Source organism: Pseudomonas cichorii (assembly GCF_003700275.1).
Classification (GTDB): Bacteria; Pseudomonadota; Gammaproteobacteria; order Pseudomonadales; family Pseudomonadaceae; genus Aquipseudomonas; species Aquipseudomonas cichorii_B.
Map to the genome: position 1 here is coordinate 1 of NZ_RBRE01000089.1, position 57,671 is coordinate 57,671.

General features: G+C 57.7%; 49 protein-coding genes, 4 tRNA genes and 2 pseudogenes (1 of these 55 running past the window's edge). 17 read left to right on the forward strand and 38 right to left on the reverse strand.

Going from position 1 to position 57,671, the window contains the following annotated elements; all coding sequences use genetic code 11:
* The 6 genes and pseudogenes from ALQ04_RS27380 to ALQ04_RS23205 form a co-directional block, all read right to left on the reverse strand.
* Positions 1-362 (reverse strand): calcium-binding protein (locus ALQ04_RS27380; protein ID WP_310886516.1); only part of this gene is annotated, 362 nt, incomplete at its 3' end.
* Between the two features lie 96 nt (positions 363-458).
* Positions 459-671: pseudogene (locus ALQ04_RS27385) on the reverse strand (calcium-binding protein); the annotation flags it as partial.
* 50 nt (positions 672-721) lie between these two features.
* Positions 722-3,889, reverse strand: a pseudogene (locus ALQ04_RS27520) (calcium-binding protein); the annotation flags it as partial.
* A gap of 102 nt (positions 3,890-3,991) precedes the next feature.
* The gene (locus ALQ04_RS23195; protein ID WP_122318059.1) at positions 3,992-5,413 is read right to left on the reverse strand and encodes an HlyD family type I secretion periplasmic adaptor subunit; all 1,422 of its coding nucleotides are present in this window, start codon (positions 5,411-5,413) and stop codon (positions 3,992-3,994) included.
* A complete protein-coding gene (locus tag ALQ04_RS23200) occupies positions 5,406-7,568 on the reverse strand; it encodes a type I secretion system permease/ATPase (protein WP_122318060.1) in 2,163 nt (720 codons plus the stop codon). Before ALQ04_RS23200 ends, ALQ04_RS23195 begins: the two co-directional genes overlap by 8 nt.
* A 149-nt stretch (positions 7,569-7,717) precedes the next feature.
* Positions 7,718-9,124, reverse strand: coding sequence for a TolC family outer membrane protein (locus tag ALQ04_RS23205; protein WP_122318061.1), 1,407 nt, complete (start codon positions 9,122-9,124; stop codon positions 7,718-7,720).
* A gap of 246 nt (positions 9,125-9,370) precedes the next feature.
* Between ALQ04_RS23205 and ALQ04_RS23210 the strand changes: the two genes are divergently transcribed.
* The 4 genes from ALQ04_RS23210 (at position 9,371) to ALQ04_RS23225 (ending at position 12,082) form a co-directional block, all read left to right on the forward strand.
* Positions 9,371-10,000 (forward strand): DUF1780 domain-containing protein, encoded by a 630-nt coding sequence (locus ALQ04_RS23210; protein ID WP_122318062.1) that lies wholly within the window; start codon positions 9,371-9,373, stop codon positions 9,998-10,000.
* Positions 9,997-10,506, forward strand: coding sequence for an MOSC domain-containing protein (locus tag ALQ04_RS23215; RefSeq protein WP_122318063.1), 510 nt, complete (start codon positions 9,997-9,999; stop codon positions 10,504-10,506). The genes ALQ04_RS23210 and ALQ04_RS23215 overlap by 4 nt, the downstream gene beginning before the upstream one ends.
* Positions 10,507-10,543: 37 nt before the next feature.
* Positions 10,544-10,717: a DUF3094 family protein gene (locus ALQ04_RS23220; protein WP_122318064.1), complete on the forward strand. Its 174-nt coding sequence runs from the start codon at positions 10,544-10,546 to the stop codon at positions 10,715-10,717.
* Between the two features lie 66 nt (positions 10,718-10,783).
* Positions 10,784-12,082 (forward strand): NAD(P)/FAD-dependent oxidoreductase, encoded by a 1,299-nt coding sequence (locus ALQ04_RS23225; RefSeq protein WP_122318065.1) that lies wholly within the window; start codon positions 10,784-10,786, stop codon positions 12,080-12,082.
* Positions 12,083-12,150: 68 nt separating this feature from the next.
* Here ALQ04_RS23225 and ALQ04_RS23230 read toward each other — a convergent pair whose 3' ends face one another.
* From ALQ04_RS23230 to rluD, 8 genes are all read right to left on the reverse strand, one after another.
* Positions 12,151-13,053, reverse strand: a complete 903-nt coding sequence (locus ALQ04_RS23230; protein ID WP_122318066.1) for a DMT family transporter — start codon at positions 13,051-13,053, stop codon at positions 12,151-12,153.
* A 184-nt stretch (positions 13,054-13,237) separates the two neighbouring features.
* Positions 13,238-13,314: transfer RNA gene (locus ALQ04_RS23235), tRNA-Pro, on the reverse strand.
* A 96-nt stretch (positions 13,315-13,410) separates the two neighbouring features.
* Positions 13,411-13,486: transfer RNA gene (locus ALQ04_RS23240), tRNA-Lys, on the reverse strand.
* 5 nt (positions 13,487-13,491) lie between these two features.
* Positions 13,492-13,568, reverse strand: a tRNA-Pro gene (locus ALQ04_RS23245).
* Between the two features lie 29 nt (positions 13,569-13,597).
* Positions 13,598-13,673 (reverse strand) — tRNA-Asn (locus ALQ04_RS23250).
* A 285-nt stretch (positions 13,674-13,958) separates the two neighbouring features.
* Positions 13,959-16,523: an ATP-dependent chaperone ClpB gene (clpB, locus tag ALQ04_RS23255; protein WP_122318067.1), complete on the reverse strand. Its 2,565-nt coding sequence runs from the start codon at positions 16,521-16,523 to the stop codon at positions 13,959-13,961.
* A 158-nt stretch (positions 16,524-16,681) separates the two neighbouring features.
* Positions 16,682-17,410 (reverse strand): peptidoglycan editing factor PgeF, encoded by a 729-nt coding sequence (gene pgeF / locus ALQ04_RS23260; RefSeq protein ID WP_122318068.1) that lies wholly within the window; start codon positions 17,408-17,410, stop codon positions 16,682-16,684.
* A complete protein-coding gene (gene rluD / locus ALQ04_RS23265; RefSeq protein WP_122318069.1) occupies positions 17,407-18,369 on the reverse strand; it encodes a 23S rRNA pseudouridine(1911/1915/1917) synthase RluD in 963 nt (320 codons plus the stop codon). The genes pgeF and rluD overlap by 4 nt, the downstream gene beginning before the upstream one ends.
* Before the next feature lie 151 nt (positions 18,370-18,520).
* On the opposite strand from rluD, the gene ALQ04_RS23270 reads away from it, so the two are divergent.
* The 4 genes from ALQ04_RS23270 (at position 18,521) to ALQ04_RS23285 (ending at position 22,849) form a co-directional block, all read left to right on the forward strand.
* Positions 18,521-19,543, forward strand: a complete 1,023-nt coding sequence (locus ALQ04_RS23270; RefSeq protein ID WP_122318070.1) for an outer membrane protein assembly factor BamD — start codon at positions 18,521-18,523, stop codon at positions 19,541-19,543.
* Between the two features lie 141 nt (positions 19,544-19,684).
* Positions 19,685-19,924, forward strand: a complete 240-nt coding sequence (locus ALQ04_RS23275; protein ID WP_122318071.1) for a PP0621 family protein — start codon at positions 19,685-19,687, stop codon at positions 19,922-19,924.
* On the forward strand, positions 19,914-21,506 hold the full coding sequence (locus ALQ04_RS23280) for a PAS domain-containing sensor histidine kinase (RefSeq protein ID WP_122318072.1): 1,593 nt from the start codon (positions 19,914-19,916) through the stop codon (positions 21,504-21,506). The genes ALQ04_RS23275 and ALQ04_RS23280 overlap by 11 nt, the downstream gene beginning before the upstream one ends.
* A gap of 2 nt (positions 21,507-21,508) precedes the next feature.
* Entirely contained in the window at positions 21,509-22,849 is a 1,341-nt protein-coding gene (locus tag ALQ04_RS23285; RefSeq protein WP_122318073.1) for a sigma-54 dependent transcriptional regulator, read from the forward strand.
* A gap of 107 nt (positions 22,850-22,956) precedes the next feature.
* Here ALQ04_RS23285 and thiO read toward each other — a convergent pair whose 3' ends face one another.
* The 7 genes from thiO to ALQ04_RS23320 are packed head-to-tail and all read right to left on the reverse strand — an operon-like array spanning position 22,957 to position 29,872.
* On the reverse strand, positions 22,957-24,060 hold the full coding sequence (thiO, locus tag ALQ04_RS23290) for a glycine oxidase ThiO (protein ID WP_122318074.1): 1,104 nt from the start codon (positions 24,058-24,060) through the stop codon (positions 22,957-22,959).
* A 27-nt stretch (positions 24,061-24,087) separates the two neighbouring features.
* Positions 24,088-24,489: a type IV pilin protein gene (locus ALQ04_RS23295; RefSeq protein ID WP_122318075.1), complete on the reverse strand. Its 402-nt coding sequence runs from the start codon at positions 24,487-24,489 to the stop codon at positions 24,088-24,090.
* Between the two features lie 12 nt (positions 24,490-24,501).
* Positions 24,502-27,684 carry a pilus assembly protein gene (locus ALQ04_RS23300; RefSeq protein WP_122318076.1) on the reverse strand — a complete coding sequence of 1,061 codons (3,183 nt, stop codon included), beginning with the start codon at positions 27,682-27,684 and terminating at the stop codon, positions 24,502-24,504.
* The gene (locus ALQ04_RS23305; RefSeq protein ID WP_259645080.1) at positions 27,671-28,171 is read right to left on the reverse strand and encodes a PilX N-terminal domain-containing pilus assembly protein; all 501 of its coding nucleotides are present in this window, start codon (positions 28,169-28,171) and stop codon (positions 27,671-27,673) included. Before ALQ04_RS23305 ends, ALQ04_RS23300 begins: the two co-directional genes overlap by 14 nt.
* Positions 28,172-28,185: 14 nt before the next feature.
* Entirely contained in the window at positions 28,186-28,890 is a 705-nt protein-coding gene (locus ALQ04_RS23310; protein WP_122318078.1) for a PilW family protein, read from the reverse strand.
* Complete coding sequence (pilV, locus tag ALQ04_RS23315) at positions 28,887-29,402, reverse strand: type IV pilus modification protein PilV (RefSeq protein WP_122318079.1); 516 nt, start codon at positions 29,400-29,402, stop codon at positions 28,887-28,889. The genes ALQ04_RS23310 and pilV overlap by 4 nt, the downstream gene beginning before the upstream one ends.
* The gene (locus tag ALQ04_RS23320; RefSeq protein WP_122318080.1) at positions 29,402-29,872 is read right to left on the reverse strand and encodes a GspH/FimT family pseudopilin; all 471 of its coding nucleotides are present in this window, start codon (positions 29,870-29,872) and stop codon (positions 29,402-29,404) included. The genes pilV and ALQ04_RS23320 overlap by 1 nt, the downstream gene beginning before the upstream one ends.
* Before the next feature lie 133 nt (positions 29,873-30,005).
* Between ALQ04_RS23320 and ALQ04_RS23325 the strand changes: the two genes are divergently transcribed.
* A complete protein-coding gene (locus tag ALQ04_RS23325) occupies positions 30,006-30,506 on the forward strand; it encodes a GspH/FimT family pseudopilin (protein ID WP_122318081.1) in 501 nt (166 codons plus the stop codon).
* A gap of 7 nt (positions 30,507-30,513) precedes the next feature.
* Here the strand turns inward: ALQ04_RS23325 and ispH are convergent, their stop codons facing one another.
* The 6 genes from ispH to murJ form a co-directional block, all read right to left on the reverse strand.
* A complete protein-coding gene (ispH, locus tag ALQ04_RS23330; RefSeq protein WP_122318082.1) occupies positions 30,514-31,461 on the reverse strand; it encodes a 4-hydroxy-3-methylbut-2-enyl diphosphate reductase in 948 nt (315 codons plus the stop codon).
* A gap of 58 nt (positions 31,462-31,519) precedes the next feature.
* Positions 31,520-31,966 carry a peptidylprolyl isomerase gene (locus tag ALQ04_RS23335; protein WP_122318083.1) on the reverse strand — a complete coding sequence of 149 codons (447 nt, stop codon included), beginning with the start codon at positions 31,964-31,966 and terminating at the stop codon, positions 31,520-31,522.
* On the reverse strand, positions 31,959-32,477 hold the full coding sequence (gene lspA / locus ALQ04_RS23340; protein ID WP_122318084.1) for a signal peptidase II: 519 nt from the start codon (positions 32,475-32,477) through the stop codon (positions 31,959-31,961). Before lspA ends, ALQ04_RS23335 begins: the two co-directional genes overlap by 8 nt.
* Positions 32,470-35,301: an isoleucine--tRNA ligase gene (gene ileS, locus ALQ04_RS23345; RefSeq protein WP_122318085.1), complete on the reverse strand. Its 2,832-nt coding sequence runs from the start codon at positions 35,299-35,301 to the stop codon at positions 32,470-32,472. Before ileS ends, lspA begins: the two co-directional genes overlap by 8 nt.
* The gene (gene ribF / locus ALQ04_RS23350; RefSeq protein ID WP_122318086.1) at positions 35,298-36,248 is read right to left on the reverse strand and encodes a bifunctional riboflavin kinase/FAD synthetase; all 951 of its coding nucleotides are present in this window, start codon (positions 36,246-36,248) and stop codon (positions 35,298-35,300) included. Before ribF ends, ileS begins: the two co-directional genes overlap by 4 nt.
* A gap of 131 nt (positions 36,249-36,379) precedes the next feature.
* Complete coding sequence (murJ, locus tag ALQ04_RS23355; RefSeq protein WP_122318087.1) at positions 36,380-37,918, reverse strand: murein biosynthesis integral membrane protein MurJ; 1,539 nt, start codon at positions 37,916-37,918, stop codon at positions 36,380-36,382.
* Between the two features lie 250 nt (positions 37,919-38,168).
* Between murJ and rpsT the strand changes: the two genes are divergently transcribed.
* Positions 38,169-38,447 (forward strand): 30S ribosomal protein S20, encoded by a 279-nt coding sequence (rpsT, locus tag ALQ04_RS23360; RefSeq protein ID WP_122318088.1) that lies wholly within the window; start codon positions 38,169-38,171, stop codon positions 38,445-38,447.
* A gap of 113 nt (positions 38,448-38,560) precedes the next feature.
* On the opposite strand, the gene ALQ04_RS23365 is transcribed toward rpsT, so the two are convergent.
* The 5 genes from ALQ04_RS23365 to rplU all read right to left on the reverse strand — a co-directional run bounded on the left by ALQ04_RS23365 (position 38,561) and on the right by rplU (position 42,325).
* Positions 38,561-39,031, reverse strand: a complete 471-nt coding sequence (locus ALQ04_RS23365; RefSeq protein WP_122318089.1) for a CreA family protein — start codon at positions 39,029-39,031, stop codon at positions 38,561-38,563.
* A 26-nt stretch (positions 39,032-39,057) separates the two neighbouring features.
* The gene (gene proB, locus ALQ04_RS23370; protein WP_122318090.1) at positions 39,058-40,176 is read right to left on the reverse strand and encodes a glutamate 5-kinase; all 1,119 of its coding nucleotides are present in this window, start codon (positions 40,174-40,176) and stop codon (positions 39,058-39,060) included.
* A 98-nt stretch (positions 40,177-40,274) separates the two neighbouring features.
* Positions 40,275-41,498, reverse strand: a complete 1,224-nt coding sequence (gene cgtA / locus ALQ04_RS23375) for an Obg family GTPase CgtA (protein WP_122318091.1) — start codon at positions 41,496-41,498, stop codon at positions 40,275-40,277.
* Between the two features lie 207 nt (positions 41,499-41,705).
* Positions 41,706-41,981, reverse strand: a complete 276-nt coding sequence (rpmA, locus tag ALQ04_RS23380; protein ID WP_025261879.1) for a 50S ribosomal protein L27 — start codon at positions 41,979-41,981, stop codon at positions 41,706-41,708.
* 32 nt (positions 41,982-42,013) lie between these two features.
* Entirely contained in the window at positions 42,014-42,325 is a 312-nt protein-coding gene (gene rplU, locus ALQ04_RS23385; RefSeq protein WP_122318092.1) for a 50S ribosomal protein L21, read from the reverse strand.
* A 240-nt stretch (positions 42,326-42,565) separates the two neighbouring features.
* Between rplU and ALQ04_RS23390 the strand changes: the two genes are divergently transcribed.
* On the forward strand, positions 42,566-43,534 hold the full coding sequence (locus tag ALQ04_RS23390) for a polyprenyl synthetase family protein (RefSeq protein ID WP_122318093.1): 969 nt from the start codon (positions 42,566-42,568) through the stop codon (positions 43,532-43,534).
* A 158-nt stretch (positions 43,535-43,692) separates the two neighbouring features.
* Positions 43,693-43,935 (forward strand): hypothetical protein, encoded by a 243-nt coding sequence (locus ALQ04_RS23395; RefSeq protein WP_122318094.1) that lies wholly within the window; start codon positions 43,693-43,695, stop codon positions 43,933-43,935.
* A gap of 78 nt (positions 43,936-44,013) precedes the next feature.
* On the opposite strand, the gene ALQ04_RS23400 is transcribed toward ALQ04_RS23395, so the two are convergent.
* The 5 genes from ALQ04_RS23400 to ALQ04_RS23420 all read right to left on the reverse strand — a co-directional run bounded on the left by ALQ04_RS23400 (position 44,014) and on the right by ALQ04_RS23420 (position 48,791).
* Entirely contained in the window at positions 44,014-44,631 is a 618-nt protein-coding gene (locus ALQ04_RS23400; protein WP_122318095.1) for an FKBP-type peptidyl-prolyl cis-trans isomerase, read from the reverse strand.
* Positions 44,632-44,761: 130 nt separating this feature from the next.
* Positions 44,762-45,070 carry a DUF6482 family protein gene (locus ALQ04_RS23405; protein WP_122318096.1) on the reverse strand — a complete coding sequence of 103 codons (309 nt, stop codon included), beginning with the start codon at positions 45,068-45,070 and terminating at the stop codon, positions 44,762-44,764.
* A 138-nt stretch (positions 45,071-45,208) separates the two neighbouring features.
* Positions 45,209-45,697: a TIGR00645 family protein gene (locus ALQ04_RS23410; RefSeq protein ID WP_025261884.1), complete on the reverse strand. Its 489-nt coding sequence runs from the start codon at positions 45,695-45,697 to the stop codon at positions 45,209-45,211.
* A 135-nt stretch (positions 45,698-45,832) separates the two neighbouring features.
* Positions 45,833-46,162, reverse strand: coding sequence for a hypothetical protein (locus tag ALQ04_RS23415; RefSeq protein ID WP_122318097.1), 330 nt, complete (start codon positions 46,160-46,162; stop codon positions 45,833-45,835).
* 193 nt (positions 46,163-46,355) lie between these two features.
* Positions 46,356-48,791: a Lon protease family protein gene (locus ALQ04_RS23420; RefSeq protein WP_122318098.1), complete on the reverse strand. Its 2,436-nt coding sequence runs from the start codon at positions 48,789-48,791 to the stop codon at positions 46,356-46,358.
* A gap of 324 nt (positions 48,792-49,115) precedes the next feature.
* On the opposite strand from ALQ04_RS23420, the gene ALQ04_RS23425 reads away from it, so the two are divergent.
* The 4 genes from ALQ04_RS23425 (at position 49,116) to ALQ04_RS23440 (ending at position 52,584) form a co-directional block, all read left to right on the forward strand.
* Positions 49,116-49,604: a DUF3015 domain-containing protein gene (locus ALQ04_RS23425; RefSeq protein WP_025261887.1), complete on the forward strand. Its 489-nt coding sequence runs from the start codon at positions 49,116-49,118 to the stop codon at positions 49,602-49,604.
* Positions 49,605-49,666: 62 nt separating this feature from the next.
* A complete protein-coding gene (locus ALQ04_RS23430; protein WP_122318099.1) occupies positions 49,667-51,520 on the forward strand; it encodes a DUF4105 domain-containing protein in 1,854 nt (617 codons plus the stop codon).
* A gap of 125 nt (positions 51,521-51,645) precedes the next feature.
* Positions 51,646-51,999 carry a hypothetical protein gene (locus ALQ04_RS23435; RefSeq protein WP_122318100.1) on the forward strand — a complete coding sequence of 118 codons (354 nt, stop codon included), beginning with the start codon at positions 51,646-51,648 and terminating at the stop codon, positions 51,997-51,999.
* 72 nt (positions 52,000-52,071) lie between these two features.
* A complete protein-coding gene (locus tag ALQ04_RS23440) occupies positions 52,072-52,584 on the forward strand; it encodes a GreA/GreB family elongation factor (RefSeq protein WP_122318101.1) in 513 nt (170 codons plus the stop codon).
* A gap of 41 nt (positions 52,585-52,625) precedes the next feature.
* On the opposite strand, the gene ettA is transcribed toward ALQ04_RS23440, so the two are convergent.
* A complete protein-coding gene (ettA, locus tag ALQ04_RS23445; protein WP_122318102.1) occupies positions 52,626-54,290 on the reverse strand; it encodes an energy-dependent translational throttle protein EttA in 1,665 nt (554 codons plus the stop codon).
* Positions 54,291-54,646: 356 nt separating this feature from the next.
* Between ettA and ALQ04_RS23450 the strand changes: the two genes are divergently transcribed.
* A protein-coding gene (locus ALQ04_RS23450) for an EAL domain-containing protein (RefSeq protein ID WP_409077287.1) crosses the window boundary here: on the forward strand, positions 54,647-57,671 show its 5' portion. It continues 809 nt past the right edge of the window; 3,025 of the gene's 3,834 nt are visible here — the first part of the coding sequence; its start codon is at positions 54,647-54,649; its stop codon lies off the right edge, out of view.

The window sequence follows — 57,671 nt, forward strand, 5'->3', positions numbered from 1 at the left end:
CTGTCCGTACCGGCACCACCCCGAAGAGTGTCATCGCCTGCCTGACCATACAAATAGTCATCACCCAGACCACCGCTCAAGGTGTCATCAGTGGCGTAACCCCAGACATTGTCATTGCCGTCAGTAGTGACAATGGAAAGGGCTTTGATCTGATCGAGATTCCAAGTGGTGCCGTCAGCAAAGCGGATCTGTTCCAGAACGTAAGGTGTATCGCCGTCATTCTGGAAATAGCTGGAAACCGTCACTTTGTCAGTGGCGTTTTTCAGCGACAGAATCAGATCAGTGCCTGCCCGGGTGATAATGATATCGCTCGGAAGAATGTCGGCGGCGAACTCGATAACGTCGGTCTTGCCCGTACTCAAGTCGTAGTTGTTGATCGAATCCTGACCCCAGCCACGGCTGAAAAGGTACGTGTCGGAGCCTTCTCCGCCATGGAGGTAATCGTTGCCGATACCACCATCCAGTTGGTCGTTGCCCGAATCGCCATAAAGGTAGTCCGAGCCCTCTCCAGCCAATAACCGATCATGACCAGCACCTCCGTAGAGATAGTCATTTCCGGCTTCCCCGAACAGAGTATCGTCACCTGCTTCGCCCAAGAGACTGTCCGTACCGGCACCACCCCGAAGAGTGTCATTGCCTGCTTGACCATACAAATAGTCATCNNNTTCCAAGTGGTGCCGTCAGCGAAGCGGATCTGTTCCAGAACGTAAGGGGTATTACCGTCATTCTGGAAATAGCTCGAAACCGTGATCCTGTCAGTGGCGTTTTTCAGCGACAGAATCAGGTCATTGCCTGACCGGGTGATAATGATATCGCTCGGAAGAATGTCAGCTGCGAACTCGATAGCATCGCTCTTGACGGTACTTGAATCATTGTTGTTGATCGTGTCCTGACCCCAGCCCCGGCTGAAAAGGTACGTGTCGGAGCCATCTCCACCATAGAGGTAATCGTTGCCGATACCACCCTCCAGTTGGTCGTTGCCCGAATCGCCATAAAGGTAGTCCGAGCCCTCGCCACCAGACAACTGATCACTACCAGTGCCACCGTACAGGTAGTCATTTCCGGCTTCCCCGAACAGAGTATCGTCACCTGCTTCGCCCAAGAGACTGTCCGTACCGGCACCACCCCGAAGAGTGTCATTGCCTGCCTGACCATACAAACTGTCATCACCCAGACCGCCGCTCAAGGTGTCATCAGTGGCGTAGCCCCATATCACGTCATTTCCATTCGTAGGTACCGAAACTAAAGCTTTTATTTGCTCCAATTCCCACATGACACCATTGGTGAACTGAATGGCTTCAAGTTGATAACTGCTAACCCCATCATTTGAAAAATAGCCATAAACCGTAATTTTGTCGGCACTCCCCCTAAGCGAGAGAACCAGATTTAATTGGCTACGTGAAACCTCAATATCGGCAGGCGAAATATCAGCAGAAAATTCGATTACGTCACGTTTGCCAGTACTGAGATCATAATTACTGATAGTATCTTGCCCCCACCCGCGGCTAAAATAATACTTATCTGAACCCGCACCACCGGACAGGTCATCATTACCTGCCCCACCATTTAGCAGGTCATTGCCTTCATCACCCGAAAGTCTATCGGCACCAACACCGCCAACAAGAATATCGTCTCCTACACCACCGTAAATTGCGTCATTACCCTCACCCCCCGCCAAAACATCATTACCCTCATTACCGAAAAGATTGTCTTCCCCCGCCCCACCGTGAAGATAATCCTCGACAACAGATCCTAGTTGCGAGTCATTGTTTGAATCCCCTATGAAAACTTTATTTACACCTGAATACAATTCTCTCAGCTGCAACTTCTGGGCATCTGTCAGTTCAGCCAGCCAGATACTCAGTTGCTCACCCCACTCTCCATTCTCCATACCAATAGAAAGCTCTGACGCATCAACAATGCCCTGAACGGGGTCAGCGGCATGAGTCTCAATGAGTTTCTGGGTTATACGAGATGTATCAACACCTAATCCCTCGGCGCTGAGAGTAAAGCGCAGCTGCGACACATAATCACTTAACCGTGTCTGAAGCACCAGACTTGAATAAACCGAAGACGTCAGAGTATCGTAAGCCTTGTTGATCTGAGTGATCTGCTGAGCCTGAAATGTAAACATCTCCTCCGTGACATAGACAATTCCAATTGGATAAGAAACAGAGCGAACCACGCCCGTTCTACGATCACCTGTGGAAGATGAAATCAATACCTGTTTCTTTTCCTCTTCACCTGACTCCTCTTTGGCGAACCTGAAATACTCAATACCAGTAAAGGCCTCAAGAATTTTGATCTTTTCGATCACAGCCTTAATTTCTAGCTGGCTGGCAGTCGGTTCACGAGATGGGATGGGCTGACCACCTGCACCGCCATTGTTACTGGCGATAAATTCATTATTGGGTTTTTCCCAAGAATAGGAGAAGCGAACCTGATAACCCATGGTAGAGAGGTCTTCTACCCGATCGTCAAAACTTTTAAGCGTACTGGTGTCGGCCCAGGCAGCCACCAGACCATCTATCAATGCAATCTGTCCCTGACGGCTGGTTGTCGATTTGTAAACGGCCAGCACATCCTGAAGATCGCTATTAATCATCGCTGCCTGCCGCAGATCGCGCACAGCACCGGAGCCCGTCATTTCAGGCAAGGCTGCTACTTCAGAGCTGAGCTCAATCTCGTCAGGAAACTCTCGATAAAAGGTATTCTTTACAAAGTTAATGCTACCGACCGCGCTATTCACAGACTCCCCGCTCTGAGCGTCGGTATGTGTGTAGGAGCCTGTTGCGGTAATGATATTACCGTTATTTCCATATCCGCTTTCGACACTCTGTAACCCGATACCGGTAATCCCCAGCTCGCCCAGAGTCTTGAGCTCTAACGCCTGAGAAATACCGTCTTGGTTAGCATCACGCCAAACCTTGACCAAGTTAAAGTTCTCATCCGCCACGTCAAACATGCCGTCGGCGTTACTGTCCAGGTCAGCCAGAGCTTCAAAGCCGTTAGTGGCCTTGGCACCATTGGACATCACCCGGTCCACACCAAACAATTCAGTACCATTATTGATAATGTTGTCGCCATTGAGGTCCATGACCAGCAAGCCGTCATCAGAGCCTACCCACCCTGTGCCGGTCTTGTGACCGTCGCCATCATGATCGAAAACAATTCCGACATTGCTGGATACCGTTTCGATTCCGTCACCGTCAAGATCAAGAATCAACGGGTCGACAAACTGAAGAGCGGCACTTAACTGGGAATACGTACCAAAACCGACTCCGGGATGTCCAAGTTTCTGTTTCAGCCACTCAGCGTGAGACAATTCTGACCCCGAATTGATCCATTCGCCACGCGTTTTCATGAGTTGGCCGGTCCACGACCCCTCTACCAAGTTATAGAAAGTCTCCGCAATATCAGTGAGACTCTGACCTAAAATTTTTGCACCTTGTTCAGTTTCCAGGGTCCAACCGCCCTCAGGGGTATAGGTCGCTTTCGGTTGCCCTGTCAGTTCTATCGCACCATAGGGAGTTTTTATGCCGATTTCGGGTCCGGCTACCTCTGCCTTGGTCAGAGTGACACCGCTACCGTTCACCTGCCCAGACACCTCTACCGAAGCGCCGCCAGGCAGGCCAACAGAGACACTAACCTCCCCGCTCCCATTACCTGTTACAGTTGTATTACCTGCACCCCAAGTATAGGAAAGCTCTCCACCAGAATATCCGACTTCATTACCATTTTTATCTGAAACCTTGATATCTCCGCCGGCACCAATATTCAGGGTATTTCCCGCCGAATCTTTGACCGTAATGCCGTCTGCCCCAATTGACACGCCCATAACCAAACTCCTTTCAATATAGAGAGTAAATCTGTTAACCAGCACTGGCATCACGATCCCAAGATCGCAGAAGCACACAAAACACAACTAAAAATCCAGTTGAAAAACAGCCACTAGAAGCAAAGGAACAAAAAACCAAAGCAAAACATTAAACTACCGTTCCCTCAAACTCTCCGACGCATGCTGCTGCAACGGACTCAGGAAATACTCAATAACCCGTCTCTTATTAGTCTTGACTTCCGCCGTCACCGCCATACCCGGCGACAACTTGATATCCGTACCATTGATATTCAGCGAGTCGCTGTTAAGACGAATCTTGCTGCTGTAGATCAACCCACGTTTTTCATCTTCGATGGCGTCGTTGGAGACGCTGATGACTTCGCCTTCAATCGTGCCGTATTTGGTGAAGTTGAAGGTTTCGACCTTGACGGTGACGGGCTGGCCGGCGCGGACGAAGCCGACGTCCTTGTTTTCCAGCATGGCTTCCACTTCCACCGGCTGGCCGTCGGGGACGAGGACCATCAGTGGTTGTGCGGGGGTGACGACGCCGCCGACGGTGTGGACGTCCAGTTGCTGGACGGTGCCGTCTACGGGGGCTTCCAGGGTGGTGAGGTCTTCCTGGTAGCGGGCCTTGGCCAGGTCCTGGCTGAAGGTGGCGATTTTCTGGTCGGCCTGTTGCAACAGGTCGAGCATGGCGCGGCGGGTCTGGGCGACGACGCCTTCGCGGCGGCGTTCGGCCTCCTGGCGGGCAGCGGTGGATTGCAGGACGCTGGCTTGTTGCACGCTGAGCTGGCGTTCAAGGTCGAGGCGGGCCTGTTCCTTTTCCAAGTAGGCGTGGCGAGCGATGTATTGTTTTTTCAGCAGGTTTTCATAGTCGCTGGCCAGTTTGGTGGCGATTGGCAGGGTTTTCTGCAGGCTCGCGACCTGAATGCGCGCCGCCTGAATATCGGCCTGGCGTTGCTGGATTTCGGCTTCGGCCAGGTCGAGGCTACTGCGGTACTCCTGATACTGGCCTTGCAGCCAGCGCTCGGCCGCCAGGACATGTTCGGGATCGGCGTCGCGAATGATGCCGGTCAGTTCACGTGGCGGTTTGCGCTGGTTGATGGCGTCGAGCATCGCGGCGGCGCGGGCGTTGTCGATGCGTGCCGCCAGCAGGTCGCTGCGTACCCGGCCAACATCGGCATCGGCGGCGGTGGAGTCCAGTTCCAGAAGCAACTGGCCAGCCTTGACCGCTTGCCCGTCACGCACGTGAATGGCCTTGACCACTGCCGTTTCGCTGGACTGGATGACCTTGGTCTTGCCGCTGGGAATGACCTTGCCGCTGGCCGTGGCGACCACATCGATTCTGCCCAGGCAGGCCCAGAGCAGCGCCAGTGCGGCGAAGGCCATGATCGCCCACATGAAAATGCGCGGTGCCGGATGGCTCGGTTTGTCCTGCAGTTCCAGGGCCGCCGGAAGGAATTGCACTTCATGGGCCAGACGCTTGGGTGCATCCATTTCATGACGGCGCCGCCAGGACTGGCGCCAGACCCGACGATAACGTTGCAGCAGACCGCTGGATTCGGCGTTAGACATGACCACCTCCTTGCTGCAGGCGATGCAGGCGTGAGTAATGGCCGGCTTGATGAGTCAACAGTTCGGCATGGGTGCCTTGCTCGACGATCTGCCCGCGATCGACCACCACGATCCGGTTGGCATCGCGGACCGCAGACAAACGGTGAGCGATGATGATTACGGTGCGGCCTTTACAGATCGCCTGCATGTTCTGCTGGACGATGCGCTCGGACTCATAGTCCAGCGCACTGGTCGCCTCGTCGAAAATCAGGATGCGCGGGTTGCCCATCAGGGCGCGGGCAATGGCAATACGTTGCCGCTGCCCACCGGATAGCGAAGCGCCGTGCTCACCGACCATGGTGTCGTAACCTTCCGGCAGTTCCAGAATGAAGTCGTGGGCGCCGGCCAGTCGTGCCATCTGCATCACGGTTTCCAGCGGCGCACCGGCGTCGCTCAGGGCAATGTTTTCGCGGATGCTGCGGTTGAACAGCATGTTGTCCTGCAACACCACGCCGATCTGCCTGCGTAGCGAGGAAACATCGGCCAGCGCCAGGTCCATGCCGTCTACCAATACCCGTCCGCGTTCCGGCACGTAGAGCCGCTGCAACAGGCGCGTCAACGTGCTCTTGCCGGAACCGGAGCGGCCGACCACGCCAATCACCTGGCCGGGCTCAATGTTGAGGTTGATACCACGCAGGATCTCCGAGCCATCCGGGCGATAGCGGAAATGCACCTGGTCGAACTCGATGCGGCCCTTGATCGGCGGCAGCGCGCTGCGCGTGGCCTGGGACAGTTCGTTGCGGGTGTTGAGAATGTCGCCCAGGCGCTGTACGGAAACGCCGGTCTGCTGGAAGTTGGTCCACAGTTGCGCCAGACGCATGATCGGCTGGGCAACTCGTCCGGCGAGCATGTTGAAGGCGATCAACTGGCCGACCGAAAGCTGGCCCTCGATGACCAGACGCGCGCCGAACCACAGCGTTGCCACGGTGACCAGCTTGCCGATCAGCGAGACGCTTTCGTTGGCAATCGTCGACAGGTTCTGGGTCTTGAAACCGGCGGCGACATAGCCGGCCAACTGGTTATCCCACTTGCGGATGGCCTGCGGTTCCACGGCCATGGACTTGAGAGTATCGATACCGTTGACGGTTTCCACCAGAAACGCCTGGTTCTCCGCACCACGGGCGAAGCTGTCGTTGAGGCGTTTGCGCAGCACCGGAGTAATCAGCACCGACACCAGAATGTACAACGGCAGCGACAGCAGGACGATCAGGGTCAGCCAGCCGCTGTAATAGAACATCACGGCAATGAACACCACCGAGAACAGCACATCCAGCAACAAGGTGATGGCGTTGCCGGTAAGGAAGTTGCGGATGTTTTCCAGCTCTCGCACCCGCGCCACCGAATCCCCGACGCGACGCGCCTGGAAGTACGACAGCGGCAAGGTAATCAGATGGCGGAACAGCTTCGAGCCAAGCTCGACGTCGATCCGGCTGGCGGTATGGGCGAACACATAGGTGCGCAGGCCCGACAGCGCCGACTCGAACAGCATTACGCCGGCCAGACCGATGGCAATCACGTCGAGAGTGGTCAGGCCGTGGTGGACCAGCACCTTGTCCATGACCACCTGAAAGAACAACGGCGTGATCAGGGAGAAAATCTGCAGGACAAAGGACACCAGCATCACTTCGCCGAGCAACTTGCGGTATTTGACGATGGCCGGGATGAACCAGGTGAAGTCGAAACGCGAAGACTCGCCCGGTGTGCCAGCTTCCGAGCGGATCAGCAATAACTGGCCGGTCCAGCGTTCCTGCAAGGCCTCGAACGTGATCACTTCCGGACGCTGGGCCAGAGGATCGTGGATCAGCGCCTTGCCTTGATCGAGGCGCGCAATGATAAAGAAGCCGCCGTTGTTATCTGCCGCGATGGCTGGTAGTGGCGTGCGGTCCAGACGCTCGGTGGTGGTCTTGGCCGCCTTGGCTTTCAGGCCAAGCTTGCGGGCTGCCAGCAGCAGGCTGTCGAGGGAGAGAGACTGGTCGGGGCTGCCAAACTCATGAGCGAGCTGGTCTGGCGAAGCAGCGACCTGATGGAAGCGGGCGAGCATGACCAGCGAGGCCAGGCCAGTGTCGAGACGCGGAGCACTTTCAGGCATCTGCGTGCCCATTTCTGAATCGTTCATAGCGCTTCCATGCCGAGATGCCACGGGGGTGGGCAAATCTGATCAAGTTGTTAAACAATGGCAATACGCCACTGTGATGAATATCACATTTTGAAAAACTAATGTATCGAGATCGTTACCCGACAGATAAACGACCTGGAAAAACCCATTCAAAGGCCGGGCGGCAGAAAATCCCGGGCCGGGTCGTAGTCCTGTTTCAGGTAAAAGGCGAGCGCCTTGAGGTCGTCCGGGCTCAGAGTGCCAGCGGCCTGTTTGAGCTTGAGATTGTCGAGAATGTAGTCATAGCGGGCATCGTTGTAATCGCGCACCGCCGCATATAGCTGACGCTGGGCATTGAGCACGTCGGCAATATTGCGCGAGCCGACATCCACGCCCACCTGATTGGCTTCCACGGACTTCTGGCCGGAAACGATGCTCTGCCGGCGAGCCGTGATCTGCTCGATCCCCGCATTGATACCGCGAAAGGCGTTGCGCGTGTTCAGCACCACTTCGCGGCGGCGGTCCTCCTGCTCATCCTGACTCTGATAAAGACGCTCGGTGGACTCCCTGATCTGCGAGTTGGTCATCCCGCCCGAATAAAGGGGAACACTGAGTTCAATACCGATGCTGCTTTGCGCAACCTTGTCGCGATAGCCGTTACTGCCAAAGTCGGTAGGGTTGCTGTAGCCGAAACTGTCGTTGTCGCCCTTGCGGTAGGACGCCACCGCATCGATGGTCGGCGCGTGGCCGGCCTTGCGCTGGTTGAGTGTTTGTTCGGCGGCATCGACCGCATGCTCACTGGCTTGCAGCTCCAAATTCTGCCGCACGGCGGTATCGACCCAGGCGCGCGCGTCATTGGGCACTGGCGCTTCTACCGGCAACTGGTGGCCCATGCCGGCAATCGAGGTGTAAGTGTGTTTGGTCAGGCGCTCCAATGCTTCATAGGCATCGTCCACACGGCGCTGTACCTGCTGACGGTTGGCGCGGGCATTGTCGTAGGCAGCCTGAGCGTCATATACGTCAGTGATGCTTGAAGCACCATCTTCCAGACGGCCCTGCGCCTGATCGCGCTGGCGCAACAAGGCGGTTTCTTCGGCCTGGGCGGCGGCATAGCCGTCCAGTTGGCGCAGGGTTTCAAAGTAGGCCTGGGCAGCCGTCAACAGCAGCGTCTGCTCCTTGGCTGACAGCTCCAGCTCGGCCTGGCTCACGCTGGATTGCGCAGCCTTCAACTGGAACCAGCGATCAATCCGGAACAATGGCTGGCTGAGGTTGGCGCGAAAGGTCATACCGCTGCGCTCGCGACTCAGCGAGGGTTCGTCACGCTCCAGGCGGGTCACTTCGGAGGTCGCGCCAGCGGTCAGGTTCGGCAGCAGTCCGGCCCGCGCTTGCGGCACCGCTTCGCGCTGAGCTTTATAGGCGTGACGGGCGGCCGAAAGTTGCGCATCGTTAAGGGCCGCAGCCTGATAAACGCTCAACAGATCGGCATGCTGCCCAGGCACATCACGCGCAAAAGCCGCCTCGCTGAAGGCACAGATGCCGCACAGAATGAACAAACCAAGAGACAAAGAGGGATTCATCGACGTTCCATGCGCAAAAGGACTTCCTGAGCGCCATTTAATTGGCTCGCCAAGGGTTCGGCGTAGAAAGCAAAAGCTTTAGCCCGCTAAAACGGTATTTTTTGCCCCAGCCGTTGCCCTGGAAGGCATCCCGGTTCGCTCGCCACAAAAACCCTGCCCTCCAGCACCTTCAATTCGCGCAAAAAACCCTCGAAACACCTCAGTCTTTATTTTTCACGTTCACATTTGGGCGCTAAGCTTGGGCTCATGGATGACTCAGACTACCTGCGCCTGCTCACAATCCAGGCCGAACAAGCCAACTCCTTCCTTTCCAATGCGAGAAAGTGGGAACGCGAGCGCTGGGTTTGCCAGCGCCTGCTGCAGGGTTTGAACATTCCCCATCGCCACGAAGACTTTCTGCCGGCGGGGCAGGAGCCTCCTGATGTGTTGTTTCGGGATGCCTGCTTTGAAGTGTTCTTCGTACTGGATGAAGGTCGGCGCCTCAATGATGAGTGGCGCGAAGAGCTGGAACGACGACGAAGTGCGTTCTCCCTGAGCCAATTGGTACGTCGCGAGGCCAAGCCAAAGCGTATTCCGGCCTCGGAGCTGCTACGCAGGCTGGCTCCGACGCTGCGCAAGAAAGCCAGTAATTACCGCGAGCGCGGCCTGGATCTTGGACAGCTGGATATCATCGCTTTTGCCAGCCTCAAGCGTGAAGTGCTGGACCTCAACAGTCACTTTCCACCACCAACGGAATACCTGCGCCAGGGCTGGCGTTCGCTGTCGCTGGTCGGCCCGACCTTCGCTCGGGTATTGTTCGCACATCCGGACGCTCCGGATTTCCTGCGGACCAATCTGGGACGCAGTGTCGTCTTCGATGTTGGAATCAGTTTATGAGTCCCCTGCAAGAACTGCTGGCCGATGTTCCTCAACAGGGCACGGTTCGCTGGATCGGTGTACGCCCACAATCACGCCTCGACATGATCGAGCTGGAAGCCGTGGAAGCGCGTCGCGAAGCCGGACTGACCGGTGATCACTCGCGACCCGGCCCGCGCAACGCCCGCCAGGTGACCTTGATACAGTGGGAACATCTGCCGGTGGTCAGCTCATTATTGGGGCGCGCTGTGGATAACCCTGTGGTGCCGCAGGATCTGCGCCGCAATCTGGTGATCAGCGGCATCAACCTGTTCAGCCTCAAGGGACGGCGTTTCAAGGTGGGCCAGGCGATTCTGGAAACCACCGGCTGGTGCCAGCCCTGTGCCAGGCTGGAACAGCGCCTGGGGCATGGAACCTTCCAGGCCATGCGTGGCCATGGCGGAATTACCGCCCGAGTGATACAAAGTGGCATCATTCGACTGGACGACGTACTGCGAGTCGAACCACTGGAACTAGCAGCGGTATAACACTCTGACAGCGGACATCGTTCACGAAGAGGCAAATATGAGCAGCCGCCTGAACCCCGACGACCAAAGACGTGTCCAAGATTACCTTCAAGCCCCCCAGCATCAAGTCGAGCGTCGGCCATTTCGGCCCTGGCTGCTCCTTGTTCTGGTGCTTGCCGTTGTCATCGGCCTGGGCCTATTGAGCCGTTTACTGAGCTATCTGACGCTATGAGCAGCCTGGCGCTCGCGAAGATCGAGCTCTTACCCCCGAATTCCTTAAACCTTCCGAGTAATCCTTATGACTCATCGTATTGTTATCGTTGGCGGAGGCGCTGGCGGTCTGGAACTGGCGACCCGCCTGGGTAAAACCCTGGGCAAGAAAGGCACGGCCAGCGTAACGCTGGTGGACGCCAATCTGACCCATATCTGGAAACCGCTGTTGCACGAGGTTGCCGCCGGCTCGCTCAACTCTTATGAAGACGAGCTGAACTACGTAGCCCAGGCCAAATGGAACCACTTCCAGTTCCAGCTCGGGCGCATGACCGGACTTGATCGTGAAAACCGTCAGATCCACCTCGCCGCCACCCTCGACGAGAGCGGTAATGAACTGGTCCCGGCCCGCAGCCTGGGTTACGACTCGCTGGTGCTGGCCGTCGGCAGCACCACCAATGATTTCGGCACCCTTGGCGCTGCCGAGCATTGCCTGTTCCTTGATACCCGCAAACAGGCAGAACGCTTTCACCAGCAATTGCTCAACCACTACCTGCGCGCCCACGCCGGACAAGCCGATAGTGCGCAGGAAATCTCGGTGGCCATCGTCGGCGCTGGCGCAACCGGTGTCGAGCTGGCAGCAGAACTGCACAACGCCGCCCATGAACTGGCCGCTTACGGACTGGGCCAGATCAAACCGGAAAACCTGCGCATCACCGTGATCGAAGCAGGTCCACGGGTGCTGCCTGCCTTGCCGGAACGGATTGGCAGCCCCGTGCACAAAACCCTGGAAAAGCTCGGCGTTACGGTACTGACCAATTCGTCCGTCAGCGAAGTAACCGCCGACGGCCTGATCACCGCCAGCGGCCAGCACATTCCGGCAGTCCTGAAAGTCTGGGCGGCGGGTATTCGCGCACCGGCCTTCCTGCATGAACTCGACGGGCTGGAAAGCAATCGCATCAACCAATTGCAGGTGCTGCCAACCCTGCAAACCACCCGGGATGAAAACATCTTTGCCTTTGGCGACTGCGCTGCATGCCCGCAGAAGGGCACCGATCGCAACGTCCCGCCACGCGCCCAGGCCGCTCACCAGCAGGCATCATTGCTGGTCAAATCGCTGCGCCTGCGGATCGAAGGCAAGGAATTGCCGGAATACACCTACAAGGATTACGGCTCGCTGATCTCGCTGTCGAGCTTCTCGGCGGTGGGTAACCTGATGGGCAATCTGACCGGCAGCGTGATGCTTGAAGGCTGGCTGGCGCGGATGTTCTATGTCTCGTTGTATCGCATGCACCAGATGGCGCTATACGGCACTTTCCGCACCCTGATGCTGATGCTCGGCAGCCGGATCGGCAAAGGCACCGAGCCAAGAATGAAGTTGCACTAAAGCGTTGTTCGCGAATGAATTCGCTCCTGCACAAAGCGGAGCGGATTCATCCGCGAAAAAAAACCACGCTAGGACTTCACCTCGACTAGCGCAGGCGCGGCATCTTTCTTCATCGCAAAGAGCAAGCCCGCGATGATGCAAAGTCCTCCAAAGGTCCCCGCAATTCCCAGCATTTCACCAAAGAAACAGAACGCAAACAGCGTGGCGAACAACGGATCGCTGGTTTCAATGATCTGCACCTTGCTCGCCTCCCCTTCATCTACGGCCTTGGTCGTGCAATAGAAGCCGCCAATAGTGGGCAGCAAAATCAAGGCGGCGATGGCCAGAAGAGCAATGCCGCTCGGAAGTGAAAAACCTTCTTTCAGTAAAGGCACCAGCAGATACAGGCTGCCGAAACCAAAAAGCCAGGCCAGTTGCGGCAAGCCACTTCCAATGTTCATCAGCTTGGAGGTGAAGATGAACAAGGCATAACCCAAGCCCCCCAGCAGCGCCAGGGTGATACCCAGATAGCTGCCGCTGATCTCGCCTTCGTAGCTCAGAATCAGGTAGACACCCGCCAGAATGGCTCCAAAAGCGACAATCTTGTTCAGACCGATTCGCTCCCCCAGAAACAGGGCTGACAGGATTATGGTCATGCCGCCAGCGGCATAAAGCAGGAATGCCACCAACGGTATGGAAGCCTCTTCAAAAGCCCAGGTTTCAAAAAAGTAGAGGCAGAATATTCCCAGAAAGGCGAGCACGGCGAATTGAGGCCATTTGCTGGCCAGCGCCACGGTTTCCCGCCTGCGCTCCTGACTGATGGCGCAATAAAGCGCAATAACCAGAAAGGCTCCAAAGCACTTCCAGAAGGCAATCTGATTGGAGGTCGCCCCGTGTGCAAAACCCATGCGGGTAAAAACACCGATACTGCCATTCAGAACCGCGGCAATCAGTGCAAAAAACTCGGGGCGTTTGAGTAAGCTGGTGCTCATGGATATTCCTTACCTGGAGATGGAGTAGCCCCGTTCTTGTTAAACGATGGCAATGCTTCCTTGCTAACACTGTGATTTTTATCACGCACAAAAGAAAAATGCCCGGTTTTAGCAAAAGCTAAATCCAGGCATCTTTCGTTCGTATCAAAAGTAGCGATATAAGCACTACTCTTGTACTGATATATGGTCGGGGTAAGGGGATTCGAACTCCTGACATCCTGCTCCCAAAGCAGGCGCGCTACCGGACTGCGCTATACCCCGTTGAAATCAAGACACCTCAACAAGCTGCCTGCGAAATGATGCGAATGGCATCAGATCTTTAAGATTCGGCTCCAAGGTTACCCTTGAAGCCAAAAATGGTGGGTCGTGTGGGATTCGAACCTACGACCAATTGGTTAAAAGCCAACTGCTCTACCAACTGAGCTAACGACCCAAATATGGTCGGGGTAAGGGGATTCGAACTCCTGACATCCTGCTCCCAAAGCAGGCGCGCTACCGGACTGCGCTATACCCCGACTGAAACTGCATTGAATCTATCGAAATCTGGCTCCACGACCTGGACTCGAACCAGGGACCCAGTGATTAACAGTCACTTGCTCTACCAACTGAGCTATCGCGGAACTTTGACTTCAGATTCAATTTACTGCATTGAATCAACTCGCTGTTAACTCGTTAATTCAACCTCTTCGACCTTTACGCTTCGTTTGCAACGTTGCGTTCACGTCTCTGAGGCGCGCTATTCTACATTTTCAAAAACACCTGTCAACCCTCTAAATTGCTTTTAAGACAATGATTTGCGATTTTTTTTCAGATCGCCTGTCAGCCTCCGGCAAACCCGATTTCCCGACCCATAAAAAAGGGCCCTCGCCAGGAGAGCCCTTCCGTTCAGCTATATATAGAAGCGATCAGCCAAACACGATCTCGCCATCCACCACCTTGCCGGTAATGCTGGAGCCCGGCACAAAGCTGCCCGACAGGATCAGTTGGGCCAACGGGTTTTCGATCCAGCGCTGGATCGCACGCTTGAGAGGCCGTGCGCCATACACCGGGTCATAGCCAATGGCGATCAGCTTGTCGAGGGCTTCCGGACTCAGCGTCAGTGACAGCTCGCGCTCGGTAAGGCGATTGCGCAGGCGACCCAGCTGAATTTCGGTAATGCCCGCGATCTGATCCCGCGCCAGCGGCTCGAAGATCACCACCTCATCGATCCGGTTGATGAATTCCGGCCGGAAGTGCGTGCTGACCGCATCCATGACCGCAGCGCGTTGTGCCTCACGGTCACCCACCAGTTCCTGGATCTGCGCAGATCCGAGGTTGGACGTCATGACGATCACGGTATTACGGAAATCCACCGTGCGGCCATGACTGTCGGTCAGGCGTCCGTCTTCCAGCACTTGCAGCAGGATGTTGAAAACATCGGTGTGCGCTTTCTCGACCTCATCGAGCAGGATCACCGAGTAAGGCTTGCGACGCACAGCCTCGGTCAGGTATCCGCCCTCTTCATAGCCGACATAGCCAGGCGGCGCGCCGATCAGGCGAGCCACAGAGTGTTTCTCCATGAACTCGGACATATCGATCCGCACCATGGCCTCTTCGGTATCGAACAGGAACTCGGCCAGCGCCTTGCACAACTCGGTCTTGCCGACACCGGTCGGGCCAAGAAACATGAATGAACCGCTCGGCCGGTTCGGATCGGACAAACCGGCACGCGAACGACGCACGGCGTTGGCAACCGCAACCACTGCCTCGCTCTGCCCTATCACGCGCTGATGCAGCAGGCTTTCCATTTTCAGCAGCTTTTCACGCTCGCCCTCAAGCATCTTGGAAACCGGGATGCCCGTCCACTTGGAGACAACCTCGGCAATCTCTTCCTCGGTCACTCGGCTGCGCAGCAACTGGTTTTCAGGCTTGCCGTGCTGATCGACCATCTGCAGGCTGCGTTCCAGGTCGGGAATGATCCCGTACTGCAATTCAGCCATGCGGTTCAAATCGCCGCGACGCCTTGCCGCTTCAAGCTCCTGACGTGACTGCTCGATTTTCTGCTGGATCTGTGCCGAGCCGGTGACTTCAGCCTTTTCCGAAGCCCAGATCTCTTCAAGGTCAGCGTACTCACGCTCCATCCGCTCGATATCGAACTGCAGCTTTTCCAGACGCTTGATCGCGGCCTCGTCCTTCTCTTTCTTGAGGGCCTGGGATTCGACTTTCAATTGAATCAGGCGACGCTCAAGACGATCCAGCACTTCGGGCTTGGAGTCGATTTCCATGCGGATGCGGCTGGCGGCTTCGTCGATCAGGTCAATGGCCTTGTCCGGCAACTGGCGATCGGTAATGTAGCGATGGCTCAATTTGGCAGCCGCAATGATCGCACCGTCCGTAATCCCCACCTTGTGGTGAACCTCGTAGCGCTCCTTGAGGCCCCGCAGGATGGCGATCGTGTCTTCCTCGCTCGGTTCTTCCACCAGCACTTTCTGGAAGCGGCGCTCCAGCGCGGCGTCCTTCTCTATATATTGGCGATATTCGTTGAGGGTGGTCGCACCCACGCAATGCAGCTCGCCACGCGCCAGGGCCGGCTTGAGCATATTGCCCGCATCCATCGAGCCTTCGCCTTTGCCGGCGCCGACCATGGTGTGCAGCTCATCGATGAACAGGATGATCTGGCCTTCCTGTTTACTCAGTTCGTTGAGCAGCGACTTCAGGCGCTCCTCGAACTCGCCGCGATATTTGGCACCGGCAATCAGTGCGCCCATGTCCAGCGATAGCAGGCGCTTGCCTTTGAGGCCGTCGGGAACCTCGCCATTGATGATGCGCTGCGCCAGCCCTTCGGCGATGGCGGTCTTGCCTACGCCAGGCTCACCGATCAGTACCGGGTTGTTCTTGGTCCGCCGCTGCAGGACCTGAATGGTCCGGCGAATTTCATCGTCGCGACCGATTACCGGATCCAGCTTGCCTTCTTCGGCACGCTTGGTCAGGTCGACGGTGTACTTGTCCAGAGCCTGACGCGACTCTTCGACGTTCGGGTCATTGACCGCACCGCCGCCACGCAGGTTATTGATGGCATTCTCAAGCGCTTTCTTGCTCACGCCCTGGCCAAGCAGCAACTTGCCAAGCTTGCTGTTCTCGTCCATGGCGGCAAGCAGCACCAGCTCACTGGAAATGAACTGGTCACCTTTCTGCTGGGCCAGACGATCCGCCTGATTGAGCAGACGCGCCAGATCCTGGGACATGTTGACGTCGCCGGTAGGGTTCTGGATTTTCGGCAGATGGTCGAGCTCTTTGCTCAACTCTTTGCGCAGGCTGCTGATGTCAAAGCCGACCTGCAGCAATAAAGGCTTGATGGAGCCGCCTTGCTGTTCGAGCAAGGCCTGCATCAAGTGCGCGGGCTCAATGGCGGGATGATCCATCCCGACAGCCAGCGACTGGGAGTCTGATAAAGCCAATTGCAACTTGCTGGTCAATCTATCGATACGCATTAGTCACCTTCCTTCAAAGCAGGCCGGAGCAATGAACACACCTATAACGAAAACCTGCTGGATAGTCAGTTAGATGCGGACGATTCTGCGGGTTTCAAGCTCGACTTGATTGATGCCTGTCAGCCTGGCGCTGAAGCTGAGCACTGGATAGCGCGAGATCAGGCGTGATCCATCCAGATCAGCGAGGCAAAACGCCCAGTGCTGGCGCTACGGCGGTAGGAAAAGAAACGTGGGTCAGTGAACGTATCAAACCCGCCACCATAGACTGATGAAACACCATAGGCGGCCAGTCGCAAACGCGCAAGGCAGTAGATATCGGCCATGAAGCGCCCGGCATTGGCGCTGGGAATAAAGGCCTCGGCCGTTTGCGGATGAGTCGCCATGAAGGTTTCGCGAACCTCCGGGCCGACCTCGAAAGAAGCCTGGCCAATCGCGGGGCCGAGCCAGACCAGGATTTCCTCGGGAGCAACCTGTAGACTGCTGGCCGTCGCTTCCAGCACGCCCGCCGCAAGCCCGCGCCAGCCCGCATGTGCGGCGGCGACACGTGTGCCGGCGCGATTACAGTACAGAGCCGGCAGGCAATCGGCGGTCATGATGGTGCAAGCCACGCCCGGTGTACCGGTCCAGCTTGCGTCGGCTTCGACAGTCGCGCCAGGATCAGCGTGGGCCACCACAACGCCGTGTACCTGGCGTAACCAGGCCGACTGCACACCCAGTTGCGAGGACAGATGCTGACGATTGCTGGCGACCGCTTGCGGATTGTCACCGACGTGATCGCCCAGATTGAAGCTGTCGAACGGAGCCTGGCTGACTCCGCCCGAGCGGGTGGTGATACAGGACCTGACCTGCGCAGGCGCAGGCCAGTCTGGAATCAGCCAGTCACTCACCCGATGAAGGCCTCACGGTCCTGCTTGAGCAACGACAGCAGCCAGACGAAATCGTCAGGCAACGGCGACTCCCAGCTCATGCGCTTGCCGGTGAGCGGATGATCCAGCTCCAGGAAACGCGCATGCAGGGCCTGACGCGGAAAGGTCTTCAGCGATTCGACCATGGTCTGGCTGGCTGCTGGCGGAATGCGGAAGCGACCACCGTAGGCCGGATCGCCGACCAGCGGATAGTTGATGTGCGCCATGTGTACGCGGATCTGGTGCGTACGGCCGGTTTCCAGCTTGACCCGCACATGTGTGTGCGAGCGGAAGCGTTCGAGCACCCGGTAATGACTGACCGCCTGCTTGCCGCCTTCCATCACTGCCATGCGTTGCCGCTGCTGGCCGTGACGACCGATCGGCGCATCGATCTTGCCGCCAGCGGTGACGACACCGATGACGATGCATTCATAGATGCGGCTGACACTGCGGTTCTGCAGTTGCGTCACCAGCTGGGTCTGCGCCTGGATGGTCTTGGCGACCACCATCAGGCCCGTTGTGTCCTTGTCCAGACGATGCACGATACCGGCGCGCGGCACGTTGATGATGTCCGGGACATGGTGCAACAGGGCATTGAGCAAGGTGCCGTCGGCATGACCTGCGGCGGGATGCACCACAAGGCCTGAAGGCTTGTTGATCACCAGGATCTGGTCGTCTTCGTAGACGATATCCAGTTCGATATCCTGGGCAACCCACTCACCCTGCGCCTCCTGCTCGGCAATCAGTTGCAGGACCGAACCGCCGTGCACGATGTCGCGCGGGCGCAGGACACCGCCGTCCACAGTCAGGCGGCCGTCCTTGATCCAGGCGGAAAGGCGCGAGCGCGAGTGCTCGGAGAATAATTGTGCGGCGACTTGATCGAGGCGTTGACCGCCCAATTCGGACGGCACCTCTGCGCGAAGTTCTATATTTTCGGACATGGCCAGACTAGAAGGCGCGGCTAGCCTTTGGTTTCGGCAGCGCGCTTGTGGTTAAATACGGCGTCTTTTGCCCCGCGGGTCTTGCGGGGCGTTCATCATAACAGGACGGCCACGCCCAAGACAGCAGGCCGTTATAGGGACGCAAGCCGCCATGCAAGTGAAACACCTGCTGCTGATCGCCATCCTCGCACTGACTGCGGCCTGTTCGTCGAAGGAAGTCATCGACGAGAACCTCAGTGAAGTCGAGCTGTACCAGCAGGCGCAGGCCGACCTGGACAACAATAGCTACAACAGCGCCACCGAGAAGCTCAAGGCGCTGGAGTCACGCTACCCGTTCGGGCGCTATGCCGATCAGGCACAACTCGAACTCATCTACTCGAACTACAAGAACAGTGAGCCCGAAGCTGCCAAATCCGCAGCCGAGCGTTTCATTCGCCTGCACCCGCAGCATCCGAACGTCGATTACGCCTACTACATGAAAGGCCTGACCTCCTTCGACCAGGACGTCGGCCTGCTGGCGCGTTTCCTGCCGCTGGACCAGACCAAGCGTGACCCTGGCGCAGCGCGTGACTCGTTCAACGAGTTCGCCCAGCTGACCAGCCGCTACCCGAACAGCCGTTATTCGCCGGACGCCAAGCAGCGCATGATTTACCTGCGCAACCTGCTGGCCGCGTACGAGATTCACGTAGCCGACTACTACCTGACCCGTCAGGCCTATGTCGCCGCCGCCAACCGTGGCCGCTACGTGGTGGAAAACTTCCAGGAAACGCCTTCGGTCGGTGACGGCCTTGCGGTAATGGTCGAGTCCTATCAGCGTCTGCACCTCGACGAACTGGCAGCGACCAGCCTCGAAGTCCTGAAGACCAACTACCCGAACCACCCGCAACTGGCTGACGGTCAGTTCACCCCGCGTCAGGCCGAAGCCGACAACCGTTCGTGGCTGTCCAAAGCGACGCTGGGCCTGATCAACGGCAGCGCCCCACTGCCACCGGGCGAAACCCGCGCCAACCAGGACATCCAGAAACAGTACCAGGATGCCAAGGACGCCATTCCGAAAGAGTTGCTGCCGGAAAACCAGGCGGAACTGGACGAACAGGCCAGGGAAGCTGAAGAAGCCAAGGGCAACAAGAGCCGTTCCTGGTTCAGCTACATGACCTTTGGCATGTTCGACTAAGACCAGCGCCATACCCCAGGAGCGAATTCATTCGCNNNTGAATTCGCTCCTGCACACCGATATGCCACGACTCATTCCCCTCTGTCCGCCCGCCTTCTCCTTGGCTACACTGCTGACTCTTCAATCACCAAGCTGGTAGTCATGATTCGCTTAATTATGTGGCTCGCATTGATCGCGGCAGCGGTGTGGTTCATCAAGCGCCTGCTCAACCCGCCTGCCCCACGAAAACGCGCCGAGCCACCGGAAGTCGAGGCTTCTCCGATGGTACGTTGCGCCCATTGTGGCGTTCATCTTCCTCGTGACCGTGCATTGAGCCAGGAACAACAATGGTATTGCAGCGAAGCGCACAGGCTAGAAGGCCCAGCGACTCGTGACCGCTGAAACGCTGTCGCTCGGCAGCCCCCAAGCGCAACGGATCCTGCGGCTCTATCACCTGTATCGACTGACCATTGGCATCGTGCTGGTGCTGCTGGTTTCCAGCGATCTGGACACCGAACTGCTGCAACTGGCCAACCTGGATCTGTTTCGGGCTGGCTGCTGGCTGTATCTGGTGTTCAATATTCTGGTTGCCGTGCTGCTTGAGCGCCCTCGCCATAAAGTCCAGCTCTTCAGCCTGGCGATAACCGATGCGGTGATGCTCTCAGGGCTGTTCTATGCCGCGGGCGGCACCTCCAGCGGCATCGGCAACCTGCTGATTGCTTCCGTCGCCATCAGCAACGTCCTGTTGCGTGGTCGACTTGGCCTGCTGATCGCCGCCGTTTCGGCCATCGGCATCATTTACCTGACGTTCTACATCAGCTTCATCAGCCCGCTGGCTTCAAACGACTATCTCCAGGCCAGTACACTGGGGGCGCTGTGCTTTGCCGCCGCCATGCTGGTACAGGCACTGACCGCGCGCATGCATGTGAGCGAAGTGCTGGCCGAACAGCGGGCTGCCGATGTCGACCAGCTCGAAGAACTCAATGCCCTGATCCTGCAACGCATGCGCACCGGCATCCTGGTACTCGACTCGCGTCGCCAGGTTCTGCTGGCCAATCAGGGCGCATTGAGTTTGCTGGGACACGAACAACTGGTGGGGCAGGTCATCGATCAATACTCGCCACAACTGGTGGATCGCCTGCGGCAATGGCTGATCAATCCGATCATGGCCCCGCGCAGCATCTCGACCTCAAGCATTGGTCCGATCCTGCAACCGAGCTTTGCCGCACTCAATCGCGGCGACCAGCGCCAGACCCTGATTTTCCTCGAAGACCTCTCACAGATCGCCCATCAGGCCCAACAGCTCAAACTCGCCGCGCTGGGCCGCCTGACCGCCGGCATCGCCCATGAAATTCGCAACCCGCTGGGCGCCGTCAGCCACGCCGCGCAATTGCTCAACGAGTCGGAAGAACTGTCAGCACCGGATCGGCGGCTTGGGCAGATCATTCACGATCAGTCACGGCGCATCAATGCGGTCATCGAAAACGTCCTGCAACTGTCCAGGCGCCGCGAAACCGAAGCCGAGCTGCTTGATCTGCGGATCTGGCTGGAGAATTTCGTCGCAGATTTTCGCAGCTCTGCACCTGCCCGCCAGTTGGCCCATACCGAGATTGGCCAGGGCATGCTCACCACGCGCATGGACCCGGAGCAACTGCATCAAGTGCTGACCAATCTGCTGCACAACGGCTTGCGCTACAGCGGCAAGCAACATGAAACGGCCCAGGTCTGGCTGAAACTGTTCCATAACCCGGAAAACGACCTGCCAACCCTGGAAGTGCTGGATGATGGACCGGGCGTAGCCGAACAGCATCTGGGCAAACTCTTCGAGCCGTTTTTCACTACCGAAAGCAAAGGCACTGGCCTTGGCCTCTACCTTTCCCGCGAACTGTGCGAAAGCAATCAGGCGCATCTGGATTACAGCCTTCGCCGTGAAGGCGGTAGCTGCCTGCGTATCACTTTCGCCCACCCGTTCAAGTTGAGCTGAGCATGACTCCACGGCAAAAGATCCTGATAGTCGACGATGAGCCGGACATTCGTGAACTCCTGGAGATCACGCTCGGCCGCATGAAACTCGATACCCGCAGTGCTCGTAATGTGAGCGAGGCACGTGACTGGCTGGCCCGCGAACCTTTCGACATGTGCCTGACCGATATGCGCCTGCCTGACGGCAATGGCCTGGAACTGGTGCAACACATTCAGCAGGCTTACCCCCAGACGCCTGTGGCGATGATCACCGCCCATGGCAGTCTGGATATGGCCATTCATGCACTCAAGGCCGGTGCGTTCGACTTCCTGACCAAGCCGGTGGACCTGAACAGACTGCGCGAACTGGTCAACAGCGCATTGCGCCTGCACCCCGCCGCGCAGACCGAACGCAGCATCGACAGCCGCTTGCTGGGCAACTCGCCGCCGATGCGCGCCCTGCGCAAGCAAATCGACAAACTGGCGCGCAGCCAGGCGCCGATCTATATCAGCGGCGAGTCGGGGAGCGGCAAGGAACTGGTAGCGCGCCTGATCCACGAACAGGGTCCGCGTATCGACAAACCCTTCGTGCCGGTCAATTGCGGTGCGATTCCATCCGAGTTGATGGAAAGCGAGTTCTTCGGGCATCGCAAAGGCAGTTTCACCGGCGCTCACGAAGACAAGCCCGGCCTGTTTCAGGCCGCCAATAACGGCACGCTGTTTCTTGATGAAGTCGCTGACCTGCCGCTGGCCATGCAGGTAAAACTGCTGCGCGCCATCCAGGAAAAATCGATACGCAGCGTTGGCGGGCAACAGGAGCAGGTCGTGGATGTACGCATTCTATGCGCCACGCACAAGGACTTGAGCGTCGAAGTGGCTGCCGGGCGCTTTCGCCAGGACCTCTATTACCGTCTCAATGTCATCGAGTTACGGGTCCCGCCGTTGCGCGAACGACGCGAAGATATCGACCAGCTTGTCGGCAATGTCCTGCAACGCCTGGCTGCCAACTGCGGTCAGGCAGCCGCACGTCTTCATCCCCAGGCGCTGGAAACCCTGAAAGGCTATCGCTTCCCCGGCAATGTGCGCGAACTGGAAAACATGCTGGAGCGCGCCTATACCCTCTGCGAAGACGACGAAATCCACGCCAGCGACCTGCGGCTTGCCGAATCCAGCACGCCTCAGGAAAACGACGGCCCCAATCTGGCCGACATCGACAACCTTGAAGACTATCTGGAAAGCATCGAACGCAAGCTGATCCTCCAGGCGCTGGAAGAAACCCGCTGGAACCGGACTGCAGCGGCACAGCGCTTGAGCCTTTCATTTCGCTCGATGCGTTATCGGTTGAAGAAACTCGGACTCGAATAGGAGCGGACTCATCCGCGAAGACTTCATTTCAGAGGTTATATTCCCTGCGAATGTACCAACCTCTTCGCGAATGAATTGGCTCCCAACGCGTCACCGCAAGGGCGGTTCTAACCGCGAAGGCGATGCTCCGGCGCATAAGGCGCAGGATCGATAATCGGCTCGCGCTCCAGCAGCAGATCCGTCAGCAACTGACAGGATGCGGGCGCCAGTACCAGGCCGTTGCGGTAATGCCCGCAGTTCAACCAAAGCCCGTCGAAGCCGTGCAGCGGGCCGATAAACGGAATACCTTCGGGCGAACCGGGCCGCAATCCGGCCCATTGTGCGACCGGCTCGGCATTTGCCAGCTCGGGAAGCAATTCTGTGGCCGAGGCTTTGAGGCTTTCGAGGGCGGCATCGGTCGGGGTTTTGTCGAATCCCTCATGCTCCAGGGTACTGCCAATCAGGATGTGCCCATCCCGGCGCGGTATCGCGTAACGCCCCTTGGCCAGCACCATGCTCGACAGGAAGTCAGACGCGCACTTGTAGAGAATCATCTGACCCTTGACCGGCTCGACCGGCAACTCCAGGCCGAGGGTCTTGAGCAGCTCACCACTCCAGGCGCCCGCTGCCAGCACAACCCGGTTACCAGGAATGTCACCGGCCGTCGTGCTGACACCCAGAACTCTGGCGCCCTCGCGCACGAAGCCCAGCACCTCGCATTGTTCACGAATCTCGACATTGGGCAGTGCCAGCAGCGCCGCCTTGAGGGACTTCACCAGCCGCGGATTACGCACATTGGCCACATCAGCCATATGAATCGCACGTGAGTAACCCTGCCCCAACACCGGCACCGCGTCATGAACAGCCGACACATCGACACGACTCAGCGGACGCTGCTCGCGGACAGCCCATTCGAGGGCTTCTTTTTCATCGTCCAGATCCAGCCAGTACAAACCGGTCCTGTGCACTTCAGGATCAATACCTGTGCGGGCGAACAGCCGCTCGGCCAGATGCGGATAGAAATCCTGGGACCAGTGCGCCAATGCGGTGACTGCAGGGCTGTAGCGCCACGGATAGAGCGGAGAAACAATCCCGCCCCCCGCCCATGAGGACTCCTGACCGACACCGGAGCGATCAAGCAACACGACACTGGCCACTTCGGCGGCGAGGTTAAAGGCGGTCAACAACCCGATAACACCGCCACCGACGATCACTACATGTTGCTTGTGCATTTTGCTCTCTAGGTAAAGGAAAAGAGGTCAGCGCCCCCAGCAGTCTTTAGTGGTCACGCCGCTGGTAGCACCTGTGTTGCTGAGCGCCCCGGTGTTCTTGATGACAAAACTGCCGCATTTATCACCGCTCATGAGCGTGCCGGAGAGAGGCGAAGCGGTCAACGTGAAGTCTGTCGCAGTCAGAGCAGGCTCAATCCTGTAATAGTTATTACCCCCACTCAGCCCCTGCGCACCGGCATAGGTGCCATTTCGTGAAAAGAACCGCTCCAGTGACTGGGTCTGCTCCGAGAGCAGACTGGCAATTGCCGAGCGCTGGCTACGTTTCGTGTATTCGACATAGCTGGGATAAGCCACGGCCGCCAGAATACCGACAATCGCCACGACGATCATGAGTTCGATCAAGGTAAAGCCCCGGGATACTGCTCGCATTAATCACCTTCCCTACTGGATTTGTCGCCACATGATGCGCTGGAAGACGTTGGCACTTCCGCCTTTCTCAAGCAACCTGATCGGTGCACCGCCACTGGAGTCGATCACGTACTTGTTGTCGTTGTTGCCGTTGGTACCGGCCACGATGGAGGCAACCACCGGAATCCCCGTCCCGATACCAAGCCCGGCAACGAACATGTCGGAGCTGTTGATATCGTTGTCGCCATTGGTGTCGAGCACTTGATAATTGAGCATGCTGCCCGTGGCTGGATCAAGCTCGAACACACGACCCGTACCAGTACTTTCACAGGGATCAGTAGAGTTCACTGAAGCCGTCGTGAAAATGATACGACCACGCGAAGTCTGTGCCGGATAGATGATCCGCTCCCCAAGATAAGGGGCCGCAGTTGCCAACGGCAGATACCAGCCCTTTTTGACGAGCCAGTCCACATCATTACGGGTAGAGGTGAAATAGGTCCTGCCATTACTGGTAACGGAGCCATTGATCGCCTGCGCCTGCAGGTTGCTCTCTACGATATTGCCTGTCTCATTATCCCAGATGGCGTAGAAATCCTGCAGTGCGCTGGTCTGTTTGTCGGTCGCTTCACTGAATTTCCCGGTACCGAAATACACAAGCTTGCCGCTATTCTGGTTCGGGTGGTCTAGCAGCAACGGCTGGACCGTAATGGGCTGATTCGCACCTCTTGGCGCAGTGAACAAGGGCGAACCATTGAATGCAACCCTCCAGCTGGAAGCCGCACCACCACTCATGTCGAACTTCCAGAGACGTCCCTTTAGATCGCCTGCATAGGCAGCCTGAACGATATTCTGCGAATTGACCCGAAGTTTGACCGAGGACAGACCATTGTCCGTTTCATTACCGATGACGGGGGTAGGAATTTCTGCAATAAACTCTCCCGTATTGGCATTGAGTACAAACAGAGAAGCCCTGCCGGTAAAACTGCCATAACCATTGCCTACCACAACAATATTGGTGCCATTGGCCATACGTGCCACATCAGGCTTGGAATAGCTATAACCCAGGTTATTGAAACGGTTATTGGTATCCGAGGTGTCGGGGGCCTTGACTTCCCACAGGGCCTCCACAGTATTGTTACTCGGTCCTTCAAAAAGCTTGATTGCGAAAAACGCCTTGCCGCCAGCGCCGAGTCCCGAGAACGCGACAGTGCGCCATCTCGAGTTCGAGCCTGCCTGGGTATCGAATACACCGATCTGGCCATCGACCGTGAACCTGTGAGCTCCTGAACCATAGTTGGCAGCAGATATGGTCGCCTGGGCGTTCAATGCGGTAGATGGCATGTAGGCATAGCGCCTTGCGCCGCTCCTGGCATTGATAACATTGAAGAAACCATCATTGGCATTGGCCAGCAGGCTATAGCTCATACTGCTGGCCTTATCGGCCAGATAGCTGATGTAACTGTTGTCCCCCACCAGATCAGTCGCCGTCTTTTCGGTGGGCAACCCCGCCCCTAGCGTGGAGTTGATCACATCGCCCAAAAGCCGCGTACGCGTACGAAGTTTGGCATTCGCATTTCCTTTGGACCAGGCGATAACCTCCAGCGCCGTCACGCCTGTAGGCAAGGTCGCAGTGAATGCGAGCTGTTGTGCCGGACTGAAGTTAGCGAAATCCAGGGTGATTCGTGCGGGAGCAACACCCGTGCTCCCCGTATTCCAGGACTCGAAAACAGGTGCGGTAGAACCGCTGATAATCGTGGTATCCGTAGTCCATACCTGGTTACCCACTACTCCGGTCGTAGCGTTGAGCTCAAAGGCCTTGATCGTGCCATGCCAGTCGGTGGGGTCATAAAGCGTCTGATAAAACTGGGTACCGGCCTCGAGCGTTGAAGAACTTGATACGCCACCGCCACCGGAGCCCGCCTTGGCGTAGATATCGCTCAAGGCAAGGTTGAACGCCGTATTCAAACCAGCACTGTCATTAGCCTGGTAATATTTGCCATGACCATGACTATCGTTAGCCGCATCAATGAGCATCTGGTTATCAAGCGTAAAACCAATGGTGTATGTGCTCATATTCTGAATCTGGAACCCGGCATTATCCCAACTTTTACCGGTCAAATCACCACTGGAGGAAGTGGCGTCTGTGCGCATATCAATGTCATAGGCAAACTTGGCGACATCATCCAGATAGAGCGTATCCCCTTCATTCCTTGGATTGACCTTGGGACCATCGTTATTGTTACCATCCCAGTTAGGCAATCTGTTATTTGTATCATCGATATCGCTGATTTTTTCCATCTCGTCATAAGTGGGCAAACCATCCGTCAATACTACGCCGTAGTTCTTCTGGCAACGGTATTGAATCGGACTTGTAAAGGTCCTGGGAGAGTTGGTGTATGACGGAAAAGGCGTCAGCCCCCGAAAATAGCGGGTGACCTGATAATAGGTTTCGGCAAGCGGAGTATTGGCCTCTGCAGTCAGTGCCGAAATTGCAGCGCGAAGATTCCTGTAGTTGGTATCGGCAACCGCCTGAGTCACGCCTGGCTGGTAGGTCGTAGCCGGGACAGGCGACAAGTCGGCTATCGGCTGCTTGATATTGCCCCCAGGTCCTGGATCGTTACTGTTGGGCGGATTGTAAGTCGCCAGCCCGATGCGCAATGACCGGTTGGCATCGACCAGTCCCAATGCTACAGAAATGGCAGACGTCAAACGGCTTTCAGTAGGTATATTTGCCACACTTCTACCAGCATTGACTTGCGACACAAGATAAGACAGATAAGCGCCTGGATAACGTGTATTCCCAGACCTCGCTGGATCAGGTAACGATATGCAGGTTACCAAAGTAGTGCTTCTGTAAAAACCATACCCGCTATTACAACCGTCCGTACTCAAACTACCTACCGTCACATAATCAGACGGCCCAGTATTGATTTGTGTTCCTCTTGAATAAGTACCACAAAAGAAGAGAAAACAGTTGGACTGAGACTCATTAATAACGGGCCATGAAGCCGACGCATTAAACCCCGAATCAAAAATGATCGTATCCATACTGCCGGAGTTATCCACTTGCAGCATGACATTGGGCGTGACGGCAGAAGCACTCAACAACGGCACCTGCGCTGGAGTAAACGCATAAACCGGTGCAGCCAGATAAAGCCCCGCCAAGGCACCGTATACATACTTCAAACCACCACGAAGCGCCTTAGCAATTGGCATAAATACTCTCCAGCACGGTTCTCGAAGTGCCTTGAATAGCCACTGACGTGACACGGTAAAGCGTGACGCTACCGGTACAGGTGGGTGGGCGTTTTATGGGGGTTGCGGTGGTTCCCAGGTTCTGAATGCCATAAAAACCGCCAGACACTGCAACCCAGCTCACACCGGATGTGCCATTGGTGCCAGCCGCAGTAAGGGTGGTGGATTCCGCTGGAGGGGCGCAGGTCGTGTTATTGGTGCATTTGGTTGAAGTGAAGCCCACCACCTGAATGGCCGACTCGCCAAGCCGCAATGCGGCTTCAGCCTTCTGGAAGGACTGGTTACGCACCGCAACGCTGCCCGCCATCTTTTCCTGCAAAGTGGCGTTCTGCATGGAGGAAATCCCCAGCAAGGTCAGGAGCAAAAGAAATACCAGACTGACCAGCAACACCATTCCGCCTTGTCGGACCGGGAATGTCGGCATGCTGCAAAACCGCTTTGTCTTCATTGCATACGGCCCTTTCAAAAACGATTACGCAGGTAGGCAACCACGTTGTATTGCTGGGGCCTGACCCGCCCGTCCGGGTCTTCGAGAGTCAGGCCGATCCGCACACTGCGTATATCGGCAGCGTTGGCAGCGGTAATAGTGCTGGTATAGGACAAGGGGCTGCCCGCCATGCCAAAGGAAACCGCAAAAGCACTGACGTTTTGCAGCAGCGGCTGCGCAGTCCCGCCGGTACCAAACTTGACCGTCAGGTTCTTGCCGGTGAGGGTGTAGACCAGTTGACGCATCGGGAATGCCGTCTGCCCTGCGGCCGGAGCTTTCGCGCCAGCGTAGAGCTGCGTTGTGATCTGACAGTCGGAAACAATGGTCCAGGTCGGAGAACTGCCGGTGGTGCCGATGTCGGAGGTCACCAGGGTCAAGGTATTGTTGGCGTTATCCCACAGGATCGGATTGTCGAGTGCGGCAGGCCATGGAATGGCCGGAGATACGGGCACATAGTTGCTGAAACTCAGACAGCCATACATGCCCGTCATGCGCAGTTCCTGCATCAGCTTGCTCAGCACGAAGCGCGCATCCTCCTGCATGCGGGCTGCAGCATTCTGGGTCAGGAACGTGCCTCTGGAGGCTGTGAATATCTGGATGATGCCCATGCTGACCACCAGCCCCAGCACCAGGGCCACCATGATTTCAATCAGGCCAAAACCTCTGGAAGATCTTTTCATGGGTTCACTCCGATCCGTGAGGTCAGGGTGAAGGTTTGCATGTTGCTGCTTGCAGCAGCATTGCCGGAAGCCACGGCGCTGGCTCCGGCGGCGCGGGTATCGTCCCAGGAAATGGTGATGGTGACGGACGGAGGTGCACTGACATCGATACTGCCGGTCGCGGTCGAGCCTGCAAAACTGGTGATGTTGGTCTTGAAATCATAAAGGTCCTGATCCCGGGCCCTGTTCAGATTCGCTGCAGGAGCCGCCGTCAGATTCGCCAGCGCGTAAGTCGCCAGTACATTGGTTGTACCGTTGGCAACCGCATTACCATCCACGTTCGCGCGGATGCGATCCATCATGTCGTAGGCAATGAAGCTCGCCTGACTGGTCATGGTAGAACTGTCGGTGTACCTGAGGGCATTGAGCTGGATCGCCGCAGCGCCTAGCAGCCCAATGGCGAGTATCAGGACCGAAACCAGCACCTCGATCAATGTCATGCCGGTCTGGCGATAGCGGGTTCCATCAAGCATCAGCAACTTCCACCCAGAATGATTCGGCCCGTCAAACAGATATTCATGGTCTTGGTAACCGAACCCCGCGTATAGGTCATGGCCACCGCAGACGCTGGAGTCGCAAGACCGCCCAGATTGTTGAATTCAATGCCTGTCACGTCAGTCGCCGTCAAAGTACCCCCACTGCTCATCGCCGAGACCGTACGCAGTACCGTCGGGGAAGACCCCGTATCGGAAGCCAGATAGACCCGCAACTCGGTGTTCCACGCAGTACCGCTGGTAGGCGCAATACGTACTGTCACACCCCGGTTTATCGCCTCCAGACGTGCATAGTTGAGCGCCCGCTGCAAATCGTTGAGCTCGGTATCCACCTTGTTGTTCTGGATCGTGCTGGTGAAGCTCGGCACGGCAATAGCGGCCACGACGCCGATCAAGGACACAGTGACTAACAATTCTATGAGGCTGAAGCCCTTGGACATATAACGCATTGGGTGTCTCCTAGACGTTACGACTATAAGGCAGCAGCGATGCCTGAAAATATCCAGCAGGATATACGGTTGTTTTGCGATGACGAATGCCCGGATGGCGTTTGGAACAAGGTTCTTCAGGGAGGAAAAAACAATGAAGCATGCTGGATTTACGTTAGTCGAGCTACTGATCGTGGTGGCACTTGTAGCCATTCTTGCCAATGTCGCCAGTCCGGCACTGGGCGAACTGATCGATGCCAACCGCAGGCTTGCTGCCGCACAGGAACTCGCCAGCGGCATACGCTCGGCACGGGTTGCAGCCATCACCCGCAATCAGGTGGTGACCATTCATGCCATAGAAGGTGACTGGAGCAACGGTTGGCGGATTATCTCCGACCTGAAAGGCAACGGCCCGGATGACAGCGATACGGTACTGGTCGAGCGGGCCATTGATGGAAAAACGCGGATTGTGGGCAACAGCAAGGTCGCAGAGCACATCAGTTTCACAGGCCTTGGCGGCCTGAGAAAGACCGCCAACGGCACCTTGAACATTTGCGCCAGAACCGAGCCGGTCAGCCACTATCGGGTGATTGTGGCCATTACCGGCAGAGTCCGGATCGACGATGACAAGATAACGACAGATATCTGTTCCTGAGCCGCCTTCAAAGCACAGACTTGACGCGCAACTCCTTGGGAACCGAGAACGTGATGTTCTCTTCGCGGCCGGAAAGCTCATCCGCGCCGGTCGCGCCCCAGGCCTGCAACTGCTGAATCACGCCGCGTACCAGCACTTCCGGCGCCGACGCACCGGCAGTGATGCCAATGCGCTCAATACCGTCGAACCAACTGCGCTGCATGTCCTCGGCTCCGTCGATCAGATAGGCCGGGGTCGACATGCGCTCGGCCAGCTCGCGCAGGCGGTTGGAGTTGGAGCTGTTCGGGCTGCCCACCACCAACACCACATCGCACTCATCGGCCAATTGCTTGACCGCATCCTGACGGTTTTGCGTGGCGTAGCAGATATCGTCCTTGCGCGGCCCGCCGATAGCCGGGAAACGCGAACGCAAAGCATCGATCACCCGACTGGTATCGTCCATCGACAAGGTGGTCTGGGTGACGAAAGCCAGGGCATCCGGATTGCGCACCTGCAGGTTGGCGACATCTTCCTCGTCTTCCACCAGGTAAATCGCACCGCCATTACTGGCGTCGTACTGGCCCATGGTGCCTTCGACTTCCGGGTGGCCTTCATGACCGATGAGGATGCATTCGCGGCCATCACGGCTGTAGCGGGCCACTTCGATATGCACCTTGGTCACCAGCGGGCAGGTTGCATCGAAGACTTTCAGGCCACGGCCTGCCGCTTCGGCACGCACCGCCTGGGAAACACCGTGGGCACTGAAGATGACGATCACGTCATCCGGCACCTGATCCAGCTCTTCGACGAAGATCGCGCCACGAGCGCGCAGGTCTTCGACGACAAATTTGTTGTGAACGACTTCATGACGCACGTAGATCGGCGGACCAAACACTTCCAGGGCGCGATTGACGATTTCGATCGCGCGATCCACACCGGCGCAGAAGCCACGGGGGTTGGCGAGTTTGATTTGCATGCTGTGCCTCGTATTCACGTGCGGAACAGCCCGGCCGGAGCCGGGCCTGATGCCTGGCTCAGGAAGCCAGGATCGCCTTGACCTCGAAGATTTGCACTTCAAAGTTCAGTGTCTTGCCAGCCAGGGGATGATTGAAATCGATGGTGACCTGCTCATCATCGAACTTCTTCACCACGCCCGGTAGTTCAGTATTGGCCGCATCGTTGAAGATCACCAGCAATCCTTCGGACAGTTCCATATCCTGGAACTGCGAACGCGGAATGATCTGCACGTTTTGCGGGTTGGGCTGACCAAAAGCGTTTTCCGGCGGAATCTGGACGGTTTTGCGGTCTCCTGCCTTGAAGCCGAAGATAGCAGCTTCAAAACCGGGCAACAGGTTGCCATCACCCACCTTGAACGTGGCCGGAGCCTTTTCAAAGGTGCTGTCCACCGTATCGCCGTTTTCCAGGTGCAAGGCAAAATGCAGAGTGACTTCGGTATTCTGGCCGATGCGCAGTTCAGTCATGAACAGGCTCCCCCTCTTTCTTGCTCTTGAACATATCCAGCGCCAGCATGATTGCGCCTACAGTAATCGCACTGTCGGCCACATTGAAAGCCGGGAAGTACCAACGGTTCTGCCAGTGCACCAGAATGAAGTCGATGACGTGACCCAGCACGACACGGTCATAAAGGTTACCCAGCGCGCCGCCCAGGACCAGTGCCAGGGCAATCGCCAGCCAGGTGTCATCGCGACCAAGACGCTTGAGCCACACCACCAGCACCGCACTGACGCCAATCGCGATCAGGGCGAACAGCCAGCGCTGCCAGCCTGCGCCGTCAGCCAGGAAGCTGAAGGCTGCGCCTGTGTTGTAGGCAAGAGTCCAGCTGAAGTAATCCGGAATCACGATGATCTGTTGGTACAGGCTCAGCGAGTTCTCGAAGTAATACTTGCTGGCCTGGTCGATGACCAGAACCAGCAGGCTCAACCACAACCAGCTCAAACGACCGAAACGGCCTGTAGCGCCTGAATTAGGCATAGTGACGAACCTCGCCCGCGCCGCTGATGTTATCCACGCAGCGACCACAGATTTCAGGATGCTCAGGGTTCACGCCAACGTCTTCACGGTGATGCCAGCAACGGGCACACTTGGCGTGGCCGGACTTGACCACTTTCAGCTTCAGGCCTGCAACCTCGGTCACCACCGCATCGGCTGGTGCCGACAACAGAGGCGCGACACTGGCCGTGGAAGTGATCAACACGAAGCGCAGTTCATTACTGAGCTTCGACAGGTCGGCAACCAGCGAATCTTCGGCGTACAAGGTCACTTCGGCCTGCAGGTTGCCGCCAATCGCCTTGGCTGCGCGCAGGTTTTCCATTTCCTTGTTGACCGAAGTCTTGACCGCCATGATCCGTTCCCAATAGGCGCGGTCCAGCTCGAAGCCCTCGGGCATTTCGCTCAGGCCTTCGTACCAGGTGTTGAGCATCACGGACTCGTTGCGCTCGCCCGGCAGGAACTGCCACAGCTCGTCGGCGGTGAAGGCCAGGATCGGAGCGATCCAGCGCACCAGCGCTTCGGAGATGTGGAACAGCGCCGTCTGGCACGAGCGACGCGCCTTGCTGTCAGGGGCCGTGGTGTACTGACGGTCCTTGATGATGTCCAGATAGAAGCCGCCCAGCTCCTGCACGCAGAAGTTGTGGATCTTCGAGTAGACGTTCCAGAAGCGGTATTCACCGTAGTGCTCTTGCAACTCGCGCTGCAGCAGCAAGGTGCGGTCCACAGCCCAGCGATCCAGCGCCAGCATGTCTTCAGCAGGCAGCAGGTCGGTGGCCGGGTTGAAACCGGACAGGTTGGAAAGCAGGAAGCGTGCAGTGTTGCGGATCCGGCGATAGGCATCGGCGCTGCGCTGCAGGATCTGCTCGGAAACGGCCATTTCACCCGAATAGTCGGTGGCCGAAACCCACAGGCGCATGATGTCGGCGCCCAGGGTGTCGTTGACCTTCTGCGGCGCGATGACGTTACCCAGCGACTTGGACATCTTGCGGCCGTTTTCGTCGACGGTAAAACCGTGAGTCAACAGTTCGCGGTATGGCGCGTTGTCGTCGATGGCACAGCCAGTCAGCAGCGAGGAATGGAACCAGCCGCGGTGCTGGTCGGAGCCTTCCAGATACAGGTCCGCACGCGGGCCGGTTTCGTGGCCCATCGGGTGCGAACCGCGCAATACGTGCCAGTGAGTGGTGCCGGAGTCGAACCAGACGTCCAGGGTGTCGGAGATCTTGTCGTATTTCGGCGCTTCATCGCCCAGCAGCTCGGCAGCGTCCAGCCTGAACCAGGCTTCGATGCCCTCTTTCTCGACGCGCTGGGCCACTTCTTCCATCAGTTCGACGGTACGTGGGTGCAACTCGCCGCTTTCCTTGTGCAGGAAGAACGGGATCGGCACGCCCCAGTTACGCTGACGGGAGATGCACCAGTCAGGACGGTTGACGATCATGGAGTGCAGACGCGCCTGACCCCAGGCCGGAACGAACCGGGTGTCTTCGATGGCCTTGATCGCACGATCACGCAGGGTTGCACCAGCCACTGGCTGCTTGTCCATGCCGACGAACCATTGCGCAGTGGCGCGGTAGACCAGCGGCGATTTGTGGCGCCAGCAGTGCATGTAGCTGTGGGTGATGGTTTCGGTGTGCATCAGGTTGCCGACTTCAGCCAGCTTGTCGATGATTCCCTGATTGGCCTTGAAGATGAACTGGCCACCAAAGAACTCCAGCGACTCGACATACACGCCGTTGCTCTGCACCGGGCTTAGGATGTCATCGTTGCTCATCCCGTACTGCTTGCAGATATTGAAGTCGTCCATGCCGTAGGCCGGGGCGCTGTGGACCACGCCCGTGCCAGCGCTCAGCTCGACGTATCCGGCCACATAAAGCGGCGACAGACGGTCGTAGAACGGATGACGGAAGTTGATCAGTTCCAGCGTCTGGCCAACCGTCGTGGCGATGACCGAGCCTTCGAGCTTGTAACGCGCCAGGCACGACTCGACCAGCTCTTCAGCCAGGACCAGCAGCCTGTCACCCACATCGACCAGCGCGTAGGTGAACTCCGGATGGACGTTAAGCGCCTGGTTGGCCGGGATGGTCCACGGGGTAGTGGTCCAGATCACGATGGCCGCAGGTTTCGGCAGCGAAGCCAGACCGAAAGCCTCGGCCAGTTTCGCCTCGTCGGCGACCGGGAAGGCGACATCGATGGTTGGCGACTTCTTGTCCTGATATTCGACTTCCGCTTCAGCCAGGGCCGAACCGCAATCGAAGCACCAGTTCACCGGCTTTAGGCCCTTGAACACGAAGCCGCCCTTGACCATTTCGGCCAGCGCACGGATTTCCCCGGCTTCGTTGGCGAAGTTCATGGTCAGGTATGGATTGTCCCAGTCCCCCAGCACACCCAGACGGATGAACTCGGACTTCTGGCCCTCGACCTGCTCGGCAGCATAGGCACGGCACAGCTCGCGGGTCTTGTCGGCGGACAGGTTCTTGCCGTGGGTGACCTCGACTTTATGCTCGATCGGCAGGCCATGGCAGTCCCAGCCCGGAACATAAGGCGCATCGAAGCCCGACAGGGTCTTGGAGCGCACGATCATGTCCTTGAGGATCTTGTTTACGGCGTGACCGATGTGAATATTGCCGTTGGCATAGGGAGGACCGTCGTGCAGGACGAACTTTGGACGATCCTTGCCAATTTCGCGCAGCTTCTGGTACAGGCCAATGCTGTCCCAGCGCTGCAGAGTTTGCGGCTCGCGCTGGGGCAGGCCGGCCTTCATCGGGAAGGCGGTGTCCGGAAGGTTTAGCGTGGCTTTATAATCGGTCATTTCAGGCTCTTGGTTAGCGGTTGACCATGCCAGTGGGCACGGGCGGCGGCGACGTCCGCATTGATCGCCGTCTTGAGCGCCTCCAGTGAGGCAAAACGCTGCTCATCACGCAGCTTGTGGTGGAAAGCCACCGTCAAACGCCGGCCATAGATATCACCGGCAAAATCCAGAAGATGTACCTCAAGGTGGGCACTGCCATCACCTGCCACGGTCGGACGCACGCCGATATTGGCGACCCCCGGCCAGGCCTTGCCATCGATGCTGGTGCTGACCAGGTAAACCCCGCTCAACGGCACACGACGACGCTTGAGTTGCACATTGGCCGTGGGCGTACCCAACTGGCGTGCCAGCTTCTGGCCATGCAGAACCCGTCCGGTAATCTGGAACGGGCGACCGAGCAAACGCTCGGCCAGGGCAAAGTCCGAGGCAGCCAGGGCATTACGCACCTTGGTGCTGCTGACCCGGATACCATCTATCTCAACGGTCTGCGCCGCTTCTACGGTAAAGCCATGGGCATTACCGGCTTGTTGCAGGAAGTCGAAGTCGCCGATGCGGTCGCAACCGAAACGGAAATCGTCGCCCACCTCAAGATGCTGCACTCCCAACCCGTCGATCAGGATTGTCTCGACGAAACTGGCGGCACTCAATTGGCTCAGACGCTGGTTGAAGGACAGGCACAAGACCCGGTCAACACCCTCGGCGCTCAACAGCTCAAGCTTGTCACGCAAGCGGGCCAGCCGTGCCGGTGCCGTCTCGGGAGCAAAGAATTCCCGTGGCTGCGGCTCGAAAATAACCACGCAACTGGGCACGCCCAACTCGACAGCGCGTTCCCGCAGACGCTTCAGGATAGCCTGATGGCCGCGGTGAACACCGTCAAAATTGCCAATCGTGGCGACGCAGCCCCGATGCTGGGGGCGCAGGTTGTGTAGGCCTCTAACCAGCTGCATAACGCACTTCTTGCTCATAAAGTGGCCGATTATAACCACACACGGCCGCGGACGACAGGCGCACGCCAAGACCAGACAACAGTTGTCGGGCCGCAATGCGAAAAACCGACAGCTGCCACGTCAAACCACACCTACATGATTGCCTTGCGGGCGAAATCCCGCAGACGAAACCCCAGTAACAGCAACATGCCGAAATAGACCACCACACCCGCAACGACCAGCGCACCCAGACGCACGAAACGCTCCAGCATCTGGCCCTCGCTCCAGACCGGCATTACCTGCATCAACCCCAACAGCACACCCGACATGACCGCCACGGCAAGCATCAGCTTGAACAGGAACTTCGTCCAGCCAGGTTGCGGCTGGAACAGGTCCTGCCTGCGCAGTTGCCAGAACAGCAGGCCGGCGTTGATGCACGCTCCGACACTGATCGCCAGGGCAAGGCCCGCATGCTGCAACGGCACGATAAACGCCAGGTTGAGCAACTGGGTAACGACAAGGGTGAAGATCGCGATTTTCACCGGCGTACGAATATTCTGCTGAGCATAAAAACCGGGGGCCAGCACCTTGATCAGAATGATCCCCAGCAACCCCACCGAATACGCCACCAGCGCACGCTGGGTCATGGCCGCGTCCAAGGCATCGAACTTGCCATACTGAAACAGGGAAACGGTCAACGGCTCAGCCAAAAGACCCAGCGCCAGCGTACAAGGCAAGACCAATACAAAGCAAAGGCGCAACCCCCAGTCGAGAATCCGCGAGTACTCCTGACGATCCTTGCTGGCGTAGGTTTTCGACAGGATCGGCAACAGGATCGTACCCAGCGCCACACCCAGCACACCGGATGGCAGCTCCATCAAGCGGTCGGCGTAATACATCCACGACACTGAACCGGCGACGAGAAACGAGGCAAAGATCGTGTTGATGATCAGGGATATCTGACTGACGGAAACACCAAGGATGGCAGGCAGCATCTGCCGCATCACACGCCAGACACCCGAATCGCGCAGGTTGAGGCGCGGCAGGACCAGCATGCCGATTTTTTTCAGGTGCGGCAGTTGATACAGCAACTGCAGCAAGCCACCAGCCAGTACCGCCCAGCCCAGCGCCATGACCGGCGGATCGAAATAAGGCGTCAGGAACAGGGCAAAGAAAATCATGCTGACGTTAAGCAGCGTCGGCACGAACGCCGGCACGGAAAAACGGTTCCAGGTATTGAGGATCGCGCCCGCCAGCGATGACAGCGAAATCAGCAATATATAAGGAAAGGTCACCCGCAGCAGATCGGCGGTCAGGGTAAATTTTTCCGGCGAGTCGACAAAACCCGGCGCGGTCGCCCAGATCAGCCAGGGCGCGAAGACAACGCCCAGCAAGGTGACAAATGCCAGCGCCAGCGTGAGCAGGCCGGTGACGTAGGCGACAAAGGTTCGGGTCGCTTCCTCGCCATGCTGGCTCTTGTATTCGGCCAGGATCGGCACAAAAGCCTGGGAAAAGGCCCCTTCGGCAAAGATTCGGCGCAGCAGATTGGGCAGTTTGAAGGCAATGAAAAAGGCATCCGTCGCCATCCCGGCACCGAATGTGCGCGCAATGATGGTATCCCGAATGAAGCCCAAAACCCGGGAAAGCATGGTGATAGAGCTGACGGCGGCTAGTGACTTGAGTAGATTCATTGAAAGAGTTTTATGTCCTGGCCAAAGGATAGGCGCTCACGCCGTCCATTTATGCGATACTTCGCGCCGCAAAAAGCCCGAAGCCAAAGTCCGCGAGTTTACAGGTCGCACGCCGGAAATAAATATCCGGATCATATCGCGACCACTCAGCGGAACACCTCAACCGCCCTTGACAAGCGACAAACTCATCGGCATGATTCGCGGCCTATTTTGTTAGCTATTTCATAAAAGTCTTTCGAGGAGCTCGACGGTGGCCAACACACCTTCCGCCAAAAAACGTGCAAAACAGGCTGAGAAGCGTCGCAGCCACAACGCCAGCCTGCGTTCCATGGTTCGCACCTACATCAAGAATGTAGTCAAAGCCATCGACACAAAAGACGCTGAAAAAGCGCAAGCTGCTTACATTCTGGCTGTTCCTGTTATCGACCGTATGGCCGATAAAGGCATCATCCACAAGAACAAAGCTGCTCGTCATAAAAGCCGCCTGAACGGTCACATCAAGGCTCTGAGCCTTGCTGCTGCCGCGTAAGCGACGCGCTTGTTAAAAAACCGACCCCAGGGTCGGTTTTTTATTGCCCGCAATTTATGCCTTGTGCAGGAGAAAATTCATTCGCGAATGAATTCACCCCTGCATAGACCCCATCAAGGCGTTGTCGCGTGCGGCCACGGCAGGATAGGAATCGCCGTCACCGCATTCTGCGGACTTCCCTCGATGATCCGGTCGCTATAGACCAGATAAACCAGGGTATTGCGCTTCTCATCCAGGAAACGCACCACCTGCATGGTCTTGAAGACCAGCGAAGTGCGCTCCTTGAAAACCTCTTCGCCATCCTTGAGCGGCGGCTGGAAGCGAATCGGCCCGACCTGGCGACAGGCAATTGAAGCCTCGGCGCGATCCTCGGCAAGGCCCAACCCGCCCTTCACGCCGCCCGTCTTGGCGCGAGACAGATAACAGGTCACACCCTCGACCTTGGGATCATCGAAGGCCTCGACCACAATCCGGTCGTTGGGACCGACAAACTTGAACACCGTCGAAACCTGACCAATCTCTTCAGCCGCGGCCAGCGCCGGAACAACCAGCAGCGCCGCCAGAAAAGCCTTCATGACTCGCATCGAACCTTCCTTTTGATGATCCCGAATCAGACGAGAATCAGGTTATCCCGATGAATAAGCTCAGGCTCGGCCATATAGCCAAGCTCACGCACAATGGCATCGGACGACTGACCGATGATCTTCTGCGCCTCGATAGCACTGTAGTTACTCAGGCCGCGAGCGATTTCGCGACCATCCGGCGCCACGCACACAACCATTTCGCCACGACGAAAGCTGCCCTGAACCACTTTTACGCCAACCGGCAGCAAGCTCTTGTGATCACGCACCAGAGCAGCCACAGCCCCCTCATCCAGCACCAGAGTGCCACGAGTCTGCAGATGACCCGCCAGCCACTGTTTGCGTGCAGCAAGCATTTCGCGCTCGGGCGATAGCAACGTACCCAACTGCTCGCCCGCCTTGAGGCGCGCCAGCACTCGCTCGATACGACCGCCAACGATCACGGTATGCGCACCGGATCGTGCCGCCAGACGCGCCGCACGCAGCTTGGTCTGCATGCCACCACGCCCCAGGGCACCGCCCGTACCACCCGCAACCGCATCCAGCGCCGGATCATCGGCACGCGCTTCATAAATGAGCTGCGCGTCCGGGTTGTTGCGCGGATCGGCATCGAACATGCCATCCCGGTCAGTCAGAATGACCAGCAGATCAGCCTCGACCAGGTTGGCCACCAGCGCCGCCAGCGTATCGTTGTCACCAAAACGGATTTCGTCGGTCACAACCGTGTCGTTCTCGTTGATGACCGGTACGACACCCAGCTCGACCAGCGTGCGCAGAGTGCTGCGCGCATTAAGGTAACGCTTGCGATCAGACAGATCGTCATGGGTCAGAAGAATCTGCGCGGTATGCCGGTCATGCTCGGCAAAACTGGACTCCCAGGCCTGCACCAACCCCATCTGACCGATGGCAGCAGCAGCCTGCAGCTCATGCATGGCACTGGGTCGCACCGCCCAGCCCAGACGACTCATGCCGGCAGCGACCGCCCCGGAAGAAACCAGCACCAGCTCGACGCCTGCCTCATGCAGCGCCACCATCTGCTCTACCCACACACCCATGGCCGAGCGATCAAGCCCCTTGCCATCCGCCGTCAGCAGGGCGCTGCCGATCTTCACGACCCAGCGCTGGGCACCCGTCACTTTGCTGCGCATCATCTTCCAACCTTAGCCAGAGAATTTTCTTAATACGGATTCGAGATACAAAAACGCCGCTATCAGTCAGTAGCGGCGTTCAAGTTTACTGCAAGCGATCAGTCTCGGACGTAAATGATTTCCGGACCATCTTCATCGTCCTCATCATCTTCATCCCAATCGTCTTCGCCAATGTCATGCACGCTCTTCACGCCGCTACGACGCAGGGCACGCTGATCGTCCAGCGCCTGCAACTGAGCCCGCGCCTCGTCTTCGATGCGCTGATCCAGTTCGGCCAGCTCTTCGGCATAACCAGGTTCTTCGATCAGGCGCAAGCTGCGCTCTTCAAGATAGCGCATGATGTCGCGAGAGAGCTGTTCGGTACCTTCCTTGGCAATCGCGGAGATCACGTAGACCGGGCCAGTCCACTCCAGGCGATCGATGATTTCCTGCTTGCGAGCCTCATGCTCCTCTTCAAGGATCTGGTCGCACTTGTTCAGCACCAGCCAGCGATCACGCTCAGCCAGCGACGGGCTGAACTTGACCAGCTCATTGACGATCACCTCGGCAGCATCCGGAGCACTGGTTTCATCCAGCGGCGCCATATCAACGAGATGCAGCAACAGGCGAGTACGCGCCAAGTGCTTGAGGAAGCGAATACCCAGGCCAGCACCGTCGGACGCGCCTTCGATCAAACCCGGAATATCGGCAACGACGAAGCTCTTCCAACGGTCGACACTGACCACACCCAGGTTCGGCACCAGAGTGGTGAACGGATAGTCAGCCACTTTTGGCTTGGCGGCGGAAACCGAGCGAATGAAAGTACTTTTACCCGCATTCGGCAAGCCCAGCAGGCCGACGTCAGCCAACACCTTCAGTTCCAGCTTGAGATCACGCTGATCGCCCGGCTTGCCCGGCGTCGTCTGACGCGGAGCGCGGTTGGTGCTGGACTTGAAACGGGTATTGCCCAGACCGTGCCAGCCACCCTGAGCCACGAGCAGGCGCTGGCCAGCCTTGGTCAGGTCACCGATGATTTCCTGGGTCGTTGCGTCAATCACAGTCGTTCCGACCGGCACGCGCAGAACCAGCTCTTCACCCTTGCGGCCCGTGCAGTCAGCACTGCCACCATTGGAACCGCGCTCGGCGTCGAAATGGCGGGTATAGCGATAGTCGACCAGCGTGTTGAGGTTTTCGTCGGCGATCATGTAGACCGAACCGCCATCACCACCGTCACCGCCGTTGGGACCACCGTTTTCGATAAACTTTTCGCGACGGAAGCTCATGCAACCGTTGCCGCCGTCACCGGCTTTTACTCGAATGGAAACTTCATCTACAAACTTCATAACGCCACTCCCGTCGCTGGGACGAGCAGAACCACATAAATTACATAAGACTCTTGCAAAGATGAGCGTTGCGATACCGATCAGAAACCAGCGACCCGGAAGGCCCACATCACAACAGCCCGCACAAACAGCTTTGCAAGAGACTCACCAACATCTACAAACAAAAAAGCCCCGTCGCAAGACAGGGCTTTTCAAGCTACTGCGAGATTACGCTGCGGAGACTTCAGTCTTCGGAACGATGCTCACATAGCGACGACCGAAGGCGCCTTTAACCTGAAACTTGATCACGCCTTCCACTTTCGCGAACAGGGTGTGATCTTTACCCATACCAACGCCATAGCCAGCGTGGAATTGGGTGCCGCGCTGACGCACGATGATGTTGCCTGGAACGATAGCCTGGCCGCCATACATCTTCACGCCAAGGCGTTTGGCTTCTGAGTCGCGACCGTTACGGGTACTACCACCAGCTTTTTTGTGTGCCATGAGTCAATTCTCCAAATGAGGATTAGGCTGAATTAAGCCTGAATACCTGTGATTTTGATCTCGGTGTACCACTGGCGGTGGCCCATACGCTTCATGTGGTGCTTACGACGACGGAACTTGATGATGCGAACCTTGTCGTGACGACCTTGCGCAACTACTTCAGCCACGACGGTAGCGCCAGCAACAACTGGAGCACCGATATTGACGTCGTCGCCATTGCCAACCAGCAGGACGCGGTCAAAAGTGACGGATTCGCCAGTAGCGACTTCCAGTTTTTCAATTTTCAGGTATTCACCTGGGGCGACTTTGTACTGCTTGCCACCGGTAACAATTACTGCGTACATGGTATTTCTCCGAAAATCCTGCTCACCCAGCTCTTTATAAGAAGAGTATCGGCTGGCATGGCTGCATCAGGCTGGAACGGCCTGGTTGCAATTGCGTAAGGCAGGTGCTGCCCAGGAAAGTTAGGGTGCGCGATTGTACGCAAGGCAAGGATGGGTTGCAAGGCCCCGGACGGCATACCTTGACATGCCCTACCCTGCAACCTAGCATGCGGCGCAACCTTTCTGGAGCACTTGTCGCTGATGCAACCCCAAGCCTTCTACCGCGCGGTGGCGGACGACTTTAGTGCCGTTGACCTTATCATCAAGAAGCAACTGACGTCGCGCGTACCGCTGGTCTCGAAAATCGGCGATTACATCACGTCAGCCGGCGGAAAACGCCTGCGTCCGCTGCTGGTGCTCCTGTGTGGCAAAGCCCTGGGACGCGAAGGCGACGACCTGCGCCTGCTTGCCGCCACCATCGAATTCCTGCACACCGCCACCCTGCTGCATGACGATGTCGTCGACATGTCCGGCATGCGTCGTGGCCGCTCAACTGCCAATGCACTGTGGGGCAACGCGCCAAGCGTGCTGGTAGGTGACTTCCTGTATTCGCGTTCGTTCGAGATGATGGTCGAACTGGGCTCGATGCCGGTCATGCAAATCCTGTCCAAGGCCACGCGGATCATCGCCGAAGGCGAAGTCCTGCAGCTGTCCAAGATTCGCGACGCCAGCACCACCGAAGAAACCTACATGGAAGTGATTCGCGGCAAGACAGCCATGCTGTTCGAGGCCTCGACCCACAGCGCCGCGGCCCTGTGCAATGCGTCCACAGAACAGAGCGAAGCCCTGCGCACCTTCGGCGATCACCTGGGCGTCGCCTTCCAGCTGGTCGACGACCTGCTCGACTATCGTGGCGACGCGGAAACCCTGGGCAAGAACGTGGGTGACGATCTGGCCGAGGGCAAACCGACCCTGCCATTGATCTACACCATGCGCGAAGGCTCGCCGGAACAGGCGGCCCTGGTCCGCCAGGCCATCCAGAAAGGCGGCCTGGAAGACCTCGAAAGCATCCGCAATGCGGTCGAGAGCGCCGGAGCCCTGGATTACACCGCGCAGCTGGCCCGCGATTACGCTGCCCGCGCCATCGCCTGCCTGGACGCCCTGCCGCCAAGTGAGTACCGCGATGCACTGGTGGAGCTGAGTGAATTCGCGGTCGCCCGCACTCACTGACAGCCGTCCGTCAGCAGCAAAAGAGCCCGTCCCAGTGACGGGCTTTTTTATTGGCCCAGATCAACCACCCGGCAGAAAATGCGAATTAATCTCAAATAGAAGCTTGCTATTATCGTAATAGGAATTATTCTCATCAAATCAAAAGCAGGAGATGGAACATGACTTATTTGATCGATGCATGGCTGGACCGCCCACAGCCCTATCTGAGAATTCTTCACCGCGAGACAGGCGAAGTCTGTGCCGTACTTGAAGAAGAGGCGCTTGAGGAACTACGGGATCAGGGCGACCTGGATGTGCACAGCCTCAGCTCCAGCGAACCCGTGGTGCTCAAGGAACTGGTGCGTAATCTGTTTCTGTTCTGTTATGCGCGGGCATTGCGCCCGGTAGGTGAGTTGCACTGAACATGATTCATTCACGTACTGCTGCTGAACGAATCAAGGCGATTCGTTCAGCAGCCATCTGCACCGATCAGTAATCGATTACAGAACAGCCAGCAGTTCCACGTCGAAAACCAGAACGCTGTGCGGCGCGATGCTGCCGACGCCTTGAGCGCCGTAAGCCAGCTCGCTCGGCACGTACAGGCGCCATTTGCTGCCAGTGTTCATCAGTTGCAGGGCTTCGGTCCAGCCAGCGATCACGCCGCTCACCGGGAATTCGGCAGGCTCGCCACGATCGTAGGAGCTGTCGAAGACAGTGCCGTCGATCAGAGTGCCGTGGTAGTGAGTGCGGACCTGATCTTCACGGGTCGGCTTGGGGCCGTCACCAGCGGTCAGGACTTCAAACTGCAGGCCTGAAGCCAGAGTCGTCACGCCTTCACGCTTGGCGTTTTCAGCCAGGTAAGCCAGACCGGCGCCAGCAGCCTTCTCAGCCTTTTCAGCTGCTTCGGCCTGCATGATTTCACGGATAACCTTGAAGCTGGCGGACATTTCTTCCTGACCAACACGGCTTGGCTGGCCGGCGAACGCATCGCTCAGACCTGCCAGGATGGCTTCCAGGTTGACGCCCGGTGGCGGGTTGTCACGCAGTTGGTCGCCCAGCTGGCGGCCAATGCCGTAGCTGACGCGGGTTTCGTCGGTGGACAGATTGACTTCGGACATGACGCTGCTCCGTAGAGGGACACCCAGGCGGCAAGCAGCGAAAAAATCGCCATTGACCCTGATGCGCCCCGAACCAAAAGGGCAAGCAGCCTAGCACAGATGACCGTAGCGCCCTATCGCAGCAGCGAACTCAGGACCAGGATGAATGAAATGAAATCGGCAGGCGCATGACAGACCGGTCATTGACCGGCATGCCGCACAGCTCGTCATGAACGACCGAATGGACCAGATAGAACGGCACCACCGGCAAGGTCTTGAGCAGGTCACGTGCATGCTCGACCGAACGCAGATGCAGGGTCTTGCCTTCAGGCCCCTTCAACATCCGGGAACCGCCCTCCATGCACACTTCAAGCAGATAGATACCGCCTTCGATGGAAATCAGATTCAGCTCATCGACCCTGCCCGCCTGGGCGTGATCGGTAAATTCCTGAACATTCATGATCGAACCTCGCAGCCGTTCTGGAGAACCGGAACCGTTTTTCTACCTTATCCCGGCGCAAGATGCCAGAAACCAGACCGCCCGCCCCTTTGTTCATTGCTGGACACAGAGGGCAGGCGGCAAGGCATGGAGCAGGCTTCAGTTCTTGGTCAGCTTGTCCAGATAACCCATCGCAAACGCCGAGATCACAAAAGTCATGTGGATGATCACGTACCACATCAGGTACTGCGTCTCGATATTCTTGGCATCCATGAAAACGCGCAGCAGGTGGATGGAGGAAATCGCCACGATAGAGGCCGCGACTTTCATTTTCAGCGACGAGGAGTCCATCGTGCCGAGCCAGTTGAGCTTTTCCTTGTCCTCATCGATGTCCAGCTGGGAAACGAAGTTCTCGTAACCGGAGATCATCACCATGACCAGCAGACCGCCCACCAGCGCCATGTCGATCAGCGACAGCAGGACCAGAATCAGGTCCGACTCGGCAAGAGAGAAGATATTGGGCAGAACGTGGAAGATTTCCTGGAAAAACTTCAGGCCAAGAGCCAGCAACCCAAGGGACAAGCCGAAATAGATGGGCGCCAGTAGCCAGCGCGATGCATACATCGCATTCTCGAAAAAACGTTCCATGGAGACTCGCCAGTGGTTTGAAATGACGGGCGAGTATATCAGCGAGAATCCGAAGCTCTAGTTCTGCGACAAAATGACACAGAAAATCCTTCGTCCGGAATGACGAATATCAACTACAGCCCCGACAGCGTACGACTAGAACGGAAACGAGCGTTGATAACGTGCCAGATCACCGTTGATACGGCGCAGTTCGCTCTGCATGTGCAGCCTCCAGATCGGTACATCGCCGGCACCTTCATAGCCATGCAGCGCAAGGCTTTCAGCGATGGCGAGCAATACCGACTCAGCGGCCAGCAGACCGTTGAACGGTCCTTGGGACTTGATGGCTGAAGGCTGTTCGCCGGACATCCCGGCGGCGAAGAGCAACATCCACATGCCTCCATCGTCGGGAAGAGGCCGGATGACACATTCAATGCGGGTCATCAGCCCCAGGCATTGACGGGTAAGACAGAGGCTACGCGGCATGGCGAGTTCCTCGTTAGCGACAGTATTCGTCTCTCCTGTTCAAGCGAGTGACGCGCCAGTCCATTTGACCACTGTGGTAATCAGACAGAATAGAAGAAAAGTCGCATAACAAAAGCATGCCGGATGAACGGGCTTCGCGAATGAATTCGCCCCCACCGTGACTGTAGGAACGGACTCATCCGCGAAGGAACTATCAGGCCTTCAGTTCAGGCTGCAACTGGGCCGGCTCCTTTTCCAGCTCTTCCTTGAGGTCTTCGTCACTGAGCATTTCCGCGATATCGCGCAGACGCTCGACCACCCGGGCGTTGACGCTGCCTTCAGGAAACTCGCCATTTTCGTCCGGCGTACCGGCGGGTTCGCCCACCAGCAGGCTCAATGCCTCGTCCGCCTGACGCACCGCATACACATGGAACTGCCCGGCGCGCACGGCTTGCAGTACACGTTCATCGAGCATCAGGGTCGCGACGTTGGCCTGGGGAATGATCGCGCCCTGCTCGCCCGTCAGACCACGGGCCTCACAGAGCCTGAAGAAGCCTTCGATCTTCTCGTTGACCCCGCCCACCGCCTGCACTTCACCGAACTGGTTGATCGAGCCGGTGATCGCAAAGCACTGTTTGAGCGGCGTGCGCGAAAGTGCCGAAATCAGGGTGCAGGCTTCGCCAAGCGAAGCGCTGTCGCCATCGACATAACCGTAGGATTGTTCCAGGGCGATACTGGCCGAAATCGCCAGCGGGAATTCCTGCGCGTAACGGCTGCCCAGATAACCGGTGAGGATCATCACGCCCTTGGAGTGAATCGGCTGGCCAAGATTGACCTCACGCTCGATGTCGACAATACCGCTGCCACCGGGATAGACAGTGGCCGAAATACGCGCAGGCACACCGAACGCCGAGTCTCCGACCTCCAGCACTGTCAGCCCGTTGCACTTGCCGACCGCCGCACCGTCGGTGTCGATCAGAATCACGCCGGCCAGCATGTCATCGAGAATCCGCGCCGAGACACGTCCGGTGCGCGTGGCCTTGGCCTTGAGTGCACGCTCGATATGGCCGGCATCGGTCTGCTCTTCATTGGCCAGTTGGCGGATGAAATCGGCCTCGCTGACCAACTGGAACAAATCGCCGATACGCGCCGACAAACGCCCCTGATGCTCGGCCAGGCGCGCGCTGTAGGTCGCCAGACGGGCAACCGCGTCGGCTGTCAAAGGCGCCATGCCTTCTTCCGAAGTACGGGTTTTGAGCAGTTGGGCGAACTGCTCCAGGGTTTCGTCGACCATCGGGATTTCTTCGTCGAAATCCACCAGCACCCGGAACATCTCCTGAAAGTCGGGATCCAGGTCCTGCAAGGTGTAATACAGCGAACGCGCACCAATGATGATGATCTTGACGTTCCACGGGATCACTTGCGGAGTCAGGGTCACTGTCGCCAGACGCCCCATTTCGCCCAGTGGCGATTCCATTTTCAACTTGCGCGATTGCAGGGTGCGCTTGAGCGCGTCCCAGACATACGGCTCGCTGAGCATCTTCTCTGCTTCCAGAATCAGGAAGCCGCCATTGGCGCGATGCAAGGCACCGGGACGCAACTGGCGATACGTGGTGTAGAGCGCACCCTGATCGGTGCTGTATTCGATACGGCCAAACAGGTTGTCGTAGGTCGGATGCGGCTCGAATACCACCGGCGCGCCGCCGCTATGAGTGTGGCCGACCACCAGGCTGGGACAGTACTGCTCTTCCAGCAGCTTGCGCGCCTGAGCATCGGTCTTGCTGTCATCGACCAGTTGCTCGACCACCGTTTTGAGCAGATAGACCTGTACCGCCTGCAGATAGGCACAGACCGCTGCGTTCTCGGCATACTTTTCCGACAGCGGTGCCAGCAGCGGCTGCAGGGTCAGGGTGATGGTTTCCTCGTTCAACTGGCGCAACTGATTACTGGACTCGCGCTTCCACTGGGGCAGGCTGGCCAGCTCTTCGTTGAGACGCTCCTCAAGACCGGAAATATCTTCGTGGAAGCGTTCCCGATCGGCTTCCGGCAATTGCGAGAACTCGGCTTCGTCCAGTGCCTTGCCGTCGGCCATTGGAGTAAAGGCGATATTGGTGCTGTCGCGGTACAGCGCGATGTCCTTTTCCAGTGCCAGACGCTCGATCACGTCCAGGGCCCGGTCATAGCGCTGGTTGAAGGCGCGGTCGATGGCGCTTTTCTTCTGCTGATACGACGGATGCTCGAATACCGCCGGAAAGGTCGCCAGCAGGTTATCGATCAGGACACCGACGTCGGCCATGAAATCCTGGGCACTGCCCGGCGCCAGCTCCAGCGCCTTGGGCTCGCGGGGCTCATCGAAGTTATTGACGTAGACCCAGTCCGACGGGGTCTGCAGGCGCTTGGCCTCGGCCTTGAGATAGCGTTTTACAAACGAGAAGCGGCCCGTGCCAGGCTCACCCATGACAAACACGTTATAACCGGGACGCGGCATCGCGACCCCGAACTGCAAAGCTTCTACGGCTCGTTCCTGGCCGAGGACACCGCGAAAGGGCTCCAGATCATTAGTCGTCGAAAAGCTGAACTGTTCAGCGGAAAACGGGCGTGTCAGCGCTTGTGGCGCTAGACGAAGGCTGGCTGCGACAGAATCGGGCATCAGTGTTCCTTACATCAGGCGGGGCAGATGTCGGCATTCTGGCGCTCGCCAGACAAGACTTGCAAGACAGGAAAAGCCTGAATGTCTTTTAACGCCCGCAAACCGGGGCTGCGCTGCCCCGCAAAACCTGCATGATGCGAATAAATCTGTAATTGACCACGGAACCCTTGGAACCGACCTAAACTCCAAACTGCGCGAATGGTTACAAATAGCCATTTGCCTTGAATGCATCGGTGGGTACGAGAGGTCAGCGCATGCAATACCTGTCGTGCCAAACCGGTTCAAGAACCCCGACCCTGGTTGAACATAAAAGAGAAAAAAGCTATGAAACGGATTCTTCTTGGAACGCTCTTCACCGCAGTCTCTATCAACGCTATGGCACAGGCACCCGGCGGCCCGGATTGTGGCTGGGGCAACATGCTGTTTGAAGGCCAGCGCGGCACTCCTGCTCACTTCCTGGCATCGACCACCAACGGCACTTCCGGTAACGCCACTTTCGGCATGACCTCCGGCACCAATGGTTGCTCCACCAACGGCGCCCTGACTTATGGTGGCAAATCCTGGCTGGCCATGAATGGCATGATGGACGAGCTCTCCAAAGACATGGCAATGGGTCAGGGTGAAGCACTGACTACCTATGCGGTCGTACTGGGCGTTGCACCAGAAGATCGTGCGCATTTCGCCGCAGTCACCCACGAGCATTTCTCGCAGATCTTCAGCAAGGCCGACACGACCGCTGAAGACGTTCACAGCAACACCATCAATGTCCTGAAAAACGATCCGACCCTGGCCAAATACGCAACCCAGGCTTAAAGTCGTTTGCCCGCCCCTTAGCTCCAAGGGGCGGGTTCCCATCTCCTGACAAGTTGCTTTCTATGCTCAAACGTCTTGCGTACCTGGCGCTGTTTGTCTGTGCCCCGTTATCCGCTGCCCCACACCTGAGCGCAGACCGTTTGCAGCAATTGGCCAATGAGCCCTTCTGGCTTTCGCTGGGCCATTACGAGCCCGCCAAGCTGGGTGGCTGGCGCAGTCATGTCGATGACCCCAGATTCTTTCTCTCTGCCGATGGCGCCCACGACCCGAAGGCAGAGCTGAGCGCAACCCTTGACGCCCTTTACAGACCGGTCGGCGACGAGCAGACACACGCCCAGTGCGTGTATCCGTCGCGCACCCGCTGGCTGCGCGACCAGTTGCAACTGACCGACCTGCCCGGCGTCGACTGCAAGGACTTCAAGGCCTGGTTCAAGGATGTCGCCCCGGACAGCACGGTGCTGATCTTCCCGGCAGCCTACCTCAACAGTCCTTCTTCGATGTTCGGCCACACCTTGCTGCGCATCGACCCGGCCAGTGCCAAGACCAGCGGTACGACGCTGCTCAGCTACGCCATCAATTTCGGTGCCTATATCGAAGGCATGGACAACAGCATTCTCTATGCCTGGAAAGGCCTGATGGGTGGCTATCCAGGCCTGTTTGCGCTGGTGCCCTATCAGGAAAAGCTCTCGGAATACCGCAGCCTGGAAAACCGCGACCTGTGGGAATACAAGCTGAACCTGACCACTGCCGAAACCGAACGCATGGTCGAGCATGTCTGGGAACTGAAGCAGATTCGTTTCAGCTATTTCTTTTTCGATGAAAATTGCTCTTACCGCCTGCTGGAGCTGTTGCAGGTGGCGCGACCGGGCCTGAAGCTGACCGGGCAATTCGGCCTTACCGCCATTCCGACCGATACCGTCAAGGCGATCAAGGCAGCCGGGCTGGTGGAAAAAATCGAATACCGCCCTTCTCGCGAGCGTGAATTGCTCAGCCGTGCCGAGCCACTGAGTCAGGACGAGCAGCAGTGGGTGCTGAAAGTCAGCGCCGACCAGACGCAGCTCAAGGACAGTCAGTATCAGGCGCTGCCCAAGGACCGCCGGGCCTTGATCCAGGATGCGGCCTATCGCCTCGAACGCTATCGCGCCAACGGGCTGGAGCGTGATGCCACCCGTTCACAACGCAGCTTCGAGCTGTTGCAGGCCATCAACCAGAACCCGCCCCCGCAACTGGATATCCAGCGACCCGGTCTGCCGGAAGAAGGCCATGAGTCACGAACCTGGCAACTGGGCGCGGGCAGCCGTAATGACCGGGCCTTCGCCGAGTACGGCCTGCGTATGGCATATCACGACCTGAACGACAACGCCTACGGCTTCCCGCTGGGTGCGCAGATCGAGATTCTGCAGCTCAAGTTGCGCCAGTACGAAGGCAATGACTGGCAAGTCCAGCAACTGGATCTGGCCACCATCCGCTCGCTGACGCCACGCACTGACTTGCTCAAGCCCTGGTCATGGCAAGTGACCGGTGGTCTGGAACGGGTACTGGGCAAGCACGGTGATGAAAACCTGGTCAGCCATGTGAATGGCGGCGGCGGTGGGACCTGGCAACTGGGCGATGATGTCCTGGGCTTTGCCTTGGGTACTGTGCGTATCGAGCACAACAATGACTTCGCCGAGTTCGTCTCTCCGGCAGCCGGGTTCAATACCGGAGTGCTGTGGCGCAACCCGCTGGGCAATCTGAGCCTGGAAGCAAAGGGCGATTACTTCATCAATGGCGAAGTGCGGCGCAGCATCAGCCTCAATCAGCAATGGGAACTGTCCCGCAACCTGGGCCTGCGCCTGAGCGCCCAGCGCGAATTCAGCCAGATGTCCACGCCACAGAATGAAGTGATGCTTGAGGTGAAGTGGTATCACTATTGATGATGGCTTTTCGCGAATGAACTGGCTCCTGCACAGGCGAATTCATTCGCGAAAGATGAACACATCTTTTACAAATAACTCACAAGCAGGCCACTACACTCAAGCTACAAGTAGAGGAATCCAAAATGAACCTGCGCTGGGTGTTGTTGTGGCTGGTTGTCGTGCTGACAGGCTGTCAGTCCACCCATGACCAGTTGGTCGCCGAAGGTTATCCACCGGCATTCGCCGACGGCTTTCAGGATGGTTGTGGCAGCGGCAAGGAGGCGGCCGGGGCTTTTACCGGGCTGTTCAAGAAGGATGTGCCCCGCTACCTCAAGGACAAACTCTACGCCGAAGGCTGGAACGACGGGTTCCGTCAGTGCCAGGCGATGGCCGACAGGCGTGACCGGCTTGATCCCGGACAGGTCTGGAATGACCGCGACCGTGACTGGGAGCGGGAAAAGACCCGAAGTGCCGCCAAGGCCTATCGTCCAGATTAAGGTCGCTTCGGGACATTCGACGAAACCAATCAGTTGCGATCATGGCCAAAGCTCCAAACAGGAGGACAAACCATGAGTCGCGCTTTCGTCAATGAAGACAACGCCGCAGCCGAGGCCAGCCAGCCGGTCGAACGCCTGGTCAGTACCCAGCCTAACTACGTCACCGCCCACGGGCTCTTGCTGTTGCAACAGCATGTCAATGAATTGCAGGCACAACACAGTGCACAAACAGCTCAGGGCGACAACGCCGACAAGCAGCGCCTGGCCGATATCGAGCGGGACCTGCGCTATTTCACGCAACGCCTGCAGAGTGCCCAGGTAGTCACGCCGGCCATTTCCACCGAACAGGTGCAGATCGGAAGCTGGGTGACGTTTGCGGATGAGCAAGACAACCGCCAGCGTGTGCAACTGGTCGGCGAGGATCAGGCCAATGCAGCGCAGGGGCTGATCAACTGGAGTTCGCCACTGGGGCGGGCATTGCTGGGGACGCAATTGGGAGATGAGGTGTTATGGAAACGCCCGGCGGGCGATCAGGTCATCGAGATCGTGTTGATCGAACCCGATGACGGCGTAGCCAGTCAGTAGTCTTCGCGGGCAAACGGCGAACCGCCTGCCCGCGAATCCGGTCAGGCCAGCTTCTTGTGCCGTACCCGATGCGGCTGGGCAGCAGCATCGCCCAGGCGTTTCTTGCGATCGGCTTCGTACTCGGTGTAGTTGCCTTCAAAGAAGACCGCTTGCGAGTCGTCTTCGTAAGCCAGGATGTGGGTCGCCACGCGGTCCAGGAACCACCGATCGTGAGAGATCACAATGGCAGCGCCAGGGAAGTCCAGCAGGGCTTCTTCCAGCGAACGCAGGGTTTCCACGTCCAGGTCGTTGGACGGTTCGTCGAGCAGCAGGACGTTGCCGCCCTCTTTCAGGGTCAACGCCAGGTGCAGACGACCGCGCTCACCACCGGAGAGGTCCTTGACGAACTTCTGTTGATCGCCGCCCTTGAAGTTGAAACGGCCCACGTAAGTGCGCGACGGGATCTCGTAGTTGCCGATGCGGATCTGGTCCGAACCATCGGAAATCTGCTGGAACACGGTCTTGCTGCCGTCCAGGTCGTCACGACTCTGATCGACACAGGCCAGTTGCACGGTTTCACCGATTTCGATGCTGCCCGAATCCGGTGCTTCCTTGCCCATCAGCATGCGGAACAGTGTCGATTTACCAGCACCGTTACCACCGATCACGCCGACAATCGCGCCTTTAGGCATGGCAAACGACAGGTTGTCGATCAACACGCGATCGCCATAACCCTTGCTGACGTTCTTGAACTCGATGACCTTGTCACCCAGGCGCGGACCGGCCGGGATGTAGATCTCGTTGGTTTCGCTGCGCTTCTGGAATTCCTGCGATTGCATTTCTTCAAAGCGTTGCAGACGGGCCTTGGACTTGGACTGACGCGCCTTGGCACCTTTGCGAACCCATTCCAGCTCGTCTTTCATGGCCTTTTCATGGGCCGACTGCTGCTTGGATTCCTGGGCCAGACGATCGGACTTGGCTTCCAGCCAGCCCGAATAGTTGCCCTCGTATGGAATGCCCGCGCCGCGGTCGAGTTCCAGAATCCAGCCAGCGACGTTATCCAGGAAGTAACGGTCGTGCGTGATCGCAACCACAGTACCCGGGAAATCGTGCAGGAAGTGCTCCAGCCAGGCGACAGAATCGGCATCCAGGTGGTTGGTCGGTTCGTCGAGCAGCAGCATGTCCGGAGCGGACAGCAGCAGACGGCACAGGGCAACACGACGCTTTTCACCACCGGACAACACGGAAACCTTGGCATCCCAGGCGGGCAGGCGCAGCGCATCGGCGGCGACTTCCAGTTGGCGCTCCAGGTTATGGCCATCGCCAGCCTGCAGGATCGCCTCAAGCTTGGCCTGTTCGGCAGCCAGCTTGTCGAAGTCGGCATCCGGCTCGGCGTATTCGGCGTAGACCTGATCCAGACGGGCCTGAGCGTCCTTGATGACGCTGACCGCTTCCTCGACCACTTCACGGACGGTCTTGTTCGGGTCAAGTTGTGGCTCTTGCGGCAGATAACCCACATTCAACTCGGGCATCGGGCGTGCTTCGCCGTCGAACTCGGTATCGACACCGGCCATGATTTTCAACAGCGTGGACTTGCCCGAGCCGTTGAGACCCAGAACACCGATCTTGGCGCCCGGGAAGAAGGAAAGGGAAATGTTCTTCAGAATCTCACGCTTCGGCGGCACAACTTTGCTCAGCCGATGCATGGTAAAGACGTATTGAGCCATGGAATGAAAACCTAGCGTCTGTGAGGGTGACTGATAAAGCGCGAGCTTTTATTTGTCTATGCTACTTGCCGCCGTGCCATTCAATGCCTTGAATGAAACAGACAGAGAACGGACTTTTGCATCAGGGCAAATATAAAGCTGGGTCGATGTTTGCAAACAGTGGGTTCACTCTTGCAGGAGTCGGGTTACAACGCGCATCGGGCAAAGCTACCCGAATGCGGCCTGTAGGGCAAACGATCCGGGCCCACAGGGCTGGCACTTAGCTACAAGTAAAGGCATGCTAGCCGCCCTTTGGGCGTCGGGCTTATATTGCATAATGCACTCGCTGCTTCAGTCCAGTAGTCAGGAACAACGATTTGCCAACGCCAACGCCCTCAACGCCACTGGAAACAGCCAAGAGCACAACCGTCGTGCCTTTGCGTAGTTCCTTGAAAGGTCTACTGGCAGCGCTGGTGCTACTGATGCTTGCCCTGTTGCTGTGGCAACTGCTTGAACAGTTTCATCAGACCCAGGAACGTCAGCGGCAACGCAGTCTCGACTACAGCAACCAGCTCGCCGATCGCCTGAGCCTGAACATGGCGCTGAGCGCGCAGATCACCATGAACCTGCTCGACGAGGGCACCACGCCGGGCCACGAAGCGCCGAACCAGAAATCGACACTGCAAAGGCTGCGCGAAACCATACCGTCCCTGCGCAGCATCGTCTCGCTGGGGCCTGAAGGTGATGTGACCCGAGACAGTGCCGAAACCACCCTTGACGCCGCATTGCTCAAGAGCGGGCTGGAGCAGGCATCGAATCGACCTTATTACTACACCAACTCCGAAGACGGCTCACAGATCTACATGTTCGTGCGTCAGGCCGAAGGCCACGGCGGCGCTTACTGGGTCGTACGCATGGCGCCCGATGCACTCAAGGCCCTGATACAACAGCCCAGCCAGGACTTTCAGCATCTCTGGCGTCTTGAAAACCGGATTACCCAACGAGTCATCCTGCGCGATGTCTCGATGTCAAACGATACGGGGCATGCCGAAAACGTGCTGCTGCAACCCCTGAACAACAGCGACTGGCAATTGCACGGCCTGTTCGATGCCCACAAGGCACGCCAGGAGCTGCTTGCACCGCTGATTCTCAAATGCATGATCGGCCTGTTGTTTTCGCTCCTGCCACTGGCGGCGATTCTCAGTCTGCGCCGTCGTCAGCGCCAGTTACTGGAAAGCCGCCGTCGTTACCAGAACATTTTTGAAGGTGCGGGCGTCGCCATCTGTGTACTGGACATGTCCGGCCTGCCCGAACAGCTTGAAGCTTTCCAGATCCGCTCCCCGGAAGACTTCGACCACTTTATCGAGACCCAGCCTGGGCTCCTGAAACGGCTGTTGCAGCAATTGCGCATCACCGAGGTCAATCAGGTTGCCCTGAGCCTGCTGAATATCAAATGCGGCGATCAGGCCTGGCAGCAACTGATTGAAGGCGAGTCACGCAAGCGCCCCGGCATCGGCATACAGGTGGTTCATGCGGTCCTGAACCGGCAGCAACGCCTCGAACTGGAAATTCGCCTTACCCAGGAGTCCGGCCAGGACCAGCATCTATGGCTGGTATTGCGCCTGCCTGAAACCCAGTCCGATTACGAAGCGGTCATTCTCAGCATCGGCGATATCACCAGCCGCAAGCAGATCGAGCTGTCATTGCAGGAGCGCGAGCGCTTCTGGTCGGACGTGGTGCGCACCGTGCCGGACCACCTGTACGTCCAGGACGTACTCAGCCAGCGCATGATCTACAGCAACCACCATCTGGGGCAGACGCTGGGTTACAGCAAGAGCGAACTGCACGCCATGGGTGAGTTCTTCTGGGAAATCCTGCTGCACCCGGAAGATGCGCAAAGCTATCAGGACATGCGCTTGCGCCAGCGTCATCACGGCCATAACGAATTGCTGCAATGCGCGCTGCGCTTTCGTGACAAGAACAACACCTGGCGCTGCTTCGACATTCGCGAACAGGCGCTGACGCGGGACAAGGACGATCTGGTGACGCGCATCATCGGTGTTGCCAAGGACATTACCCGGCAGGTCGAGTCCAGCCAATCCCTGCGCGACAGTGAGCAGCGTTACCGGATGCTCGCCGAAAGCATCAGCGATGTGATCTTTTCCACCGACAGGCTGCTTGAAGTCAACTATGTCAGCCCTTCGGTGCACAGCGTACTGGGCTACGGCGCTGACTGGATTATCCAGAATGGCTGGAGCTCGACCGTTGCCAACCCGCAACAACTTTCCGGCTTCTATAACCTGATAGCACGCATCAAGAAAGTGCTCGACAAGCCGCTGGAGCTGGCCAAGCTGCGCAACGCTGTGCCAACCCAGTTGTACCTGTTCGATTGCCTGCGCGCCGATGGCCGCAAGATCCCGGTTGAACTGCGGCTGGTGCTGGTCTGGGATGAGCACGGCACATTCGAGGGCATCCTGGGTGTCGGTCGCGATATCAGCACCCAGCGCCGGGCCGAAAAAGACCTGCGCATGGCCGCCACGGTTTTCGAGCATTCGACGTCCGCCATCCTGATTACAGACCCGGCGGGTTATATCGTCCAGGCCAACGACGCCTTCACCCGGGTCAGCGGTTATGACGTCTCGCAAGTGCTCGACCAGTTGCCCAACATGCTCACCGTGGACCGGGAGCAGGAAGCCCATCTGCGCTACATCCTCAAGCAACTGAATCAGCGCGGAACCTGGGAAGGCGAAGTCTGGCTCAAGCGACGCAATGGCGAACATTATCCGGCCTGGGTCGGCATCACCGCGGTGGTGGACGATGAAGGCGACCTGGCCAGCTATGTGTGCTTCTTCAGCGATATCAGCGAGCGCAAGGCCAGCGAGCAACGCATCCACCGTCTGGCCTATTACGACGCCCTGACCCACCTGCCCAACCGCACGCTGTTCCAGGACCGTCTGCATTCGGCCCTGCAACAGGCCGAAAGGCAGCAGGCCTGGGTGGTCCTGATGTTCCTCGACCTGGATCGCTTCAAGCCGATCAACGACTCACTGGGCCATGCCGCTGGCGATCGCATGCTCAAGGAAATGGCCACCCGCCTGCTGGCCTGCGTGGCCGACGATGACACTGTCGCGCGCATGGGCGGCGACGAGTTCACCCTGTTGCTGCAACCGGGCGCCACCCGCGAGCTGGCCCTGAACCGCGCCATCCATGTGGCCGAGCAGATTCTCAACAGCCTGATAACGCCGTTCGTGCTGGAAGGTCGCGAGTTCTTCGTCACCGCCAGTATCGGCATCGCCCTGAGCCCGCAGGACGGCAACGAACTCAGCCAGTTGATGAAGAACGCCGACACCGCCATGTATCACGCCAAGGAGCGTGGCAAGAACAACTTCCAGTTCTACCAGA

Bases quoted from the DNA above. Each gene is read 5' to 3' on its own strand.
- ALQ04_RS23365 (WP_122318089.1), bottom strand. From the start codon at position 39,031: ATGCGAGTCATGAAGGCTTTTCTGGCGGCGCTGCTGGTTGTTCCGGCG.
- rpmA (WP_025261879.1), bottom strand. From the start codon at position 41,981: ATGGCACACAAAAAAGCTGGTGGTAGTACCCGTAACGGTCGCGACTCA.
- ettA (WP_122318102.1), bottom strand. From the start codon at position 54,290: ATGGCTCAATACGTCTTTACCATGCATCGGCTGAGCAAAGTTGTGCCG.
- ALQ04_RS23325 (WP_122318081.1), top strand. From the start codon at position 30,006: ATGAAGCATGCTGGATTTACGTTAGTCGAGCTACTGATCGTGGTGGCA.
- ribF (WP_122318086.1), bottom strand. From the start codon at position 36,248: ATGCAGCTGGTTAGAGGCCTACACAACCTGCGCCCCCAGCATCGGGGC.
- ALQ04_RS23425 (WP_025261887.1), top strand. From the start codon at position 49,116: ATGAAACGGATTCTTCTTGGAACGCTCTTCACCGCAGTCTCTATCAAC.
- ALQ04_RS23395 (WP_122318094.1), top strand. From the start codon at position 43,693: ATGACTTATTTGATCGATGCATGGCTGGACCGCCCACAGCCCTATCTG.
- pilV (WP_122318079.1), bottom strand. From the start codon at position 29,402: ATGCTTGATGGAACCCGCTATCGCCAGACCGGCATGACATTGATCGAG.
- cgtA (WP_122318091.1), bottom strand. From the start codon at position 41,498: ATGAAGTTTGTAGATGAAGTTTCCATTCGAGTAAAAGCCGGTGACGGC.
- ALQ04_RS23415 (WP_122318097.1), bottom strand. From the start codon at position 46,162: ATGCCGCGTAGCCTCTGTCTTACCCGTCAATGCCTGGGGCTGATGACC.
- rluD (WP_122318069.1), bottom strand. From the start codon at position 18,369: ATGTCCGAAAATATAGAACTTCGCGCAGAGGTGCCGTCCGAATTGGGC.
- ALQ04_RS23405 (WP_122318096.1), bottom strand. From the start codon at position 45,070: ATGAATGTTCAGGAATTTACCGATCACGCCCAGGCGGGCAGGGTCGAT.
- rplU (WP_122318092.1), bottom strand. From the start codon at position 42,325: ATGTACGCAGTAATTGTTACCGGTGGCAAGCAGTACAAAGTCGCCCCA.
- ALQ04_RS23285 (WP_122318073.1), top strand. From the start codon at position 21,509: ATGACTCCACGGCAAAAGATCCTGATAGTCGACGATGAGCCGGACATT.
- ALQ04_RS23440 (WP_122318101.1), top strand. From the start codon at position 52,072: ATGAGTCGCGCTTTCGTCAATGAAGACAACGCCGCAGCCGAGGCCAGC.
- ALQ04_RS23225 (WP_122318065.1), top strand. From the start codon at position 10,784: ATGACTCATCGTATTGTTATCGTTGGCGGAGGCGCTGGCGGTCTGGAA.
- proB (WP_122318090.1), bottom strand. From the start codon at position 40,176: ATGCGCAGCAAAGTGACGGGTGCCCAGCGCTGGGTCGTGAAGATCGGC.
- ALQ04_RS23335 (WP_122318083.1), bottom strand. From the start codon at position 31,966: ATGACTGAACTGCGCATCGGCCAGAATACCGAAGTCACTCTGCATTTT.
- ALQ04_RS23305 (WP_259645080.1), bottom strand. From the start codon at position 28,171: ATGAAGACAAAGCGGTTTTGCAGCATGCCGACATTCCCGGTCCGACAA.
- ALQ04_RS23230 (WP_122318066.1), bottom strand. From the start codon at position 13,053: ATGAGCACCAGCTTACTCAAACGCCCCGAGTTTTTTGCACTGATTGCC.
- ALQ04_RS23220 (WP_122318064.1), top strand. From the start codon at position 10,544: ATGAGCAGCCGCCTGAACCCCGACGACCAAAGACGTGTCCAAGATTAC.
- ALQ04_RS23195 (WP_122318059.1), bottom strand. From the start codon at position 5,413: ATGTCTAACGCCGAATCCAGCGGTCTGCTGCAACGTTATCGTCGGGTC.
- ALQ04_RS23435 (WP_122318100.1), top strand. From the start codon at position 51,646: ATGAACCTGCGCTGGGTGTTGTTGTGGCTGGTTGTCGTGCTGACAGGC.
- ALQ04_RS23310 (WP_122318078.1), bottom strand. From the start codon at position 28,890: ATGAAAAGATCTTCCAGAGGTTTTGGCCTGATTGAAATCATGGTGGCC.
- murJ (WP_122318087.1), bottom strand. From the start codon at position 37,918: ATGAATCTACTCAAGTCACTAGCCGCCGTCAGCTCTATCACCATGCTT.
- ispH (WP_122318082.1), bottom strand. From the start codon at position 31,461: ATGCAAATCAAACTCGCCAACCCCCGTGGCTTCTGCGCCGGTGTGGAT.
- ALQ04_RS23200 (WP_122318060.1), bottom strand. From the start codon at position 7,568: ATGAACGATTCAGAAATGGGCACGCAGATGCCTGAAAGTGCTCCGCGT.
- ALQ04_RS23410 (WP_025261884.1), bottom strand. From the start codon at position 45,697: ATGGAACGTTTTTTCGAGAATGCGATGTATGCATCGCGCTGGCTACTG.
- ALQ04_RS23270 (WP_122318070.1), top strand. From the start codon at position 18,521: ATGCAAGTGAAACACCTGCTGCTGATCGCCATCCTCGCACTGACTGCG.
- thiO (WP_122318074.1), bottom strand. From the start codon at position 24,060: ATGCACAAGCAACATGTAGTGATCGTCGGTGGCGGTGTTATCGGGTTG.
- ileS (WP_122318085.1), bottom strand. From the start codon at position 35,301: ATGACCGATTATAAAGCCACGCTAAACCTTCCGGACACCGCCTTCCCG.
- ALQ04_RS23205 (WP_122318061.1), bottom strand. From the start codon at position 9,124: ATGAATCCCTCTTTGTCTCTTGGTTTGTTCATTCTGTGCGGCATCTGT.
- lspA (WP_122318084.1), bottom strand. From the start codon at position 32,477: ATGCCTAATTCAGGCGCTACAGGCCGTTTCGGTCGTTTGAGCTGGTTG.
- ALQ04_RS23320 (WP_122318080.1), bottom strand. From the start codon at position 29,872: ATGCGTTATATGTCCAAGGGCTTCAGCCTCATAGAATTGTTAGTCACT.
- ALQ04_RS23400 (WP_122318095.1), bottom strand. From the start codon at position 44,631: ATGTCCGAAGTCAATCTGTCCACCGACGAAACCCGCGTCAGCTACGGC.
- ALQ04_RS23215 (WP_122318063.1), top strand. From the start codon at position 9,997: ATGAGTCCCCTGCAAGAACTGCTGGCCGATGTTCCTCAACAGGGCACG.
- ALQ04_RS23295 (WP_122318075.1), bottom strand. From the start codon at position 24,489: ATGCGAGCAGTATCCCGGGGCTTTACCTTGATCGAACTCATGATCGTC.
- ALQ04_RS23390 (WP_122318093.1), top strand. From the start codon at position 42,566: ATGCAACCCCAAGCCTTCTACCGCGCGGTGGCGGACGACTTTAGTGCC.
- ALQ04_RS23420 (WP_122318098.1), bottom strand. From the start codon at position 48,791: ATGCCCGATTCTGTCGCAGCCAGCCTTCGTCTAGCGCCACAAGCGCTG.
- ALQ04_RS23275 (WP_122318071.1), top strand. From the start codon at position 19,685: ATGATTCGCTTAATTATGTGGCTCGCATTGATCGCGGCAGCGGTGTGG.
- clpB (WP_122318067.1), bottom strand. From the start codon at position 16,523: ATGCGTATCGATAGATTGACCAGCAAGTTGCAATTGGCTTTATCAGAC.
- ALQ04_RS23300 (WP_122318076.1), bottom strand. From the start codon at position 27,684: ATGCCAATTGCTAAGGCGCTTCGTGGTGGTTTGAAGTATGTATACGGT.
- ALQ04_RS23430 (WP_122318099.1), top strand. From the start codon at position 49,667: ATGCTCAAACGTCTTGCGTACCTGGCGCTGTTTGTCTGTGCCCCGTTA.
- ALQ04_RS23210 (WP_122318062.1), top strand. From the start codon at position 9,371: ATGGATGACTCAGACTACCTGCGCCTGCTCACAATCCAGGCCGAACAA.